At 70.9% G+C, this 56,726-nt stretch carries 53 protein-coding genes (2 of these 53 only partly in view); 33 read left to right on the forward strand and 20 right to left on the reverse strand.

What is annotated here, in order from left to right; translation table 11 throughout:
- The 3 genes from EZM51_RS07715 to EZM51_RS07725 form a co-directional block, all read right to left on the reverse strand.
- Window positions 1–579: the 5' portion of a nucleotide exchange factor GrpE gene (locus EZM51_RS07715; RefSeq protein WP_136707653.1), read on the reverse strand. The gene continues 96 nt to the left of window position 1, outside the view; only the first 579 of its 675 coding nucleotides appear in the window; the start codon lies at window positions 577–579; the stop codon falls past the left edge of the window.
- A 2-nt stretch (window positions 580–581) separates the two neighbouring features.
- Window positions 582–2,462, reverse strand: a complete 1,881-nt coding sequence (gene dnaK, locus EZM51_RS07720; protein WP_136707654.1) for a molecular chaperone DnaK — start codon at window positions 2,460–2,462, stop codon at window positions 582–584.
- A 179-nt stretch (window positions 2,463–2,641) separates the two neighbouring features.
- On the reverse strand, window positions 2,642–3,262 hold the full coding sequence (locus tag EZM51_RS07725) for a TOPRIM nucleotidyl transferase/hydrolase domain-containing protein (protein WP_136707655.1): 621 nt from the start codon (window positions 3,260–3,262) through the stop codon (window positions 2,642–2,644).
- Between the two features lie 95 nt (window positions 3,263–3,357).
- Between EZM51_RS07725 and EZM51_RS07730 the strand changes: the two genes are divergently transcribed.
- The 4 genes from EZM51_RS07730 to EZM51_RS20825 all read left to right on the forward strand — a co-directional run bounded on the left by EZM51_RS07730 (window position 3,358) and on the right by EZM51_RS20825 (window position 6,762).
- The gene (locus EZM51_RS07730) at window positions 3,358–3,750 is read left to right on the forward strand and encodes a metalloregulator ArsR/SmtB family transcription factor (protein WP_136707656.1); all 393 of its coding nucleotides are present in this window, start codon (window positions 3,358–3,360) and stop codon (window positions 3,748–3,750) included.
- Window positions 3,747–5,414, forward strand: coding sequence for a SulP family inorganic anion transporter (locus EZM51_RS07735; protein WP_136707657.1), 1,668 nt, complete (start codon window positions 3,747–3,749; stop codon window positions 5,412–5,414). Before EZM51_RS07730 ends, EZM51_RS07735 begins: the two co-directional genes overlap by 4 nt.
- A gap of 47 nt (window positions 5,415–5,461) precedes the next feature.
- On the forward strand, window positions 5,462–6,019 hold the full coding sequence (locus EZM51_RS07740; protein ID WP_136707658.1) for a hypothetical protein: 558 nt from the start codon (window positions 5,462–5,464) through the stop codon (window positions 6,017–6,019).
- Between the two features lie 218 nt (window positions 6,020–6,237).
- Window positions 6,238–6,762 carry a hypothetical protein gene (locus tag EZM51_RS20825; protein WP_211195847.1) on the forward strand — a complete coding sequence of 175 codons (525 nt, stop codon included), beginning with the start codon at window positions 6,238–6,240 and terminating at the stop codon, window positions 6,760–6,762.
- Between the two features lie 54 nt (window positions 6,763–6,816).
- On the opposite strand, the gene EZM51_RS07750 is transcribed toward EZM51_RS20825, so the two are convergent.
- Window positions 6,817–8,403: an MFS transporter gene (locus EZM51_RS07750; protein ID WP_136707659.1), complete on the reverse strand. Its 1,587-nt coding sequence runs from the start codon at window positions 8,401–8,403 to the stop codon at window positions 6,817–6,819.
- A 240-nt stretch (window positions 8,404–8,643) separates the two neighbouring features.
- On the opposite strand from EZM51_RS07750, the gene EZM51_RS07755 reads away from it, so the two are divergent.
- Both EZM51_RS07755 and EZM51_RS07760 read left to right on the forward strand, forming a co-directional pair.
- Window positions 8,644–9,540, forward strand: coding sequence for an RIO1 family regulatory kinase/ATPase (locus EZM51_RS07755; RefSeq protein WP_248305520.1), 897 nt, complete (start codon window positions 8,644–8,646; stop codon window positions 9,538–9,540).
- A gap of 156 nt (window positions 9,541–9,696) precedes the next feature.
- Window positions 9,697–11,100, forward strand: a complete 1,404-nt coding sequence (locus EZM51_RS07760; RefSeq protein WP_211195848.1) for an MFS transporter — start codon at window positions 9,697–9,699, stop codon at window positions 11,098–11,100.
- 102 nt (window positions 11,101–11,202) lie between these two features.
- Here the strand turns inward: EZM51_RS07760 and EZM51_RS21050 are convergent, their stop codons facing one another.
- Window positions 11,203–11,817, reverse strand: a complete 615-nt coding sequence (locus EZM51_RS21050; RefSeq protein WP_248305521.1) for a MarR family winged helix-turn-helix transcriptional regulator — start codon at window positions 11,815–11,817, stop codon at window positions 11,203–11,205.
- Between the two features lie 95 nt (window positions 11,818–11,912).
- Between EZM51_RS21050 and EZM51_RS20505 the strand changes: the two genes are divergently transcribed.
- Window positions 11,913–12,614, forward strand: a complete 702-nt coding sequence (locus EZM51_RS20505) for a MarR family winged helix-turn-helix transcriptional regulator (protein WP_169053824.1) — start codon at window positions 11,913–11,915, stop codon at window positions 12,612–12,614.
- 52 nt (window positions 12,615–12,666) lie between these two features.
- On the opposite strand, the gene EZM51_RS07780 is transcribed toward EZM51_RS20505, so the two are convergent.
- Window positions 12,667–13,296 (reverse strand): nucleoside deaminase, encoded by a 630-nt coding sequence (locus EZM51_RS07780; RefSeq protein WP_136707661.1) that lies wholly within the window; start codon window positions 13,294–13,296, stop codon window positions 12,667–12,669.
- A 112-nt stretch (window positions 13,297–13,408) separates the two neighbouring features.
- Here EZM51_RS07780 and EZM51_RS07785 point away from each other — a divergent pair, with 112 nt between their 5' ends.
- On the forward strand, window positions 13,409–13,963 hold the full coding sequence (locus EZM51_RS07785; RefSeq protein WP_136707662.1) for a hypothetical protein: 555 nt from the start codon (window positions 13,409–13,411) through the stop codon (window positions 13,961–13,963).
- Window positions 13,964–14,099: 136 nt separating this feature from the next.
- Window positions 14,100–16,004: a substrate-binding domain-containing protein gene (locus EZM51_RS07790; RefSeq protein WP_136707663.1), complete on the forward strand. Its 1,905-nt coding sequence runs from the start codon at window positions 14,100–14,102 to the stop codon at window positions 16,002–16,004.
- On the opposite strand, the gene EZM51_RS07795 is transcribed toward EZM51_RS07790, so the two are convergent.
- The 6 genes from EZM51_RS07795 to EZM51_RS07820 all read right to left on the reverse strand — a co-directional run bounded on the left by EZM51_RS07795 (window position 16,001) and on the right by EZM51_RS07820 (window position 24,459).
- Complete coding sequence (locus tag EZM51_RS07795) at window positions 16,001–19,195, reverse strand: ExeM/NucH family extracellular endonuclease (RefSeq protein WP_248305522.1); 3,195 nt, start codon at window positions 19,193–19,195, stop codon at window positions 16,001–16,003. The two genes, EZM51_RS07790 and EZM51_RS07795, sit on opposite strands and share 4 nt — an antisense overlap.
- A 170-nt stretch (window positions 19,196–19,365) precedes the next feature.
- Window positions 19,366–20,271 (reverse strand): GNAT family N-acetyltransferase, encoded by a 906-nt coding sequence (locus EZM51_RS07800; protein ID WP_136707664.1) that lies wholly within the window; start codon window positions 20,269–20,271, stop codon window positions 19,366–19,368.
- A 48-nt stretch (window positions 20,272–20,319) separates the two neighbouring features.
- Window positions 20,320–21,120: an ABC transporter permease gene (locus EZM51_RS07805; protein ID WP_136707665.1), complete on the reverse strand. Its 801-nt coding sequence runs from the start codon at window positions 21,118–21,120 to the stop codon at window positions 20,320–20,322.
- A gap of 9 nt (window positions 21,121–21,129) precedes the next feature.
- A complete protein-coding gene (locus EZM51_RS07810; protein WP_136707666.1) occupies window positions 21,130–22,044 on the reverse strand; it encodes an ABC transporter permease in 915 nt (304 codons plus the stop codon).
- An 80-nt stretch (window positions 22,045–22,124) separates the two neighbouring features.
- Complete coding sequence (locus EZM51_RS07815) at window positions 22,125–23,303, reverse strand: ABC transporter substrate-binding protein (RefSeq protein ID WP_136707667.1); 1,179 nt, start codon at window positions 23,301–23,303, stop codon at window positions 22,125–22,127.
- A gap of 94 nt (window positions 23,304–23,397) precedes the next feature.
- Entirely contained in the window at window positions 23,398–24,459 is a 1,062-nt protein-coding gene (locus EZM51_RS07820) for an ABC transporter ATP-binding protein (RefSeq protein WP_136707668.1), read from the reverse strand.
- 143 nt (window positions 24,460–24,602) lie between these two features.
- Between EZM51_RS07820 and EZM51_RS07825 the strand changes: the two genes are divergently transcribed.
- A complete protein-coding gene (locus EZM51_RS07825) occupies window positions 24,603–25,406 on the forward strand; it encodes a GntR family transcriptional regulator (RefSeq protein ID WP_169053825.1) in 804 nt (267 codons plus the stop codon).
- Window positions 25,403–26,206: a cache domain-containing protein gene (locus tag EZM51_RS07830; RefSeq protein ID WP_136707670.1), complete on the forward strand. Its 804-nt coding sequence runs from the start codon at window positions 25,403–25,405 to the stop codon at window positions 26,204–26,206. The genes EZM51_RS07825 and EZM51_RS07830 overlap by 4 nt, the downstream gene beginning before the upstream one ends.
- Window positions 26,207–26,254: 48 nt before the next feature.
- Here the strand turns inward: EZM51_RS07830 and EZM51_RS07835 are convergent, their stop codons facing one another.
- Entirely contained in the window at window positions 26,255–26,908 is a 654-nt protein-coding gene (locus tag EZM51_RS07835; protein ID WP_136707671.1) for a TetR/AcrR family transcriptional regulator, read from the reverse strand.
- 105 nt (window positions 26,909–27,013) lie between these two features.
- Between EZM51_RS07835 and EZM51_RS07840 the strand changes: the two genes are divergently transcribed.
- From EZM51_RS07840 to fdxA, 16 genes are all read left to right on the forward strand, one after another.
- Complete coding sequence (locus EZM51_RS07840; protein ID WP_136707672.1) at window positions 27,014–27,958, forward strand: alpha/beta hydrolase; 945 nt, start codon at window positions 27,014–27,016, stop codon at window positions 27,956–27,958.
- Window positions 27,959–28,138: 180 nt separating this feature from the next.
- The gene (locus tag EZM51_RS07845) at window positions 28,139–29,461 is read left to right on the forward strand and encodes an HNH endonuclease signature motif containing protein (protein ID WP_136707673.1); all 1,323 of its coding nucleotides are present in this window, start codon (window positions 28,139–28,141) and stop codon (window positions 29,459–29,461) included.
- Window positions 29,462–29,567: 106 nt separating this feature from the next.
- Entirely contained in the window at window positions 29,568–29,831 is a 264-nt protein-coding gene (locus tag EZM51_RS07850; RefSeq protein ID WP_136707674.1) for a type II toxin-antitoxin system Phd/YefM family antitoxin, read from the forward strand.
- On the forward strand, window positions 29,828–30,085 hold the full coding sequence (locus EZM51_RS07855) for a type II toxin-antitoxin system RelE/ParE family toxin (RefSeq protein WP_136707675.1): 258 nt from the start codon (window positions 29,828–29,830) through the stop codon (window positions 30,083–30,085). Before EZM51_RS07850 ends, EZM51_RS07855 begins: the two co-directional genes overlap by 4 nt.
- A gap of 49 nt (window positions 30,086–30,134) precedes the next feature.
- Entirely contained in the window at window positions 30,135–31,094 is a 960-nt protein-coding gene (locus EZM51_RS07860) for a hypothetical protein (protein WP_136707676.1), read from the forward strand.
- On the forward strand, window positions 31,094–31,843 hold the full coding sequence (locus EZM51_RS07865; protein WP_136707677.1) for a CbiX/SirB N-terminal domain-containing protein: 750 nt from the start codon (window positions 31,094–31,096) through the stop codon (window positions 31,841–31,843). The genes EZM51_RS07860 and EZM51_RS07865 overlap by 1 nt, the downstream gene beginning before the upstream one ends.
- Window positions 31,844–32,004: 161 nt before the next feature.
- Complete coding sequence (locus tag EZM51_RS07870; protein ID WP_282568137.1) at window positions 32,005–33,729, forward strand: nitrite/sulfite reductase; 1,725 nt, start codon at window positions 32,005–32,007, stop codon at window positions 33,727–33,729.
- Window positions 33,726–34,451: a phosphoadenylyl-sulfate reductase gene (locus tag EZM51_RS07875; RefSeq protein ID WP_136707679.1), complete on the forward strand. Its 726-nt coding sequence runs from the start codon at window positions 33,726–33,728 to the stop codon at window positions 34,449–34,451. The genes EZM51_RS07870 and EZM51_RS07875 overlap by 4 nt, the downstream gene beginning before the upstream one ends.
- On the forward strand, window positions 34,433–35,380 hold the full coding sequence (gene cysD / locus EZM51_RS07880; RefSeq protein ID WP_136707680.1) for a sulfate adenylyltransferase subunit CysD: 948 nt from the start codon (window positions 34,433–34,435) through the stop codon (window positions 35,378–35,380). The genes EZM51_RS07875 and cysD overlap by 19 nt, the downstream gene beginning before the upstream one ends.
- Window positions 35,380–36,699, forward strand: coding sequence for a GTP-binding protein (locus EZM51_RS07885; RefSeq protein WP_136707681.1), 1,320 nt, complete (start codon window positions 35,380–35,382; stop codon window positions 36,697–36,699). The genes cysD and EZM51_RS07885 overlap by 1 nt, the downstream gene beginning before the upstream one ends.
- Window positions 36,696–37,799 (forward strand): ABC transporter substrate-binding protein, encoded by a 1,104-nt coding sequence (locus tag EZM51_RS07890; protein ID WP_136707682.1) that lies wholly within the window; start codon window positions 36,696–36,698, stop codon window positions 37,797–37,799. The genes EZM51_RS07885 and EZM51_RS07890 overlap by 4 nt, the downstream gene beginning before the upstream one ends.
- A gap of 5 nt (window positions 37,800–37,804) precedes the next feature.
- A complete protein-coding gene (locus EZM51_RS07895) occupies window positions 37,805–38,554 on the forward strand; it encodes an ABC transporter ATP-binding protein (protein WP_136707683.1) in 750 nt (249 codons plus the stop codon).
- Window positions 38,544–39,455 carry an ABC transporter permease gene (locus EZM51_RS07900; RefSeq protein WP_136707684.1) on the forward strand — a complete coding sequence of 304 codons (912 nt, stop codon included), beginning with the start codon at window positions 38,544–38,546 and terminating at the stop codon, window positions 39,453–39,455. Before EZM51_RS07895 ends, EZM51_RS07900 begins: the two co-directional genes overlap by 11 nt.
- Window positions 39,452–40,246, forward strand: coding sequence for a uroporphyrinogen-III C-methyltransferase (gene cobA / locus EZM51_RS07905; protein ID WP_136707685.1), 795 nt, complete (start codon window positions 39,452–39,454; stop codon window positions 40,244–40,246). Before EZM51_RS07900 ends, cobA begins: the two co-directional genes overlap by 4 nt.
- Window positions 40,243–41,688, forward strand: a complete 1,446-nt coding sequence (locus EZM51_RS07910) for an FAD-dependent oxidoreductase (RefSeq protein ID WP_136707686.1) — start codon at window positions 40,243–40,245, stop codon at window positions 41,686–41,688. Before cobA ends, EZM51_RS07910 begins: the two co-directional genes overlap by 4 nt.
- Entirely contained in the window at window positions 41,685–42,002 is a 318-nt protein-coding gene (gene fdxA / locus EZM51_RS07915; protein ID WP_136707687.1) for a ferredoxin, read from the forward strand. Before EZM51_RS07910 ends, fdxA begins: the two co-directional genes overlap by 4 nt.
- A 17-nt stretch (window positions 42,003–42,019) precedes the next feature.
- Here the strand turns inward: fdxA and EZM51_RS07920 are convergent, their stop codons facing one another.
- The gene (locus EZM51_RS07920; protein ID WP_136707688.1) at window positions 42,020–43,186 is read right to left on the reverse strand and encodes a glycosyltransferase; all 1,167 of its coding nucleotides are present in this window, start codon (window positions 43,184–43,186) and stop codon (window positions 42,020–42,022) included.
- Window positions 43,183–43,863, reverse strand: a complete 681-nt coding sequence (locus tag EZM51_RS07925; RefSeq protein ID WP_136707689.1) for a hypothetical protein — start codon at window positions 43,861–43,863, stop codon at window positions 43,183–43,185. Before EZM51_RS07925 ends, EZM51_RS07920 begins: the two co-directional genes overlap by 4 nt.
- Before the next feature lie 78 nt (window positions 43,864–43,941).
- On the opposite strand from EZM51_RS07925, the gene EZM51_RS07930 reads away from it, so the two are divergent.
- Window positions 43,942–47,103, forward strand: coding sequence for a glycosyltransferase (locus EZM51_RS07930; protein WP_136707690.1), 3,162 nt, complete (start codon window positions 43,942–43,944; stop codon window positions 47,101–47,103).
- Window positions 47,104–47,116: 13 nt separating this feature from the next.
- Here the strand turns inward: EZM51_RS07930 and EZM51_RS07935 are convergent, their stop codons facing one another.
- Window positions 47,117–48,196 carry a glycosyltransferase family 1 protein gene (locus EZM51_RS07935; protein WP_248305523.1) on the reverse strand — a complete coding sequence of 360 codons (1,080 nt, stop codon included), beginning with the start codon at window positions 48,194–48,196 and terminating at the stop codon, window positions 47,117–47,119.
- Between the two features lie 122 nt (window positions 48,197–48,318).
- Between EZM51_RS07935 and EZM51_RS07940 the strand changes: the two genes are divergently transcribed.
- Both EZM51_RS07940 and EZM51_RS07945 read left to right on the forward strand, forming a co-directional pair.
- Window positions 48,319–49,521 (forward strand): glycosyltransferase family 4 protein, encoded by a 1,203-nt coding sequence (locus tag EZM51_RS07940; RefSeq protein ID WP_169053826.1) that lies wholly within the window; start codon window positions 48,319–48,321, stop codon window positions 49,519–49,521.
- A complete protein-coding gene (locus EZM51_RS07945; protein WP_136707692.1) occupies window positions 49,518–50,555 on the forward strand; it encodes a glycosyltransferase family 4 protein in 1,038 nt (345 codons plus the stop codon). The genes EZM51_RS07940 and EZM51_RS07945 overlap by 4 nt, the downstream gene beginning before the upstream one ends.
- A gap of 13 nt (window positions 50,556–50,568) precedes the next feature.
- On the opposite strand, the gene EZM51_RS07950 is transcribed toward EZM51_RS07945, so the two are convergent.
- Complete coding sequence (locus EZM51_RS07950) at window positions 50,569–51,693, reverse strand: glycosyltransferase family 4 protein (protein ID WP_136707693.1); 1,125 nt, start codon at window positions 51,691–51,693, stop codon at window positions 50,569–50,571.
- A gap of 105 nt (window positions 51,694–51,798) precedes the next feature.
- On the opposite strand from EZM51_RS07950, the gene EZM51_RS07955 reads away from it, so the two are divergent.
- Window positions 51,799–52,923 carry a glycosyltransferase gene (locus EZM51_RS07955; RefSeq protein WP_136707694.1) on the forward strand — a complete coding sequence of 375 codons (1,125 nt, stop codon included), beginning with the start codon at window positions 51,799–51,801 and terminating at the stop codon, window positions 52,921–52,923.
- Between the two features lie 22 nt (window positions 52,924–52,945).
- Here the strand turns inward: EZM51_RS07955 and EZM51_RS07960 are convergent, their stop codons facing one another.
- Together EZM51_RS07960 and EZM51_RS07965 are read right to left on the reverse strand one after the other, a co-directional pair.
- Window positions 52,946–53,680, reverse strand: a complete 735-nt coding sequence (locus EZM51_RS07960; RefSeq protein ID WP_169053827.1) for a glycosyltransferase family 25 protein — start codon at window positions 53,678–53,680, stop codon at window positions 52,946–52,948.
- Window positions 53,681–53,721: 41 nt separating this feature from the next.
- Window positions 53,722–54,594, reverse strand: coding sequence for a glycosyltransferase (locus tag EZM51_RS07965; protein ID WP_169053828.1), 873 nt, complete (start codon window positions 54,592–54,594; stop codon window positions 53,722–53,724).
- A gap of 57 nt (window positions 54,595–54,651) precedes the next feature.
- Here EZM51_RS07965 and EZM51_RS07970 point away from each other — a divergent pair, with 57 nt between their 5' ends.
- Together EZM51_RS07970 and EZM51_RS07975 are read left to right on the forward strand one after the other, a co-directional pair.
- The gene (locus EZM51_RS07970) at window positions 54,652–55,641 is read left to right on the forward strand and encodes a polysaccharide pyruvyl transferase family protein (protein ID WP_136707697.1); all 990 of its coding nucleotides are present in this window, start codon (window positions 54,652–54,654) and stop codon (window positions 55,639–55,641) included.
- 114 nt (window positions 55,642–55,755) lie between these two features.
- On the forward strand, window positions 55,756–56,607 hold the full coding sequence (locus EZM51_RS07975; RefSeq protein WP_169053829.1) for an exostosin family protein: 852 nt from the start codon (window positions 55,756–55,758) through the stop codon (window positions 56,605–56,607).
- A 4-nt stretch (window positions 56,608–56,611) separates the two neighbouring features.
- Here EZM51_RS07975 and EZM51_RS07980 read toward each other — a convergent pair whose 3' ends face one another.
- A protein-coding gene (locus tag EZM51_RS07980; RefSeq protein ID WP_136707699.1) for a hypothetical protein crosses the window boundary here: on the reverse strand, window positions 56,612–56,726 show its final stretch. 1,073 nt of this gene lie beyond the right edge of the window; only the last 115 of its 1,188 coding nucleotides appear in the window; its start codon lies off the right edge, out of view; its stop codon occupies window positions 56,612–56,614.

Here is a 56,726-nt window from a genome sequence, read left to right on the forward strand (position 1 = left end):
GACCTCGTCGGAGTGCTGCTGGAAGATCGCTTCGTGCCGCTGCGGGTCGAACGGCTCGCCGACCTCCCCGAACGGCTGCAGGCCGAGCTTCGTCGTGGCCGCACGCAGCTTCGCCGCGATCGTGGCGAACGGCGCGTCGCCCTCGAGGTCGCCGTGCTTCTCGGCCCGATCGAGGTCGTCGAGCACCGGCAGCAGCACCGACACGACCGCGCCGACCGCGCGCTCGCGCTCGACCTCGCGGTTCGCCTCGGTGCGCTTGCGGTAGTTCGCGTACTCGGCGGTGACCCGCTTGAGGTCGGCGAGGTGCTCGTCGCTCGGCTCCTGCACCTCGGCCTGGGCCGCGTTCAGGATGTCCTCGACCGTGAGCTCGCCCTCGTCCTCGGCGTCGGGCTCGGGCGCCTCCGGCGCGTCGCCGTCGGCGGGGGCGGATGACGCAGCAGCGTCGGCCGCGGCATCCGTCACCTCTTCCGTGCCCTCGGCCTCGGCCGGCGGCTGACGAACCTCCCCGGTCTCCGGGTCGATGCGCCGCTTGTCGCGGATCACCGGCTGTTCGTGGTTCCGGTTCTCATCGGAGGCCATGATTACTTCTTCTCGTCCTCGTCGTCGATGACCTCGGCGTCGACCACGTCCTCATCCGCGGACTCGCCGCCGGCGGCGCCCGAAGCGGTCGCGTCCTCACCCGGGTTCGCACCCGCGCCGGCGGTCGCCTCCTGGCCCTGCGCGTAGATCGCCTCGCCGAGCTTGGTCTGCGACTGCGAGAGCTTCTCGAACGCGCTCTTCACCGCGTCGTCGTCATCGCCCGCGAGCGCCGACTTCAGCGCGTCGACATCGCCCTGCACCTCGGACTTGACGTCGGCGGGGAGCTTCTCGTCGTTGTCCTTGATGAGCTTCTCGACCGAGTAGGCCAGCTGCTCGGCGGAGTTGCGGGTCTCGGCGGACTCGCGGCGCTTCTTGTCTTCCGCGGCGTGCTCCTCGGCATCGCGCACCATGCGCTCGACGTCCTCCTTGGGGAGGGCCGAGCCGCCCGAGATCGTCATCGACTGCTCCTTGCCGGTGCCCTTGTCCTTGGCGCCGACGTGCACGATGCCGTTGGCGTCGATGTCGAAGGTGACCTCGATCTGCGGGATGCCCCGCGGAGCCGGCGCGATGCCCGTGAGCTCGAACGTGCCGAGCGGCTTGTTGTCACGCGTGAACTCGCGCTCGCCCTGGAAGACCTGGATGGCGACCGACGGCTGGTTGTCGTCGGCGGTCGTGAAGGTCTCGCTGCGCTTGGTCGGGATGGCCGTGTTGCGCTCGATGAGCTTGGTCATGATGCCGCCCTTGGTCTCGATGCCGAGGCTCAGGGGAGTGACGTCGATGAGCAGCACGTCCTTGCGCTCGCCCTTGAGGACGCCGGCCTGGAGCGCAGCGCCCACGGCGACGACCTCGTCGGGGTTCACGCCCTTGTTGGGCTCCTTGCCGCCGGTCTCCTGCTTCACGAGTTCGGAGACGGCGGGCATGCGCGTCGAACCGCCGACGAGCACGACGTGCGCGATGTCGGCGACCTTGATGCCGGCCTCGCGGATGACGTCGTCGAACGGCTTCTTGGTGCGGTCGAGCAGGTCGCTCGTCATGTTCTCGAACTGGGCGCGCGTGAGCGTCTCGTCGAGGTTGGCGGGGCCGTTCTCGGTCAGCGAGAGGTAGGGCAGCTGGATGCTCGTCGACATGCTCGAGCTCAGCTCCTTCTTCGCCTGCTCGGCCGCCTCCTTGAGGCGCTGGAGGGCGATCTTGTCCTTCGAGACGTCGACGCCCGTCGAGTCCTTGAAGCGCTTGATGAGGTGGTCGACGATGCGCTGGTCCCAGTCGTCGCCGCCGAGGCGGTTGTCACCCGCGGTCGCACGCACCTGGATGGTCGAGAAGTCCTCGTCCTTGCCGACCTCGAGGAGGGAGACGTCGAACGTGCCGCCGCCGAGGTCGAAGACGAGGATGAGCTCGTCCTCCTTGCCCTTGTCGAGGCCGTACGCGAGCGCCGCCGCGGTGGGCTCGTTGATGATGCGCAGCACGTTGAGGCCCGCGATCTCGCCGGCCTCCTTCGTGGCCTGGCGCTCGGCGTCGTTGAAGTACGCCGGTACGGTGATGACCGCGTCGGTGACGGTGTCGCCCAGGTACTGCTCGGCGTCGCGCTTCAGCTTCTGCAGGATGCGCGCCGAGATCTCCTGCGCCGTGTACTGCTTGCCGTCGATCTCCTGCTTCCAGTCGGTGCCCATGTGGCGCTTGACCGAGGAGATGGTGCGGTCGACGTTCGTGACGGCCTGGCGCTTTGCGGTCTCGCCGACCAGCACCTCGCCGTCCTTCGTGAACGCGACGACCGACGGCGTGGTGCGGAAGCCCTCCGCGTTGGCGATGACGACGGGCTCGCCGCCCTCGAGGACCGAGACGACCGAGTTGGTCGTGCCGAGGTCGATTCCTACTGCACGTGACATGTGATTCTCCTTCTGCCCAGGAGACGAGCGGGATGTCGCGCGCGCTCCATGGCGGTCGATCCGGCCGTCCTGGCCGCGATCGAAGTCAGTGGCGTCGGAACTTGAGTCCCGACGACTCAAGCTTCCCAGCGCCGTCTGAGCGTGTCAAGTTGACGCCGCGAAACTTGAGTGTACCTGACTCAACTCTCAGCCGAGTCCCAGTATTCCGGTGAGAGGCGCACGGGATCCAGCACCGCGGCGATGAGCGACGCCATGCTCGTCGGGATCCGCGTATCCTCGAGGGCCCCGACCAGTATGGGCGCGAACCGCGCCTTGCGCCCACTGTGGGTGCCCATGAATCGCCGGAGCTGCGCGTCCACCGGCCGCGCCCGTTGCGCCGGCTGCTGTTGGAACGAACGGAACCGCCGGAGTTCGCCGTGCTCCGCCAGCAGCTCCTCGACCCGCTCGGTGCCGAGCGCCCGGATGAGCTCGCCCTCGAGGTCGGGATCGCACGCGAAGAACCCGATGGAGACGAGGTCGGCTCCCGGAGCACCGAGGCCTGCCCGCATCACCACGCGTCGCACGTACTCGACCTCGCCGATGTCGAAGAGCCCGACCACCCGCGGGCGCAACGGTTCGCGGGCCAGCGCCGCGAGGTGGTGATGCAGGTTCGTCACGCCGTTCATCGGCACGATCGCGGCGCCGGCGGACGCGAGGTCGACGGCGAGTCGATCCGCGACGGCCTCGACCGCCAGCCGGTCGCTCTCGCCCTCGACGAACACGATGGTCGCGGATGCCGCGGATGCGATGTCTGCCCGCATGCGCCGACCCTACCGCCGGCGCCTGAGCGATCGATGCTCCGAACGATTGCTGATAACATGGATTCATCAATCCATCAACCGCTTGAGGAGGCGTCGTGCTGCCCGATGCCAGCCGGCCGCTCTACGAGGTGAAGGCCAACCTGTTCAAGGGCCTCGCCCACCCGCTCCGGGTGCGTGTGCTCGAGGTGCTCTCCACCCGCCCCGAGACATCCGTCTCCGAACTGCTCGAGGTGACCGGCCTCGAGGCCTCGCACCTGTCGCAGCACCTCGCCGTGCTGCGCAACAACCGGCTCGTGACGGCCGACCGACGCGGCAACCAGGTGTACTACCGGCTCGCGTACCCGCAGGTCGCCGACCTGCTGCGCGTCGCCCGCACGCTGCTCGGCGACATCCTCGAGACCACCGAACGCCAGCTCGTCGAGCGGTCGGGCCTGCCCGAGCTTCCGCCCGCCACACCCGCCGCCGAGGCCACCGGGGGCCTGGCATGACCTCCACGCGCGTCACCGCCGCCCTGCGAAACCTGCGGTCCCTGCTGCCCTCGACCGCCGACTACCGCGACCTGCGGCGCACCTGGAAGGGCGACCTGGTCGCCGGCGTGACCGTGGGCATCGTCGCCCTGCCGCTCGCCCTCGCGTTCGGCGTGAGCTCGGGCGCCGGCGCCGAGAGCGGCCTCGTCACGGCGATCATCGCGGGCGTCATCGCGGCCGTCTTCGGCGGCTCGAACGTGCAGGTCTCCGGTCCGACCGGCGCCATGGTCGTCGTGCTCGGGCCCATCATCGCGACGAACGGCGTGGGCGCCCTCGCGATCGTCGGGCTGCTCGCGGGCATCATCGTGGTCGTCGCCGGGGTACTGCGGCTCGGGCGCGCCGTCACCTACATCCCGTGGCCGGTCATCGAGGGCTTCACGCTCGGCATCGCGATCATCATCTTCCTGCAACAGGTGCCCGCCGCACTCGGCACCGAGCCCGGGCCGAGCACCAACGCGCTCGTCGCCGCGGTGCAGTCGCTGTCCACCGTGAGCTGGGTCGAGGCCGCCTGGGCGCTCGGCATCGTGCTCGTGGTCGCCGCCGTCATGGTGATCGCGCCGAGGATCCACAAGCTGCTGCCCGGCTCGATCATCGCCATCGTGCTCGTGAGCATCGTCGCCGTCGTCGCACAGCTCCCCGTGGCCACGATCGGCCAACTGCCACCCGGCCTGCCCATGCCGATCGTGCCAGAGCTCACCTTCGACACCATGTCGCCCCTCATCGGCGCGGCCTTCACCGTCGCCGCCCTCGCCGCCATCGAGTCGCTGCTGTCGGCGCGCGTCGCGGCGTCGATCTCCGACACCGGGCCGTACGACGCCGATCGCGAGCTCGTCGGACAGGGGCTCGCCTCCGTGGCATCCGCCTTCTTCGGCGGCATGCCCGCCACGGGTGCGATCGCCCGCACCGCCGTGAACGTGCGCACCGGCGGGCGCACCCGGCTCGCCGCGATCGTGCACGCCGTGCTGCTGGCCGGCATCGTGCTGGCCGGCGCGAGCATCGTCGCGGTCATCCCCCTCGCGGCACTCGCGGGTGTGCTCATGGTGACCTCGACGCGCATGATCTCGATCGCGACGGTCCGCACGGTCGTCGGCTCGACGCGTTCCGACGCCGTCGTGTTCGTCGTCACCGCGCTCATCACCGTGACGTTCGACCTCATCTACGCCGTGCTCATCGGCATCGCGGTCGCCGCCTTCTTCGCGCTCCGCGCGCTGGCGCGGTCGAGCGGCGTGCACCGCGAGGAGCTGCCCGGACCGGCAGAGCCCGGCGACGAGCGCATCGCGTTGTTCCGCCTCGAGGGCGCCCTGTTCTTCGGCGCCGCCGAGCGCATGCTCGAGCGCGTCGGCGACATCCGCGGGGTCGAGGTCGTGATCATCCGGATGTCGCAGCTGCAGATCCTCGACGCCACCGGCGCCCAGGTCATCAACGAGCTCATCCAGGCACTCGAGCGGCGCGGCGTGACCGTGCTCGTGAAGGGCATCCAGACCCGCCACCTGCAACTGTTCACCCACGTCGGCGCCATCGCGTCGCTGCGGCACCAGAACCACCTCTTCGACGACCTGCCGTCGGCCGTCGAGCACGCCCGAAGCCACATCATTCGGGGGCCCGCGAAGCCGGTGCGGCGCTAGGGGAACACCCTGATCCTCAAGCGCCCACCATGCCCTAGGCTGCAGCGATGACCGCTCGCCGACTGAGCGCCATCCCTACCGTGTTGTTCGCCGCGCTGGCCCTTGCGGCCTGCACCGCCGCACCCGACGCGACGCCCACGCCGAGCGCGCCCGCCACCGCCACCCCCTCGCCCGACGCGACGTCCGAGCCGCAGCCGGCCGCCGAACCGGCCGCGAACTGCGACACCGTGCTCACGCAGGACGCGTATGCCGAGCTCGCCACCGACGGACTCGAGCCGCTGGAGCCCCCGGCCGCCGACCACCTGGCGACGTACTACCCCGTGGCCGCGCAGATGGTCGAGGCGGGTGGCCCCTCCTGCCACTGGGGCAAGCCGCAGACCGATATCGGCCTCACGGTCACGCAGGCGACCGGTGTCGACCTGGCGGTGTGGGCGACCGCGCTCGCAGACGCGGGCTTCACCGAGACGAACGAGCCCGTGCCTGGCGCGCACACCGGGCCGGTCGACCCGGGCACCGGCATCAGTCCGGTCGTCGTGGTCGACGGCGACCGCGTGACCTTCGTCAGCGCCCCCGACTTCGCGACCTGGATCGCGCCGACGCCGTAGTCGCCCGCTCCTGGTTCGCGCCGCCCGAATCGTGCCGCTCTCAACCGAGCGACGGAATCGGCGCGGGGCTGATCGGCACGAGCGCGACGCGACCGGGGCCCAAGTGATCAACCAGCTCATCCAGGCGCCGGAGCGGAGCGGCGTTGGGGAAGTTCAGGGCGAGCACGGAGGCATCCGCGCCCGCCCTGCCCTATGGTGCGGCCATGACTCTCCGCCGAATGAGCGCCATCCCTACCGTGTTGTTCGCCGCCGTCGTCCTCGTGGGCTGCACCGCAGCACCTGACACGACGCCGTCCCCGAGCGCGCCCGCCGCCACCACTCCGGCACCAGAGACGTCCGAGCCGACCACCCCGGGCGCCCAACCGGCCGCGACGTGCGACACCATCCTGACCGCTGAGACCTACGACAAGTTCGAGGCCGATGACATCGAGCCGATCGAGCCCCCCATCGTGGTGAACCAGCTCGCGCAGCAGATGGTGGAAGCCGGCGGCGTCGCGTGCACGTGGGGCGCACCGGCAGCCGAGGGACTCACGGTCGTGCGGTTGTCCGACGCCGACTGGGCCGTCTGGGAATCCGCCTTGGCCGACGCGGGCTTCGTCGAGACGAACGATCCGGTCCCGGGCGCCTACACGGGTCCCGTGGATCCGGGCATGGGCGAGAGCCCGATCGTCGTCGTCGATGGTGAGACGCTGACGTACGCCGACAACCCGACGGTCGCGAGCTGGCTCGTCCCGACGTCATAACCCGCGATCGGTACGCGAGCGCGTCAACCGAGAGCCGGGCCGCCACGCCGCGATTCAGCCGAGCGTCAGGCCCTCGGCCGCCGCCGAGGGCTTCGGATCCGGAAGGCGCCGCATTCGCAGCGCATTGAGGATGCCGAGGACTCCCGCGAAGATCGGGATGAAGAGCGCCACCTGCAGGGCGATCGGCCGCGACTCGGTGTTGATCGCGATGATCTCGTCCTGCACCTCCTCGGGCTGGCCCGCGAGCACCTCCTCCAGGCCCGTGTTCGACATGAGCTGGGCGTCCTCCTCCAGCGCCGTGGCCACCTGTTGCTGCTGCGGCTCCGACAGCACGGTGCTCGACTCGGCCCGAGCCGTGAACGTGAACGCGAGCACCGCGAGCATGATCGCGCCCGCGAACGCGAGCCCGAACGAGAGCCCGAACGAACCCGCCGCGGAGTTGACACCGGCGGCCTCGCTCACCCGCTCGTCGGAGATGGGCGAGAGCGTGTAGTTGTTCAGCTGCGAGACGAGCAGCCCGAGCCCGCTTCCGGCGACGACGAGCGGCACCGCGAGCCACCATCCAGAGTCGGCGCGGGGCACGAGCGGCACCAGCACCGCGAAGCCGACCACGAGCAGCGCGAACCCCGTGAGCACGATGTCGGCCGGCCGCTTCTTCAGTCGCTTGCCCGCCAGGAGCGCGACCAGGAACATGCTGAGGGAGAGCGGCGCGATCGAGATGCCGGCCCACAGGGCGTTGTACTCCAGCACCATCTGCAGGTAGATCGGGAGCACGATCATGGCGCCGCCGAGCGCGATCTGCTGCAGGAGCTGTCCGCTCACGCCCGCCCGGAACACCTTGGACTGGAACAGGGCCGGGTCGATGAGCGTCGCCTGTTCGCGCCGCTTCCGCGCGCGCAGCCACCAGACCAAGCCCACCATGGCGATCGCACCGATGCCGATCAGGAGGCCGACGTACTGGCCGCCCTCCTGCCACACCAGGATGCCGAGCACGATGCCGCCCATGCCGACGACCGAGAGCGCGGCACCCGTCCAGTCGACCGAGCGAGCACCCGTGTACGGCACGTCCTTCACGAGCCCGATGCCCGACAGCACGACCGCGATGATCACCGCCTCGAGCGCGAAGGCCACCCGCCACGAGAGGAACGTGGTGATGAAGCCGCCGAGCAGCGGCCCGACGGCGGCGGCGATCGCGGCCGAGGCCCCCACGAGCGCATAGACGCGCTTCTGGTGGTCGCCGCTGAAGTTGCCGTGGATGAGCGCCTGCATGGAGGGCAGCAGGAGGGATGCGCCGATGCCGCCGATGATCGCCCAGAAGACGATGATCGCGGTGAGCCCCTGCGCCAGGGTCATCGCGACGGCGCCGACGGCGTACCCGAGGAGCCCGAGGATGTAGGCGAGCTTGCGCCCGATCAGGTCGGCGGTCTTGCTGCCGATGAGGATGAATGCCGCCGAGACCAGGGCCTCGAGGGCGATGGCCCCCTGGACGCCGCTCACGGTCGTGTCGAGATCGCGTACCACGGCGGAGATCGACACGTTCATGATCGACGTGTCGACGACGAGCACGAACATCGCCATCGCGAGCAACAGCGCGAGCCGCCCGTTGAAGGTGGTGGCGGGCTCCGAGGATGCGTCGGCCATGGCTCACCCAATCACACACGACGGTCCCCGCGATAGGACCAACGTCCCCGAGCCCGCTCTGGACACGACGACCGCGCGCGCGTATGCTCGCCTGCGGGCCGCGCCACGCGGCATCCGTCACCGAGACCGGAAGGAGAGACCGATGAACACCGTCCTTGTCGTGCGCATCGCAGACATCCTTCCCTGTGAGGCCGCCCGCTCGTAGCGCGCCGGTGGCCTCCGTGACCTCGGAGAACCACCGTGAACTTCCTCTCGTCTCTCGACGAACCTTCCACCGCGCCGCTCGGCGTACCACCCGTGCTGAGCCCCGTCGAAGCATCCGCCCTCATGTTCCAGGCCGCCGAGCCCGGCGAGGGCCAGCGCTGGTCCACGTGGCCGGCGACCATCCCCACCGAGCGCGGTCCCGAACCGCGCCCCGACTGGCTCGTGACCAGTGCCGCCGCCATCGACACCGAGCTCGGCGTCGTGAAGACCGGCAAGGAGGCGAGCCTGTTCCTCATCGAGCGGGCGGTTCCGGATGCCCCGGCCGACGTGCCGGGCAACGCCGTGCTGCTCGCCGCTAAGCGCTATCGCTCGAGCGAGCACTCCGACTTCCACCGCTCCGCGATCTACACCGAGGGGCGCGGCACCCGCCGCAGCCGTGACGTGCGCGCCGTCGCGAAGGGCACGTCGTTCGGTCGATCGGTGGCCCGCGTGCAGTGGGCCTACGCCGAGTTCGACGCGCTGAGCCGGCTCACCGAGCTCGGGGCATCCGTGCCGTACCCGGTGCAGGTGCACGAGACCGAGGTGCTCATGGAGTTCATCGGCGACGGCCGGGTCGCGGCGCCGCGGCTGGCCCAGGTGCGCGCCGGCCGGGACGAGCTGCGCGACCTGTTCCAGCAGGTCGCCGAGTTCATGCACGTGCTCGCACAGGCGGGACTCGCGCACGGCGACCTCTCGCCGTACAACCTGCTGGTGCACCAGGGGCGCGTCGTCGCGATCGACCTGCCGCAGGTCGTCGACCTCGTGTCGAATCCGCAGGGCTTCGACCTGCTGCACCGCGACTGCGTCAACGTGTGCGACTGGTTCACGAGGCAGCGGCTCGAGTGCGACGCCGAGGAGCTGTTCGGCGAACTCGTGGGCGAGGTCGGATTCTGAGCGGCGGCGGATGCCACGGCCGGAGCCGATCGCGCGTCGCTCACGCCGCGGCACCCGCGAGCGCTACAGTGCTCGAAGATCAGCGCAGATCACCGGGATGCCGGGCCGACCGCGGCCCGACACCTCCCGTTCACCCGAGCGAACGAGGCTTCCGTCATGACCAATCCCCCCGAACAGCCTGCCCCGCCGCCCGCCACCGCGAACAGCGGCGCCATCGGCGTCATGGGCCTGCAATTGCAGGAGGGTCGGAAGATCCCGCGCCGGCAGGTCGTCTCGTGGGCGCTCTGGGACTGGGCGACGCAGCCGTTCAACTCGGTCATCCTCACCTTCGTGTTCACGGCGCTCTACCTCACGAGCGACACGTTCCTCGATCCGGCCGTCGCCACGCTCGCGGAGGGCGACCCGGCGCGCGAGGCCGCACTCGCCGAGCTGGCGAGCGGCCTCGGCTGGGCGATCACCGTTGCCGGCATCCTGATCGCGGTGCTCGCCCCCGTGCTCGGCCAGCGGGCCGACATCGCGGGCCGTCGCAAGCTGTGGCTGGGCGGCGCGACGCTCGCACTCGTGGCGTGCATGTTCGGGCTGTTCTTCGTGCAGGGTGCGCCCGCGTACTTCCTGCTCGGCGTGTCGCTCATCGCCGCGGGCACGGTGTTCAGCGAGATCGCGGGCGTGAACTACAACGCCATGCTGGTGCAGGTGTCGACGCCGAAGACGGTCGGCAAGGTCTCGGGGCTCGGCTGGGGTCTCGGGTACATCGGCGGCATCGTCGCGCTCGTCATCGTCGTCATCGCGACCACGTTCGACTGGTGGGGCATGCCCACCGAGAACGGCCTCGCGTTCCGGGTGATCGCCGTCGGGTGTGCGGTCTGGACGCTCGTGTTCGCGTGGCCCGTGTTCGCGTACGTGCCCGAGGCGCCGCCCGCACCACGCCGCGAACACGTGTCGTTCTTCCGTGGGTACGTCGTGCTCGTGAAGGACGTCATCGCGCTGTGGAGGGAGTCGCGCCCCACGTTCTGGTTCCTGCTCGCGAGCGCCGTGTTCCGCGACGGGCTCGCAGGCGTGTTCGCGTTCGGCGCCGTCATCGCGGCGGTCGCGTTCCGTTTCACGCAGGACGAGGTGCTGATCTTCGGCGTCGCGGCGAACCTGGTCGCCGGCCTCTCGACCATCCTCGCCGGACGCTTCGACGACCGGTTCGGAGCTCGCGCGGTGATCATCTTCGCCCTGTCGGGCCTCCTCGCCGCCGGCCTCGCCGTGTTCTTCCTGCACGACGCGGGCAAGGTCGTGTTCTGGATCTTCGGGCTGACCCTCACGCTGTTCGTGGGACCGGCGCAGGCGGCCTCGCGTTCGTTCCTCGCCCGGGTGACCCCGGCCGGCCGGGAGAGCGAGATCTTCGGGCTCTACGCGACCACCGGCCGGGCTGCCAGCTTCCTGTCGCCGCTCCTGTGGTCGACGTTCATCGTCGTGTTCGGGGCGACCTACTGGGGCATCCTGGGCATCATGATCGTCGTCGCCGCCGGACTCGTGATGATGTTCTTCGTGAAGGCGCCGGCCGAGCGGGCCTGAGCCGGGTTCGACCCGCCGAACCGGCTCAGCCCGTGCGCCACTTGTGCGCCCGGCGCGCCAGTCCGAGTGGCGCGCAAGGCGCCGAAGTGGCGCGCAAGGGACTCAGTCCCGCCCCCAAGCCGCGGCGAACCGGGTGAGCAGGTCGGCGAACTGCCGGCGCTCGGTCGGCGAGAAGTCGGCGAGGGCGCGTTCGATCGCCCCGCGCCGTCGGTCGAGCAGCGACGAGAGTGCCGTGCGCCCGGCCTCGGTGATGACGAGGATGCTGCGTCTGGCGTCGTGCGGATCGACGTCGCGCCGCACGTGGCCGGCGTCGACCGCGGCCTGCACGAGCCGACTCGCCCGCGGCTGGTCGACGCCGATCGCCGCGGCGAGATCGGTCACCGAGCTCGGTCCGCGATTGGCGAGCACCATGAGCAGTCGCATCGCGGCGTGACCGCCCCGGCCCCCGGGGCCGCCGTGGCGCCGCGGTCCGCCGTGATCGCGGTGGGGGTGCGCCCCGAACGGGCCGATGCCGTGCCGATGCGCCGCGTCCGCGGCGCCGGGTCCGCCCGGGCCCCACCCGAACGGGCCGCCCGGGCCCCAGCCGAATTGGGCACCCGGTCCTCGGCCGCGGAGCGCCCCGAGCGCGGCCTCGACCGCCGCGACGTCGGAGGACGGCTCGTCGGCCCCGGCCGAGTCTGCGGGTTCGCCGAGTCCGCCTTGACGAGGTGGTGACATGCATGTCATCCTACATGTACATGTCATTTGACATGCAATCGAAGGACGCGCATCGCGCGCCGGGCGCCGAACGGCGCACCGAGAGAGGAACACCCATGAACACCGATCAGACGAACACCGATCAGATCACCCCCGACGAGCCCGAGCGCCGACCCCTCGGCTTCTGGCTCAAGCTCGTCGACCGCCGCATCTCCGAGGAGATGGAGACGCTCTTCGCCGCCGACGGCATCACCCGCCGCGACTGGCGGATGCTGAACCTCCTCGCCGGGACGGCGCACGACGAGCACCTCGCCGACCGCCTGCACGCCAAGCCCCACGTCCTGCACCGCATGGTGGATCGCGGGTGGGTCGCCGGCTTCCCGCCGGAGATCACCGAAGCCGGGCGCGAGGCACGCGACCGGCTCGAGTCACAGGTGAACGCACTCCGCGAGCGCGTCGCCGGCGCGGTCTCGCCCGAGGACTTCGCGACGACGTTGCGAAGCCTCGAGGCCATCGCCCGCGAACTCGGCTGGGACGAGTCGCAGCCGCTCCCCCGCGGGCGCCGCGGGGGCCGCCGATTCGGTCATCGCCATCACGGCATGCCGATGCACGGCTTCGGCCCTCGCGACGGCTTCGCCCCGCGCGCTGACGTCGCCCCGCGCGACGGCTTCGGCCCGCGCGACGGCTTCGGCCCCTGGCGTCACCGCGGCCACCGGGTCGCGCCGCAGGACGTGCATGTCCACGTGCACCTGCACGACGGCGCCGGCGCCGGCGCCGACGACGGTGCCCGAGGCGAGCAGCACCGGCGAGGCGCATAACCACCGGGTCGCGACCGCCGGACCGACAGGACCGGCGGTCGCGACATGCGCATCAGTCGTCGCCGGTGGATGCCTCGCCCGCGGCCGCCCCGGCTCCCCGCGCGTTGTACACCACGGCGTCGGATGCCCCGAACGCGCGGAACACCTCGATCGCGTCGTCATGGCCGACGCCGACCGACACGCGGATGCCACGTCGCTCGAACTCCCCGACCCAGTCCTCGGGCATGGGACCCTCGTCGAACCCCGTGAGCTCCTCGACCTCGGCGCCCTCGCCCGCGATCGTGAGCGCGCGCACGCCCGACCACATCGTGGCGCCGTAGCACATGACGCACGGCCGCCAGTTGACGACGAGTTCCAGCTCCGCGCCCTCGGCGCCGAGGTCCCACCGCCCGAGCCTCCGTTGCGCGAGGCTCAGCGCCATCATCTCGGCGTGCATCGCGCTCAGGTCGGTGCCGAGCACGACGTTGACGCCGACGGAGACGAGCTCGCCCGACCTCCGGTCCACCACGAGCGCCGCGAACGGGCCGCCGTTGCCGGCCCGCCAGTTTCGATCGGCGAGTTCGTTCGCGAGCGCCGTGCGCTCCTCGACGGAGCCGAGCGGCCGAGCGGCGACCTCGTCGAGGGCGTCGACGAGCCACTCGGGCAACGACGCGGAGAAGGCGGTGGCGAACGGCTCATCCATGCGCCCCATTCTCTCGCGAGGGCCTCGGATCCGAGCACTCCCCTCGAACGGGGGGAGGCGGGCGGGTAGGGTGAGGGCCGGGTGCGACGAGGAGGAGGGCGAAGGCTGATCCGTGACCACGACGCTCAAGGTGAAGCAGCGACGACAGCAACGTCGGCGCGCGATCGGGTACGTCCTCATCACGGCCGGCCTGGCCGTTTCGATCTGGGTGAGCACGCTGCTCGCCCCGCCGCCGTGGCTGCACACGCTCGCGGTGTTCGCCCATCTCGCGTCGCTCATCATCGGGCTGGGCGCGGTGCTCGCGGTGGAGTGGTACGCCCTGCTCTGGTCCACCGAGTGGCGGTCGGTACGCGACCTCCGCCAGGTCGACGTCACCCTGAGACCGTTGATCTGGGTCGGCCTCATCGGCCTGCTCGCATCGGGCGCCCTGCTGCAGCCCGATCTGGAGGCGCCGACGACCATCCTGAAGCTCGTCGCCGTGCTGGTCGTCTCGCTCAACGGCGTCGCGCTCACGCAGTGGACGGCCTACCTCGCCCGGTTCCCACGGAAGATGCGCTTCCGTGCGCTCCCGCGGCGGGCTCGGATCCGGTTCATCGCCACCGCAGTGCTCTCGCAGGCCGCCTGGTGGACGGCGGTCGTCATCGGGATGCTCAACTCCACCACGTGACCCCGCCCGGTTCTCCACAGCCCCACTGGGCCCCCCGAGAAACCCGATATATGCTCGCCTTCATCCCCCGTACCACACCCGAGGACGATTCGATGTCCGAAGCACTCGTGACCGACGCCCCCACGCGAGGCCCACGATGAGCGCCGACACGTCCGGGCCGCGGCGCGAGCGGCGCCGGCTTCGCCGGGTGCGCCGCCGTCGCACGGTCTGGGCGATCGCCGCCGGCACGGCGCTCGTGCTCGTCGCCGCCGGGGGCGCCGTCGCCGCCGCGATCATGAACGGTCAGGATCCGTCCGACGAGGCGCAGGACGCGCTCGAGACGCCGGCCGAGGCGGAGCCCATCGTGTTCCCCGAGGACGAACCGGCGGCGAGCGCCGGCGCCGAACCGTGCACGAAGGTGACCGTCCTTTCGTCGCTCGAGAACTTCGAGATGGTGTCCCGACTGGTCGAGGGCTACAACGCCCAGCCACGCGACATCGACGGCAGTTGCGTGACGGTCGTGGCGACGAGGGACAAGTCCGGCCTCGCCGCCGAGGACGCCGCAGCCGGCTTCCCCGAGCTGGCCGCCGACGAGCGCCCCACCGTCTGGATCCCCGACGCCAGCTCGTGGCTCGCGACGGCCCGCACGTTGGGTGGCGGCGTGAACGTGCCCGCCGAGGGCACCAGCATCGGGTCATCCGACATCGTGATCGCCATGCCCGCGGCACTCGCTGCCGCGATCGGGTGGGATCGGGAGCGCCCGAGCTGGGACGACGTCTTCGCCGCCGCCGAGGACGCGGAGGCATGGAGCGATCTCGGCCATCCCGAGTGGGGCGAGTTCAAGCTCGGCAAGACGAGCCCGCTCATCGCCTCGTCCGGCGAGGCAGCGCTGCTCGCCTCCTACGGGTCCGCGGCGGGCTCCGTCGGCGAGTTGACGGTCGAGCAGATCCGCGATGCGAGCGTGACCGAAGAGGTCCGGCAGCACGAGCTCTCGACCAGCCACTACATGGCGACCCCCGAGCACTTCCTCTGGCATGCCCGTCAGTCGGAGGACAAGGGGTCGGTCGCCGACTTCCTCTCGGCGGTCATCGTCGACGAGAAGTCCGTGTGGGACTACAACCGCGGAGTCACGAGCCGCGACGGCATCACCCGCGTGGCGAGCGATCCGCCGGCCGAGCAGCTCGTGCCGATCTACCCGAGCGACGGCTACTTCGTCGCCGACAATCCCGCCGTCGTGCTCGGCGGGTCCTGGGTGGGCGAGGCCGAGGCCGCCGCCGGCCAGGACTTCCTGCGCTTCACCGGCACCAAGCAGGGCCAGCAGATCGTGCGCGAGTCGGGCTACCGCGACCTCAACCGCACGTTCGACCCGCTGGTCGCCGAGGTCGGCCGCCTCGCAGACGACCAGTCCGACCGACTGCCGTTCCCTGACGGCAAGGTGATCCGGGCGATGCACGAGGCGTTCCCCGAGGTGCGCAAGCGCGCTGCGGTGCTGTTCCTCGTCGACGTGTCGGGCTCGATGGAGGAACCGATCGCGACGGGCGCGTCGAAGCTGGCCGCGGCGAAGGACGCCATCACACAGGCGCTGGGGCACTTCACACCCGGCGACGAGGTCGGCCTGGCCGCGTTCTCGGCCGTCGACGACGGCCCCATCAGCCCCGGACTGGTGAGTCCCGTGGCCGACATCGGCGAGACGCGCGCCGACTTCCTCAAGGCTCTCGGATCGCTCCGACCCGTGGAGTTCACCCCGCTCTACGCGGCCGTCGACGAGTTCGCGCGTCAGCGCGCCGCCGACTGGAATCCCGATCGCATCAATGCGATCGTCCTCCTGAGCGACGGCAAGAACGAGACCGCCGCGCCGACGATCGACGCTCCGCAGACGCTCACGAACCTCGACGCACTCCATCACGACACGCCGGTGCTCGTGTTCACGCTCGCCTACGGCGCCGATGCCGACGTCTCGACCCTGCAGTCGATCTCGAGCGCGACTGGCGCCCACTTCTACGACGCCACGGATCCGACGAAGGTCCGCGACGTCCTCGGCGACCTCGTGACGAGCTTCTAGCCCACCTGGGGCAACACCCTCACGGTCACCTCGACCGTCGTGGTGTTGCCCGCGGCATCCGTCGCCTCGAACGTGGCGACGTACACGGCGCCCTGCCGCGCGAGCAGCTCCACCTCGGTGTCGGACACGATGCGGTAGTCGGCCTTGTGCCCCGTGGCCTCGATCCCGACGAGCTCGACCGTGACGTCGCGGCCGGAGTTGTCGGTCGCGTCGATGTCGAACTCCACCGTGTGCCACTGGGCATCGGGCGGGAATACGGCCTCGGGGTCCGCCGTCACCTCCAGCTCAGGAGCGGTGTTGTCGAGCTCGAGGCCGATGAGCACGGGGTCGTGATCGCTCGAACGGTAGGCGTCGGACGCGTACAGGGCGTCCTGCGCGGGCTTCTTGAACGTCATGTCGTAGTCGATGAGGCTCGGCTCGTCGGCGTTGACTGCCCACGTCGTGGCCTCGACGACGTCATCGACGAGGCCCGTTCCCGCGAGCCCGTAGTCGAGGTAGCCGAGCTGTCCGTCGAACACGTACGAGTAGGCGTACTCGCCCTGGTCGCGCAGGAGCAGGTCCGTGTAGCCGGCCTCCGTGAGCACCTGGATCGGGTCCTCCTGGTCGTACGAGTTCAGGTCGCCGATGATGAGTTCGCGACCCGGAGCGGCCGCCGTCGGCCCGGTGGCCAGCCAGTCGACCATGGCCGCGGCCGCCTCGGTGCGCACGATGTTGCAGTTGCCCTGGCCGTTCGGGTCCTGCGGCTCGCCGGCGCAGGCCGACCCCTTCGACTTCAGGTGGTTCACGACCACCGCGACGTCGCCGCCGGTCTGGTTGTCGGTGAAGGCCTGCGCGAGCGCCGGACGGTTGTGGTCGTCGATCCAACGCGGGTCGACGGACTCGTCGAGCACGGCGTGGTCACCGGCGGGGGTCACCTCGGCGGGCTTGTAGATGAGCGCTGTCGTGATCACGTCGGTGCCCAGCACGCCGGTCGAGATGAAGTTGTACGTTCCCGCACCCATCTCGGCGTTCAGCGCGTCGACCAGGGCGCTCACCGCGGTGTCGCCGTTGTTCTCGATCTCGATGAGGCCGACGATGTCGGCGTCGAGCTGCGAGATCGCGCTCACGATCTTGTCCTGCTGGCGCTCGAACTCCACCGCGTCGCTCGCTCCCCGCGAGCCGAAGGTCGTGAAGTAGTTCAGCACGTTGAAGCTCGCGACCGTGGTCGAACCTCCGACCACCGGAGCCTCGGGCCGCGGGTTCGCAACATCGAAGTCGGCGCCCTGCGTCGGCTGCACCGCCCAGGTGTCGAACCGGTAGTCGAGCACCCCGGTGACGTTCGTCACGAGGTCGCCGCCGCGGAACAGGTTGTCGAGCGTGAACTCGGCACCGTTGGGGTGGATCGCCGGGTCGGGGTTCTCCTCGCTGCGGCCGTCGTCGATCGTGATCCGGTTCAGCGCGTTCTCCTCGGCGAGCGCGATCGCCTCGGGCGACCCGGCGTCGTAGACCGCGGTGGGCTGGTGCTGGCGATCGGTGCCGACGGTGATCAGGCCGTAGCGGCCGTACTCGAAGAACTCGAGGATCGAGAGCGTCTGCGGCAGGGTGACGCGCATGCCCTCGAGCGGCTCGTAGTCGGCGGGCCCCGCGGGCAGGCTGAACTCGGCGGCCGTCGGCAGCGCCTCGCCCGAGGCGCAGATCGCGTTCGCCGTGGCGGTGACCTCGGTCATGCCGAAGAACTCGCTCACCGTGCCGGCGATGTGCACCACGTCGCCCTCGGCGACGTCGAGACCGGTCGGCGCGTACACGAAGATGCCGTCGGATGTCGCAGCGTCGCCGTCGCCGGCATCCTGCAGGTAGTAGCCCTCGAAGCCGCCGACCTGGAAGTCGCCGGTGACGACGCCCTCGATCTGGACGGATGCTCCGACCACGGGCGAGGCGTCGCCAGGTCCCTGCACGGAGCCGATCGTGACGGTCGGCGCCGCACAGTCGGCGGGCGGCAGCGGCACGACGACGACGGTCAGCGAGTTGCGCGCGCCGGGCGTGTTCGCCGCCTCGCCGGCGACGAGCGAGCCGGTCCGGCCCGGAATGCCGGCGAGGTCGAAGTCGTTGCGCACCCAGTCGGCCGTCGAGTCGGTGTCGGTGCCGTCGGGGATGCGCGAGGCGCCGCCGGGCGCGAACGGCAGGCCGTCGTACTCGGCGGTCAGCACGGTATCGCCGTAGGCGAAGTCGCTCGCACCGCCGTCGTGCACCGCGATGGAGTCGACGACGGTGAGGCCGGCGACGTCGTCGAGGACGCCGTCATCGTCGGCGTCGAGGTCGTCGCCGAGCGCTCCGGCGAAGCCCGTGACGAGCAGCAGCGAGACGGTGCCGTTCTCGAGCGTGTTGGCGGCAAGCCACGTGATCGAGCGACCATCGGCGTCGGCGGCGTCGAGCGAGACGACCTCGTCGACGACGCCGAGCGACGAACCGCCGTCGCCCTCGATCTCGAGCACGCGGAAGTCGCTGAGATCGGTGCCCGGCTCGACCAGCACCTCGACGTACTCGACGTCGGTGCCGGCGGTCGAGGACGAGAACTCGTTGATCACGGGCTCCTGCGGCCCGACCTCGCCGCAGAAGTGAGCACCCAATCCGTCGAAGGTGTCGGTCGCGTAGCCCTCCCACTCGAGCGCAGGGTCGAACACGTCGGTCTGGTCGGTGTCGCCGACGCACACCGACGCCATGCGGCGCAGCGTGTTGTCGGCGGTGGACACCAGTCCGGTGCCCCACTGGGAGCCCGGGTCGAACCCGACCTGGCCGATCGCGTCGACCACGGCGTCGCCGCGCGTCAGCACGATCGCGTCGTCGCCGTTGTACCAGCTGGCGCTGCTCGTCTGGTCGGCGACGGCGAGGACGCCGGCGCTCGCGGACCCGTGTGCGACGACGTGCACGTCGCCGGGTGCCACCGTGCCGGTGAGCGCGACGGTGGTGCCGGCCGCGGTGTTGCCGTTGAAGTACATCTCCACCGAGTACGCACCGGCCGCCAGGTCGACGGATGCCTCGGTCGGGTTGTAGATCTCGATCGCCTTGTTGAACGACGACCCCTCGACGACCTCGCTGATGAGGAGCTCGGTCGGCGTCGCCTCCTCGGCCGCCGCGGGACTCGCGGCGAGCCCGACGGCCAGGAGCGACGCGGTCGCGAGGGTGACGGTGACACGGCGGACGGAGAGATGCATCAGGACTCCCTGGCTCAACGCGCGGGTGTCGGCCTGACCCCCGAGACGAGGGTCAGACTACGGGAGCGGATCCGGCCGGTGGAAGGCCCCCGAATGGGAAGAACAGGTGAACGGCTCACATGTGCAGGCGGGGCATCCGACTGTGCACATCTGAGCACGCGCCCGAGCGGTCAGAGATGGATGGCGCGGTTGACGTAGTTCGACGTGACGACCATGCCGACCTTCTCGTAGAGGCCGAGTGCACCGGTGCGGGAATCCGTGCTGAGCTCCGAGACGGTCGCCCCGTGCGCCCGGCCCTGGACGAAGGCGTCCACCAGCAACGCCTGCGCGATGCCGCGGTTGCGCCGGTCGGCACGGGTCGCCAGGCGGTCGACGTAGGCCGTGTCGTCGGCGAGCACGACCACCGCGGCGCCGACGACGTCGCCGACGTCATCCGTGACGACGCGCAGGTTCCACGGCTCGAAGCCGGGGCGCTCGAGCACCGAGGCGGTGAAGTCCTCGAAGCTCTCGCGAGCGCGCCTCGACCACTCCAGGAAGGCGTCCTCGAGCACGTCGTGCATCGCGCGCAGGTCGGCCGGACCCGCCTCCCCGATCGCGTAGCCGGGCGGCAGCGCGCGCCGTGGAATCTCCGTTCCCTCGGGGAGTTCCAGCACCCAGCTGTTCCAGCGCACGTGGTAGCCGAGGCCGGCGAGCAGACGGTCGCCGGCCGACCCGACGAACACCGGCATGCCGACCACGTCGGATCCCCCGCGGCGCGCGGCCTGTCGGATCCAGTCGGCGATCCACGTGCCGATGCCGCGGCCGCGCCACTCGGGATGCACAGCCGCGGCGGCCCGGTCGTGCCCGACCAGCTCGCCGTACGCCACGATCCGGTCGCCGTCGAGCACCGCGATCGAGCGTGCGGCCAGGTCGTGGCTGGGCCGGCTCCAGCCGGAGACGAGATCGGCCTCCTCGATGTTCACGCGGCCGGTGTCCTCGCGTTCCTGCGCGGCGATCAGCTCGAAGGCGGGCCGCGAGTCCTCGCGCGTCAGCGGGCGGGTGGTCAGGTCGGCGGGAAGCCGCGGCGAAGTCGTCACGGCGTGATCATAGGGGCATCCCGTGCCGAGGCTCGGCGCCGGCGCCGGTCATCGGTGCTGCTGCTCCGAGCCTGAGAGCCGCTGCGCGATGTAGATCGGGATGATCGACACCAGCACGAGCACGACCGCGATGACCGACACGATCGGCGCCTGGTTCGGCCGGAACATGTTGTTCAGGATGAAGATCGGCAGCGTCGTGACGCCCGAGCCGGCCGTGAACGTGGTCACGATGATCTCGTCGAACGACAGCGCGAACGCGAGCAGTCCGCCGGCGAGCAGGGCCGACCGCAACTGCGGGAAGGTCACGAGCCGGAACGTCGTCCAGATGCCGGCGCCGAGGTCGGCGGATGCCTCCTCGAGGTTCGTGCCCTGGCGCCGCAGGCGGGCGATCACGTTGTTGAAGACCGTGACGATGCAGAACGTGGCGTGCGCGATGACCACCGTCCAGATCGACAGCGGCACGCCCATGATCGTGCGGAAGAAGTTGTTGAGCGCGATACCGGTGATGATGCCCGGCAGCGCGATCGGCAGGATGACGAGCAGGCTGATGGCGTCGCGGCCGAAGAAGTCGAAGCGCTGCAGGGCGAGCGAGATGAGCGTGCCGAGCACGAGCGAGATGGCGGTCGCGATGATCGCAACCTGCACGCTCGTGGTCACCGCCTCGATCGCGCCCGCACTCTGGAACGCGCGCACCCACCACTCGAAGGTGAAGCCGGGCGGCGGCCAGGTGAGCGACGTGGACGTCGAGAACGAGTTCACGAGCACGACGAGCAGCGGCACGTACACCGCCACGAGGATGACCGCGGTGACGACGCCGAGTGCCGTGCGGGAAAGACGTGAGAGGCGCATCCGTGACCCTTAGAGGTTGTCGAGCGCACCGGTGCGGCGCACGAGGAAGAGGTACCCGAAGATGATCACGATCGGGATGAGCGCGATCGCCGATGCGAGCGGCAGGTTGTTGGCCGCGCCCACGTTCGTGTACACGAGGTTGCCGAGCATCTGGCTGGCGCCGCCGACGATGTTCACGGTGATGTAGTCGCCGAGCGAGAGCGAGAAGCTGAAGATGGTGCCCGCGATGATGGCCGGGAGCACCAGCGGGAAGACCACATGGCGGATGGTCGGCCAGGTCCGCCCACCCAGGTCGGCGGATGCCTCGAGCAGCGAGTCGGGCACCCGCTCGAGCCCGGCGTAGATCGGGAGGATCACGTACGGCAGCCACAGGTACGACAGCGTGATGATGGTCGCCGGCAGGCCGTAGCCGGGCGTGTGACCGCCGAACGGCGACACCAGCCACTCGAGGATGCCGTCCTGGGAGAGCACCGAGCGCCACGCGTACGCCTTCACGAGGTAGCTCGCCCAGAGCGGCGTGAGCACCATGATGACGAGGATGCGCTGCATCCGCGGCGTCGCGACCTTCGCCATGTAGAACGCGATCGGCAGCGCGAGCAGCACGTCGATGATGGTCACCGCGAGCGCCACCCCGATGGTGCGCAGCGTCACCGTCTGGTAGAGCGAGCCGGTGAGCACCTTGATGATGTTGTCGAGGGTCCACTCGGTGCGCACCTGGCCGGTGAAGCTGTCGACCGACCAGAACGCGGTGATGAGCAGCAGCACCAGCGCGACGATGTAGACGACGACGAGCCAGAACAGCGGTGCGGTGAGCAGCAGCGCCAGGCGCGCCCTCGGGTGGGTCGCGAGGAAGGCGGAGCCCTTCCGCCCGAAGTCGGCGCGGCGAGCGGGCAGTGGATGCCTCGTCGGGGCGTTCGTCGTCATGCGTGTCCTGTCGTGTCGGATGCTGCGGGCCGGGGAGCCGGCGGGGTGGCCGTCTCCCCGACCCGCGCGGGCGGGGAGGTTCAGCCCTTGATCTCCTGCCAGGCCTCGGTCCAGGCCGCGTAGTCGACGCACTCCACATCGGTGCGACCGTCGACGCACTCGGCGATCGGGGTCGTCCAGTACCAGATCTGCGACGCGTAGTCGGCGTCACCGGCGTGGTAGGCCTCGCAGTCCTCGCGGAACTCGCACGCGGCGTCGTTCGACGGCGCCTCGCCGAAGTACGAGGTCGCGGCGGCGTTCGCCTCGGGGCTCGCGATGTGGTTCAGCCACGCGTACGCGCAGTTCGGGTTGGCGGCGTCGGACGAGATCATCCAGGTGTCCGACCAACCGGTCGCGCCTTCCTCGGGCAGCACGACCGCGGTCGACGCGCCCTCCGACTCGAGCACGTTCTGGATGACCTGCCAGGTGGTGCCGACGACCGAGTCGCCGGTCTGGAAGGCCTGGATCTCCTTGAGGTAGTCCGACCAGTACTCGCCGACGTGCTGGCGCTGCTCCTTCAGCAGGTCGACCGCGGCCTGGAACTGCTCCTCGTCGAGTGCGTACGGGTTCTCGATGCCGAGCTCGGGCTGGTGGGCCATGAGGTAGACCGCGGCATCCGCGATGTAGATCGGGGAGTCGTACGCGGTGACCTTGCCGCTGAACTCGCTCGCCCGGTCGAATACGACGTCCCACGAGGTGGGCGCCTCGGTGACGACCTCGGTGTTGTACATGAGCAGGTTCGCGCCGTAGCCGTGCGGCACGCCGTACGACTCGCCGTCGACGGAGTTCCACTCCTTGTCCTTGAGGAAGTCGTAGATGCCGTCGTAGTTCGGGATGAGGTCGGTGTTGACCGGCGCCACGTCGCCGGCGGCGATGAGCCGCAGCGTCGCGTCGCCCGAGGCGGCCACGACGTCGTAGTCGCCGGACTTCATGAGGTTGACGGCCTCGTCGGAGGTGCCGTAGGTCTTCGACTCGACCTCGCAGCCGGTCTCCTCCTCGAAGGAGCTGACCCAGTCGACGGCGGGGTCGTTCGACCCGTCCTCGACGTAGCCGGGCCACGCGAGGATCGAGACCTGGCCCTCCATCTCGCCGAGCTCCTCGGCGGCCTCGCCGCCGCCGGTGCCTCCGGACTGGGTGCCGCAGGCGGTGAGCACCGCGATCGAGGCGATCGCGAGTCCCACCGTCGCGCCGCGGCGCGCGGTGAGCGGATTCCGCTTCATGGTTCTCTCCTGTTTCTCTGTGTGTGGTGCATGGTGGTGGTGCAGGTCGTTGTTCGCGGGTCGAGGAGCGGCGGAGCCGCGTCTCGAGACCAGGTCACGTGGATGCCGCGGCCGCGGCATCCGTCACCGATACGGGCGTGGCGAGCGCGATCACGTCGGCGTCGTGCCAGGTGACCACCACGCGATCGCCGCGTTCGTCGTCGTGCACGCGGTGACGGTCGTTCTGCTCGAGCACGCTGACTCGCGTTCCCGCGTCGAGGTCGACGACGATGCGGATGCCGCTGCCGAGGTAGATCGTCTCGACCACGGTGCCCGGCGCATTGTGCACGTCGTCGCCGGTCTCGCCGCTGCCGACCGTCATCTTCTCGGGACGCACGGAGTGCAGGCCCGCTCGACCGAGGAGCTGCTGCGACACCGAGTCGTCGAACAGGTTCGACGTGCCGACGAAGTCGGCGACGAACCGTGAGGCCGGGCGCTCGTAGAGTTCGGCCGGCGTGCCGAGCTGCTCGATGCGCCCGTTGTTGAACACGGCGATGCGGTCGGAGAGGGTGAGCGCCTCCTCCTGGTCGTGCGTGACGAAGATGAACGTGATGCCGAGGTCGCGCTGGATCTCCTTGAGCTCGACCTGCATCTGCTCGCGGAGCTTCAGGTCGAGGGCGCCGAGCGGCTCGTCGAGGAGCAGCACCTTGGGCTGCACGACCGTTGCTCGGGCGAGGGCGACGCGCTGGCGCTGACCGCCCGAGAGCTGCGAGGGCTTGCGGTCGCCCATCTGCTCGAGTCGCACCGAGGCGAGCGCCCGGCGCGCACGCTCGTTGCGCTCCTTGCGGCCGATGCCGCGCACGCGCAGGCCGTAGGCGACGTTCTCGAGCACGCTCATGTGCGGGAACAGCGCGTAGTCCTGGAACACGGTGTTGACGTCGCGGTCGAAGGGCGCGCGCTTCGTGACATCCTCCCCGAAGAGTTCGATGGTGCCCGAGGTCGGCTGTTCGAAGCCCGCGATGAGCCGCAGCACCGTGGTCTTGCCAGATCCCGACGGACCGAGCATCGAGAAGAACTCGCCGGCGGCGATCTCGAGGTCGACATGGTCGACGGCGGTGACGGCGCCGAACTCCTTGGTGAGCCCGGTGAGCCGGATGGCCGGCTGCTGGTCGGTCATGGCGTCCCCTTCGATGCATTCGCGATGTTCGCGCACGCCGGTCAACTGGCGATACTCAAAATCATATGGATCCAGATGTCTAAATCCAGTCACGCGTGTTACGGTCTTGTCACGGATTTCGAGCACGGATGCCGGGAGGTCGGATGCCGCAGGCCACCGGCCGCGCCGATGCCACGCGCGCGGTCGTCTTCTCGCCGCTCGACGGAGCGGGCCGCGCCGAGCTCGTCGAGCAGCGCCTGACCGACGCGATCGTCTCGGGCGTGCTGCGCGACGGCGAGCGCCTTCCGAGCGAGTCCGAGCTCGCCCGGAGCCTCGGCGTCGCGGTCGTCACCGCCCGCGAGGCGCTGGTGGCGCTGCGCGACAAGGGCCTCGTGCACACCAAGCGCGGCCGCGACGGCGGCAGCTTCGTGACCCACGACCGCGACGCGACCACGCGCATGGTCGACGAGCGCGTGCGCTCGCTCAGCCGCATCGAATTGCGCGACCTCTCGTTGCACTACGCCGCGATCGCGGGCATGGCGGCCGAGATCGCCGCCGACCGGGCGAGCGAGGACGACCTCGCGAGCCTCATCGAGATCGACGCCCGCGCCGACCTCGCGACACCCGGCGGGGCGCGCCGCGCGATGGGTCGGTTCCAGCTCGAGATCGCCGCCGTGAGCCAGTCGCCTCGACTGGTGCACGAGGAGCTGCGGCTGCAGGCCGAGGCCGGGCCCTTGCTCTGGCTGTGCCTGCGGGAGCAGGATTCACGTGACCGCAGTCGCGCGGCGAGGCTCGAGGTCATCGAGGCCGTTCGCGACGTGCAGCCCGAACGCGCACGTCGCGCGACGACCGACCACATCGCCTCGGCCGTGGAGTGGCTCATCGACGAGAAGGTGCGCCTCGAACAGGCCGCGGCCGCCCCGGCGGCCACCGCGACCGCCCGACATCCGGAAGGAGCGAGGCCATGAGCGTCGACGTCGACGTCACCGCCGAGCACATCACCCGGCGCATCGCCTCAACGATCGACCCCGTCTTCGCCATGATCGAGGGCTGGCGCGACGTGCTCGAGCGCGAGCTCGCGGGACCCTACGCCGGCGCGCTCACGGGCGACGGCGAGCCGACCGCCGAGAGGCTCGATCCCGTCGTCGCGGCGCTCGTGAGCGGCGAACTCGATCGCGAGGGCAGTCTCATCACCGGCGCCGGCTTCGTCGCGGCGCCGGGCTTCCTCGCCGACGCGCCATGGCACCTCGCCTGGTGGCTCAGCGGCTCGAACACGTTCGGCCCCGGCTCCGGACTTCGCCGGCTCTCGACCGTCGACGACCCCGACTCCGAGCAATTCCGCGACTACACGACGCTCGAGTGGTGGCGGGTGCCCGCACGCACGGGCACCCGGCACCTCACGGGGCCTTACGTCGACTACCTGTGCACCGACGACTACACCGTGACGATCACGACGCCCGTGCGCGTCGCCGGCGAGATGGTCGGCCTCGTGGGCACCGACCTCTACGTCGCACGCCTCGAGCAGGTGCTGCTCCCGGTGATCCGCGAGTCGGGGCATCCCTGCACCCTCGTGAACGCGTCGGGCCGCATCGTGGCGTCGACCGACGCCCGGCGACCGACCGGGGCGCTGCTGCGCCTCGAGGGCCTGTCCGAGGCCCTCGCGCCGCTGCGCGATGCCGTCACGGTGACGGATGCCGCGTCGCTGCCGGGTGGCGAGGCCGTCGTGCCGTGCGGCGACACGTCGCTGGCGCTCGTGCTGGAGGCCTGAGCGGCACGTTCCGCCCGCTCGAGGCGCCCGCAAGCGTCGGCGCCGACCTCAGTCGACGTGCTCGGCGAGCGGCCGGAGCACCTCGGGGTCGGCGCCCGCAGCGAGGAGCCGCGACACGAGGCCCCGGCGCGCCAGCCGGTACGGCTCGTTCGACCCCGTCATGACGGAGCGGGTGTTCGCCGTGTCGAGCAGGGCGATGAACTCGAACGCGAGCTGTTCGCCGTCGGTGTCTGGGGCGAGCTCGCCCTGCGCGACCGCGTAGCCGAGCGAGACGCGCACGTAGTCGCCCCAGCTGTCGTACGCCTGCGCGATCGCGTCGCGCACCGGCCCCGGCTTGGAGTCGAAATCGGCCACGGCGGCGGCGAAGAAGCATCCGCCGGGGAAGATCCGATCGCGGGAATAGGCGATCCACCCGTCGAGCAGGGCCACGATGCGATGGATGCCCCGGGGCGCCGCCTGTCGGGCGGGCTCGAGCACCGTCTCGCGGAACCGCTGCGCGGCCGCCTCGACGGTGGCGAGTTGCAGGCGTTCCTTCGTGCCGAAGAGCGTCGCCACGTTGCTCTTGCTCACCTGCGCGGCGGTCGCGAGCCGTCCGATCGACAGCCCGTCGAGGCCTTCGAGCGACGCGATGTCGACGGCGTTCGCGAGCACGAGGCGGCGCGAGGCATCCCCTCGAACCCTGCGGCCATCGATTTCCGGCATGCCCTTCAGTTTACGCACGAACGGTCGTATAGTACACATACGACCGTTCGTGTTCATTGAACGGACGTCACGAACACTCTGATCACCGCTGCCCTGGAGGCCGCCATGCAACTCAGCACCACCCTCGCCCTCGCCGCCGTGCGCGCGGCCGATGCCGTCTCGCCGACGCTCACCGCGCGCCTGGCCATGCCGCTGTTCCGGCAAGTGGGCCCGGCGCTGCCCGTGCGATCCGGCGACCGTGCCGTGCATGACCATGGCGAGCGCGGCACGATCACGGTGCGCGGACGCGACATCGTCACCTATGCGTGGGGGAACGGCCCCGAGACCGTGCTGCTCGTGCACGGCTGGCGCGGGCGGGCGTCGCAGTTCGGCGCGATCGTGCGTGAGCTGCGAGCAGAGGGCCTACGGGTCGTCGCATTCGACGCGCCCGCCAACGGCGAGTCCGGCGGGCGTCGCACCGACATCCGCGACTACCTCGGGGCCATCGAGGTGCTGCAGCGCAAGCACGGGATGTTCCGCGTCATCGTCGGGCACTCGTTCGGCGCGCTCGCCGCGGTCACCGCCGTGCGCGAGGGCACGGCCGCGGGCGGCGTCGTCGCGATCGCCGGCATGGCCGACGCCCGCTACCTCGTCGACTCGTTCGCGGCTCGCGTCGGCATGCGGCAGGCGAGCGCCGACGTGCTCTCCCGGCGATTCATGGGCATCATCCAGCCCGGGGTCGACGAGCCGTTCGCACGCTTCGACGCGGTCGCCGACCCTCTGCCGGCAGAGGTCCCGCTCCTCGTCGTGCACGACCGCGGCGACCGCGAGGTGGCCGTCGACGAGTCGCTGCGGTTGCACGAAGCGCACGGCGACCGGTCGCGGCTGGTCGTCACCGAGGGCGCAGGTCACTCCCGCGTGCTCGGTGCGGACGTGACGCTCGATGCGGTGACGGCGTTCGCCACGGGCGGGCTCGCCGCGTTGGACGCAGCCGGGATCGGTGCCGACGTCGTCGGAGTCGGCGACGGCGCGACCGGGGGAGTCGGCAGCGGGGCTGCAGCATCCGCGTGAGGCCGATCGCCGACGGCCTCCATCGGTTCCGTGGGCAACCACGTGCACGGACTTTCCACCGACCACGCGACTTGTCCTCCACAGGGGCGCGACCCTAGACGTTTTCCACAGGTATTTGACCTGGTCAGAGACGGTTTACGAGCGGTCGTGAATGTCAGTGGGTGGTGATGGGATAGTCCCATGACGATCCCCGACGCAACCGGCGCGGCCGACGCTGCCGTGGGCGACCCTGCCGCCGCGTTGCGCGCCGATGTCGAGGCGATCGTCGCGCTGGAGCGCATGATCCGGGCCGCGCAGGCGGAGCAGCTCCGGCTGATCCGGAGGGCGCACGGGTATGCGCACGCGGTCGAGGGCGTGCACGACGGCTCCCCCGCGGGCGAGCGGGAGTTCGCGACCCGCGCGTTCATCGCCGAGGTCGCGACCGCGCTCGTCATTCCCGAGGCCACCGCGAGCGGCTTGGTCGCCGATGCCGGGGTCGCGGGCCGGCACCCGGCGACACTGACGGCGCTCGCGACCGGATCGATCGGCTTGCCGCAGGCACGGTCGATCTTCGACGCGGTGATCGGGCTGCCCGCTGCGGCGGCGGCGGCGCTCGAGGAGGCGGCGCTGGAGCGGGCGCCCTCGCAGACGAACGCGGCGCTGCGACGCCGGCTCCGCACCCTCAGGGAACGACTGCACCCCGAGCTCCTCGGCACCGGGCACCGAGTCGCCGTCGCCGAACGGCGGGTCGTGATCGAACCCGCACCCGACGGCATGGCCTGGCTCAGTCTCTACCTGCAAGCCGAACGCGCCCACGCGATCAAGCACCGCCTCGACGCCAGCGCCGCAGCGAGCGACAACCCAGAAGCGCCGTCCGCCGACCCGCGCACGCACGGCCAAAGCGTGCTCGACGCTGCCGCCGACCTGCTCCTGGCCGGGTCCCGCACCGGCCCCGATGGCCGACCGGTCGACGGTGACGCGGCGATCCTGCCGCGGGTGCTGGTCACCGTGCCGGTGCTCACCCTCCTCGGACACACCGACGAACCCGCCGAACTCGACGGGTACGGTCCGATCGATACAGACACCGCCTGCTGGCTCGCGGGGAAAGCCCGTTCCTGGCAGCGGATCCTCACCCACCCCGAGACCGGGGCGTACCTGTCCTACGGCCGCACCCGGTACCGGGTGCCCGCCGACCTCGCCGGCTACCTGCGAGTCCGCGACGGCACTTGCCGGTTCCCCGGCTGCAACCGCCGTGCCGAAGGATGCGACTTCGACCACACCACCGACTGGGCCCACGGCGGCGGCACCTGCGCCGCGAACATCGCCGTGCTCTGCCGAAAGCACCACCGCCTGAAACACCGAACACGCTGGCGCATCACGCTAGAGCCCGGCGGCGTGATCCGCTGGACCTCACCCGCCGGCCGCGACCACACGACCCAACCCGAGAACCCCTTCCTCGAACGACCCGACGCGAGCGCGCAGTCGGAAGACGCCCCGGCAGACGAGCATGATGACGCGGCCTGAACTCGAGCATCCACGTGCGCCCATCTGCGCGGCGGCGACGGCGAGCAAATGCGTATCTATATGGATATACGCCCGATATGTACACACTTGAGCTAGACTGGAGCCTATGGTGGCGGTGAATGAGACGGTAACGACTCGGCAGTTGCGTGATGGACTGGCCGAGGTGATCGGCCGTGCCGCGTATGCACATGAGCGGGTCGGAATCACCCGGCATGGAAAGCTCGCCGCCGTGGTCATCAGTGTCGAGGATCTCGAGTCGCTCGAGGCGTTCGAGATGGCCCGTGACCTGCAGGAGTTCAGGGCTGCGAAGCGCGACGATGACGGTGGCCGGGTGTCACTGGGCGAGCTGCGCGCTGAGCTCGCAGAGTGACCTACCGGGTCGAGCTGACGACCGCCGCAGCACGTCAGGTTCGGAAGCTCGAGCCTGCCGTTCGTCGGCGAGTGCTGCATGCGCTCAGTGAGCTCGAGGTGGATCCTAGGCCCGGCGGGGTCAAGAAGCTGACCGGGTTGGAGAACGCTTGGCGGCTCCGTGTCGGCGACTACCGCATCCTTTACGAGATTGAGGATGACGTTGTATTGGTCACGGTGTTCCGAGTCGCGCATCGGCGCAACGCCTACGAATAGCACCCCGCATCGAGCAATGGCCGTCGGCCGTGCCTCGTACGCTGGCGTGATGGATGCCGGGACGGAAACCAAGCCCACAGCGCACGACGCAACGCCGGAACCCCGACGGATCCCCGCATGGGCGCCCGTGCTCATCGGCGTCGCGTCGGCGACCCTCGGCCTGCTGCCCTGGCTGATCACGGGCATGCGGCTTCCGCTCCAGAACCTCTGGGCGACGGATGCCGCACCCGACGAGTACCCCGTCGTGCTGCTGCCGTTCAGCCAGTACGCGATCACGCTCATCGCCGCCCTCATCGTGACCGGCGCCGCGATCGCGGGCATCGTCGCGCGAGCGACAAGCGCACGGCTTCCGCGGTTCGGCACCGCCGCCATCGTCATCGGCGTGGTCGCGGTGCAGGTCATCGCCACCGTGCAGACCTCGATCGTGGTGCGCGACGGCCTGCAGGAGCGGGGCGAGTCGGCCCTGTACCTCGCCGCGCTCGTCGCGGGCACGTCGCTGATGATCCCGGTCGGCGTGCTGGTGATGCTGCTCATCGCCCGAGCGCCGCGGGCCGGCGCGGTCATCGGTCTCAGCATCGCGGCGGTGGCGTTCGGACCGTGGATCAACGGGCTCGTCGTGCCGTTCGGCACCGCCGGCACCACGGAGCTCGCCTGGCTCCTCGACGTCACCCGCTGGATCCCGCCGGTGCTCGTCGGCGCCGCCATCGCGTGGGGCGGGGTCAACACCGTGGGCCGCGTCCTCGCCGCCGCCTTCGCCCTCCTCGCCCTGTGGGTCGCGCCCGCGCTCATGACCGCGATCTCGAGCGCCGCCGGCAGCCGGGTCCTGGCCCGCCACCCCGCCGAGATGCTCGACTACGGGGCGGGCGTCTTCGGCATGGCGCTCTGGATTCCCGACATCGCCCTGCCGCCCCTCATCGTGGCGGTCGCGGTCGCCGCGGTCGGACTCATCGGCCGCGCGATCGTCACGCGACGTCGCAGATCGGCGGAGCAGGCCGAGCCTTTGCCATGATGAACGAGACCCCCCGGCCACCTGCTCTCGTCGGCATCTCGCACGGCACCTCCTCCGCGGCGGGTCGGGCCGCGGTGCGCGGGCTGCACGATGCCGTCGCCGCGGCGGTCGGCACGCGACATCCGGATGCCCCACCGAGCGTGCGACTCGGACACGTCGACGTCGAGCAGCCCGACGTGCCCGCCACCCTCGCCTCGCTCGAGCCCGGCGAGCCGGCCGTCGTCGTGCCGCTCCTCCTCTCGGCGGGCTACCACGTGCACGTCGACCTCGCCGAGGCCGTGGATGCCTCGGCATCCGACCGGCCCGTGACCCTCGCCGGCGCCCTCGGTCCCGACGACCGGCTCGCCCGGGTGCTCGTCCGTCGCCTCGCAGAGGCAGGCCTCCGCGACACTGACCGCATCGTGCTCGCCGTCGCCGGGTCGAGCGACCGGCGCGCCGTCGACGACTGCCACGACATGGCCGGGCGGCTGGCCGCGGCATCCGGTCGCGAGGTCTCGATCGGGTTCCTCTCCGCGGCCGAGCCGCGGCTCCCCGACGCCATCGCCGCCGCACGCACCGGCGCCGGGCCGGGCCCGCGCGTCGTCGTCGCGAACTACCTCCTCGCACCCGGCTACTTCGACGACCTGGCCCAGGCGGCCGGCGCCGACGTGACGGCGCGGCCGCTCCTCGTCGCCGAGGAACCCCCGCCACGGGAGCTCGTCGACCTCGTGCTCGATCGGTACGCCGCGGCATCCGCTCGCCTTCGCTGACGCCCGCCGCATGTCGGCGGGCGACGCCGTGTGACGCAATGCGACACGACGTGACCGGGCGTGACACGGCCCCCTGTCGAGGGCCGCCGACGTCGCCTAGCTTCGACCGAACACGCCGGAGCGCATCCCGCACCGGCATGAGGAAGGAGGGCGTCGTGACCATCACCACCCCGAGGGCGACGGATGCCGCAGCAGCACGCCCGGCGCGTCCGGCGCGTCCGCCGGCGCGTCCGCACGGCCAGTGGAAGATCGACGGCACGACCCCGCTCAACGCCAACGAGCAGTGGAAGCAGGAGGACGGCGGCCTCGCCGTGCGCGAGCGCATCGAGCGCATCTACGCCGCGGGCGGCTTCGCGAGCATCGACCCGACCGACCTGCACGGGCGATTCCGCTGGTGGGGCCTGTACACGCAGCGCAGGCCCGGCATCGACGGCGGCAAGACCGCCACGCTCGAGCCGCACGAGCTCGAGGACGAGTTCTTCATGCTGCGCGTGCGCATCGACGGCGGGCAGCTCACCACCGGGCAGCTGCGGGTGATCGGCGAGATCTCCACCGAGTTCGCCCGCGACACCGCCGACCTCACCGACCGCCAGAACATCCAGCTGCACTGGGTACGGGTCGAGGACGTGCCCGAGATCTGGCGCCGCCTCGAGGCGGTCGGCCTCGGCACGACGGAGGCGTGCGGCGACGTGCCGCGCGTCATCCTCGGCTCGCCGGTCGCTGGCATCGCCGCCGACGAGCTCATCGACCCGACGCCCGCGATCGAGGAGATCCAGCGCCGCTTCATCGGCGACGAGTCGCTCGCGAACCTGCCGCGCAAGTTCAAGTCCGCGATCACCGGGCACCCCAGCCAGGACGTCGTGCACGAGATCAACGACGTCGCGTTCGTCGCCGTCGAGCATCCGTCGCTCGGGGTCGGGTACGACCTGTGGGTCGGCGGCGGCCTCTCCACGAGCGCGCACCTGGCGGTTCGGCTCGGCGCCTGGGTCGCGCCCGAGCGGGTGGCCGACGTGTGGCTCGGCGTCACGTCGATCTTCCGCGACTACGGCTACCGGCGCCTGCGCAACAAGGCCCGCCTCAAGTACCTCGTCGCCGACTGGGGCGCCGAGCGGTTCCGCGAGGTCCTCGAGACCGAGTACCTGGGCGCCCCGCTCGCCGACGGGCCGGCGGCGCCCAAGCCGCGAGCGCAGGGCGACCACGTCGGCGTGCACCGGCAGAAGGACGGCCGGTTCTACGTCGGCGTCACCCCGTTCGTCGGTCGCGTGTCGGGCTCGACGCTCACGGCCATCGCCGACCTGCTCGAGCGCCACGGTTCGGGTCGCCTGCGCACGACGCCGCACCAGAAGCTCGTGCTGCTCGACATCGAGGAGGCCGCGGTCGAGCGGGTCGTCGCCGAGCTCGACGCGCTCGGCCTGCAGGCGCGGCCCTCGCTGTTCCGGCGCGGCACGATCGCGTGCACGGGCATCGAGTTCTGCAAGCTCGCCATCGTCGAGACGAAGCAGGCGGCGACCGACGCCGTCATCGCGCTCGAGTCCCGGCTCGCCGGGATCGACCTGCCGCACCCGATCAGCCTGCACGTGAACGGATGCCCCAACTCCTGCGCCCGCATCCAGACGGCCGACATCGGGCTCAAAGGCCAGTTGCTCCCCGACGGCGACGGCGGGCAGACGCCCGGCTTCCAGGTGCACCTCGGCGGCGGCCTCGCCTCGGCGACCCGGGAGGAGGCCGGCACCGGGCGCACCGTGCGCGGACTCAAGGTGACCGCCGACGGCCTCGCCGACTACGTCGAGCGTGTCGTGCGTCGCTTCCTCGCCGACCGCGATGCGGCCGCCGACGAGACCTTCGCCGAGTGGGCGCACCGCGCCGACGAGGAGGCCCTGCGATGAGCGCGCTCGCCCCGCGCACCCCCGACGAACTCCGCGCCCTCGCGCAGGCGGGCGACGCGTTGCTCTCGCCCGACGGCGGCCCCGAGGCATCCGCTGACGAGGTCGTCGCCTGGGCGTCCGCGAACTTTGCGACGGATGCCGCGGCCGTCGCCTGCTCGATGGCCGACGCCGTGCTCCCGCATCTGGTCGCCTCACGACTGCCAGGCGTCGACGTGCTGTTCCTCGACACCGGCTACCACTTCGCCGAGACCCACGTGACGCGCGACGAGGTCGCCCGCGCGCTCGACGTGCGCGTGGTCGACGTGCTCCCCGAGCAGACGGTCGCCGAGCAGGACGCCGAGTTCGGCGCCGAGCTGTTCGCGCGCGATCCCGGGCTGTGCTGCGCACGCCGCAAGGTCGCGCCGCTGCAGCGCGCGCTCGGCGGCTACGAGGTGTGGTTCACGGGCGTGCGCCGCGAGGAGGCGCCGACCCGCACGAACACGCCGCTCGTGACGTACGACGAGCGCAACGGGCTCGTGAAGGTGAACCCGCTCGCCGCGTGGAGCTTCGACCAGCTCCTCGACTACGCGGGCGCGCACCAGGTGCCCGTGAACCTCCTGATGTCGCACGGCTACCCCTCGATCGGCTGCGAGCCGTGCACGAAGCCCGTCGCCGCGGGCGAGGATCCGAGGTCGGGCCGCTGGGCCGGCCTCGCAAAGACGGAATGCGGGTTGCACCTGTGAGCGAGACGATCACCACTGCTGCCGTCGAGGCGCCTCCGAGGCTGTCGGCGCTCGACACCCTCGAGTCGGAGGCGATCCACATCATCCGCGAGGTGGTCGCCGAGTTCGAGCGGCCCGTGCTGCTCTTCTCGGGCGGCAAGGACTCGGTCGTCGTGCTGCACCTGGCCGCGAAGGCGTTCTGGCCGGCACGCGTGCCGTTCCCGGTGCTGCACGTCGACACGGGCCACAACTTCCCCGAGGTCATCGACTTCCGCGACCGCACCGTCGAGCGCCTCGGCGTCCGGCTCGAGGTCGCGAGAGTCCAGGACTACCTCGACGACGGCCGCCTGCAGGAACGCGCCGACGGTACCCGCAACCCGCTGCAGACCCAGCCGCTGCTCGACGCGATCGCCGCGGGCAAGCACGACGCCGTGTTCGGCGGCGCCCGCCGCGACGAGGACAAGGCCCGCGCCAAGGAGCGCATCCTGAGCCTGCGCGACGAGTTCGGCCAGTGGGATCCGCGCAACCAGCGCCCCGAGCTCTGGGACCTCTACAACGGTCGCCACACGGTCGGCCAGCACGTGCGCGCGTTCCCGATCTCGAACTGGACCGAGCTCGACGTGTGGCGCTACATCGAGCGCGAGGGCATCGAGCTGCCGCCGCTGTACTACGCGCACGAGCGCGAGGTGTACCGCCGCGACGGCATGTGGCGCGCCGTCGGCCCCGTCTCGCCGCCGCGCGCCGACGAGCACGTGGAGCGCCGCGTCGTGCGGTACCGAACGGTGGGCGACATGAGCTGCACCGGCGCGGTCGAATCGGACGCGGCATCCGTCGCCGAGGTCGTGCGCGAGGTCGCCACCTCGACGCTCACCGAGCGCGGTGCCACGCGGGCCGACGACCGCATCTCGGAGGCCGCCATGGAGGACCGCAAGAAGGACGGGTACTTCTGATGAGCGACCTTCAGCCCCAGGCGCAGACGCTGTTCCGGTTCGCGACCGCCGGATCCGTCGACGACGGCAAGTCCACGCTCGTCGGCCGCCTGCTGCACGACTCGAAGGCGATTCTCGCCGACCAGCTCGAGCAGGTCGCGCGCACGAGCGCAGAGCGCGGCTTCGGCGGCGAGCCCGGCGCGATCGACTTCGCCCTCCTCACCGACGGCCTGCGCGCCGAGCGCGAGCAGGGCATCACGATCGACGTCGCCTACCGCTACTTTTCGACGGGTCGCCGGTCGTTCATCCTCGCCGACTGCCCCGGCCACGTGCAGTACACGCGCAACATGGTCACGGGAGCCGCCACCGCCGACGCCGTCGTCGTGCTCGTCGATGCGCGCAAGGGCGTGCTCGAGCAGACCCGCCGGCACCTCGCGGTCGTGCAGCTCCTGCGCGTGCCGCACGTCATCGTGGCCGTGAACAAGATCGACCTGCTCGGCTACGACGAGGCCGCCTTCGCGGCGGTGGCGACGGATGTCTCCGCGCTCGTGCGCGACCTCGGCCTCCCCGAAGCGCACGTGATCCCGGTGTCGGCGCTCGCGGGCGACAACGTCGTCGAGCGGTCGGCGAACACGCCCTGGTACGACGGCCCGGCGCTCCTCGAGCTGCTCGAGACGCTGCCCGCGCTCGACGAGCTCGAGTCGGATCTCGAGGCGTTCCGGATGCCGGTGCAGCTCGTCATCCGCCCGCAGGGCGCACTGGCGCACGATGTCGCCGACCCCGAGGCCTACCGCGACCACCGCGCCTTCGCCGGGCGCATCTCGTCGGGCACCGTGCGCGTCGGCGACGAGGTGCAGGTGTTCCCGGCGGGGGCCACGACGACCGTGGTGGGCATCGACGCAGGTACGGTAGCCCTCGAGTCGGCGTCGGCGCCGCAGTCGGTCGCGCTTCGCCTCGCCGACGAGCTCGATGCGGCGCGCGGCGCGGTGATCGCGGCATCCGGATCGCTGCCGGCCGCCCGGCGCGAGCTCGAGGCATCCGTCTTCCAGCTCGACCCGAGGCCGCTCGTGCCCGGCGCCCGCGTGCTCGTGAAGTCGGGCACGTCGACCGTGCAGGCGCTCGTGACCGCGGTGCACGGCCGCCGCGACCTGACGACCCTCGCGCTGGAGCCCGCCGGCCGGCTCGAGGTCAACGACATCGGCCAGGTCGCGTTGAGGCTCGCCGCCGAGCTCTCCGTGGAGCCCTACGCCGACCATCGCCGTGCGGGTGCGTTCCTCGTGATCCACCCGCAGGACGGAGCGACCCTCGCGGCCGCGATCGTCACCGGAGCGCCCGCATGACGACTCGCGGATTCGGCGCACAACTCGGCGAGCTCGTCGCGGGCGTCGCGGTGGCGGCCGCGATCGTCATCGTGCCCGTCGTCGTCGGCAGCGTCGGTCGCGCGGCGGCCGAGCCGCCGGGAGTGGATGCCCCGGGCGGAGCGGCCCCAGTGCTGCGGCTCGGCTATCTCGCGAACGTCACGCACGCACCCGCGCTCGTCGGCCTCGAGACCGGCCTCCTCGCCGACGCCCTCGGCGGCACCGACCTCGCGCCGCAGGCGTTCGCCGCCGGACCCGCGGCGATCGAGGCGCTGAGTGCCGGCGCGATCGACGCCGCCTACCTCGGACCGAACCCGGCCGTGAACAGCTTCGTGCAGTCGGGGGGCGCCTCGCTCCGCATCGTGGCCGGGGCCGCCGGCGGGGGCGCGGCGCTCGTCGTGCGCGACGGCATCGAGGACGCGGGCGATCTGCACGGCGCGACGCTCGCGAGCCCGCAGCTCGGCAACACCCAGGACGTCGCCCTGCGCTCCTGGCTCGCCGACCACGATCTCACGACGTCCGCGACCGGTGGCGGCGACGTCGACATCGTGCCGACCGAAAACGCCCGCACCCTGCAGCTGTTCCAGTCGGGCGAGCTCGACGGCGCGTGGCTCCCAGAGCCGTGGGTCTCGCGGCTCGTGTTGGAGGCCGGTGCCGAGGTGCTCGTCGACGAGGGCGAGCTGTGGCCGCACGGCGAGTATCCGACCACGGTGCTCGTGGTGCGCGCGGACTACGTCGCCGAGCACCCCGACACGGTGCGGGCCCTCGTGGCCGGCCATGCGGCATCCGTCGACTGGATCACCGGCCACCCCCACGAGCTCGCCGACGTCGTGAACGACCGCCTCGCGGCCGACACCGGCGCGCCCCTGCCCGACGCGGTCATCGACCGCGCGCTCGACCATGTCTCCGCGACCACCGACCCGTTCGCCGCCACGTTCCCCGCGCTGCAGCGGGCCGCCGTGGACACCGGCACCGGGCGCGACGGCGACCTGCGCGGGCTCTTCGACCTGCGCGCCCTCAACACCGTGCGCGCCGACGCCGGCCTCGCCCCGGTCGAGGCCGCGGGGCTCGGGGAGGAGTGACCGGCATGCCCACCGCCCCCGCGATCCGCCTCTCGGGTGTCTCGAAGCGCTACGCCGCCGCGAGTCCCGTCGTGCTCGACGGCATCGACCTCACGGTCGCCCCGGGCGAGTTCGTGTGTCTCCTCGGCGCCTCGGGCTGCGGCAAGTCGACGCTCCTCGGGATCATCGCCTGCCTCGACACGGCGAGCGCGGGCACCGTCGAGGTCGAGGGCCGCGCCGCTGTGATGTTCCAGGAGGCGTCGCTGCTGCCGTGGCTCAGCGCCCGGCGCAACGTCGAGCTCGCGCTGCGGCTCGGCCGCGCCGACCTGCCGCGACCCGCCCGCCGGGCACGCGCGCTCGAACTGCTCGACCTCGTGAATCTCGCGGATGCCGCGGAGAAGCGCCCGCACGAGCTCTCGGGCGGCATGCGGCAGCGCGTCGCCCTGGCCCGTGCCCTCGCGCAGGACCGCGAGGTGCTGCTCATGGACGAGCCGTTCGCCGCGCTGGACGCGATCACGCGCGACCTGCTGCACGAGGAGCTCGAGCGGGTCTGGCGCGAGACGGGACGCACGATCGTGTTCGTGACCCACAACGTGCGGGAGGCCGCGCGGCTCGGGCAGCGTGTGCTGCTCATGTCGAGCCGCCCGGGCCGGATCGTGAACGAGTGGCGGGTCGCCGACGATGCGCCTCGCCGCATCGAGTCGCCGCAGGTCTCCGCCCTCTCGGTCGAGATCACCGAGCAGCTGCGAAGGGAGATCCTCCGCAATGCCGCCTGAGACGCTCGTCGCAGCCTCCGCCGCGGCCGCCGACACGCACGCCGACGACCTCCGAACTCTCGAGGCCGGCCTCGACCGGCTGCAGACCGACGTCGAACGCCCGCTGCCGTGGTGGCGCCGAGCGATCGACGGCGTGCTGCCGCCCGTGCTGCTCGTCATCGTGCTGCTCGCCGCCTGGCAGGCGTACACGGTCATCGCGCAGCCGCGGCCCGACCTCGCGCCCGGACCGCTCGATGTCGCCGCCGCGCTCGGCGAGGCGTGGAACGACGGACGCCTGCAGCTCGCGGTGGCCACGAGCCTCGAGCGCGGCATCCTCGGGTTCCTCATCGCCGTCGCCGTCGGCACGCCGCTCGGCCTGCTCCTCGCGGAGTGGGCGCCGCTCCGCCGCGCACTCGGACCGCTCATCTCGGGTCTGCAGGTGCTGCCGTCGGTCGCGTGGGTGCCCGCGGCGATCCTCTGGTTCGGACTGTCGGATGCCACGGTGTACTTCGTCGTGCTCATGGGCGCGATCCCGTCGATCGTGAACGGACTCGTGGCCGGCGTCGCCCAGGTGCCGCCGCAGCTGCGCCGGGTCGGACGCGTGCTCGGCGCCTCGAGGCTCGAGCTCGCGACATCCGTCGTGCTGCCGGCCGCGCTGCCGGGTTACCTCGCCGGGCTCAAGCAGGGCTGGGCGTTCTCGTGGCGCTCGCTCATGGCCGCGGAGATCATCGCGTTCGGCGGCTCGATCGGCTTCGGGCTCGGCTCGCTGCTGCAGCAGGGTCGCGACCTCGCCGACCTCGCGGGCGTGCTCGGCACGATCCTCGTCATCCTCGCGCTCGGCATCGTCATCGAGCTGCTCGTCTTCGCACCCGTCGAACGCGGCCTGCTGCGCCGCCGCGGACTCACCGGAGGGACCCCATGACGAACACCCCGATCGGAAACGTCACGCTCGTCGGCGCCGGCCCCGGCGATGCGGGGCTCCTCACGATCCGCGGACTCCGGGCGCTCGAGGCCGCCGATGTCATCGTCGCCGACCGGCTCGGCGCCCGGGGCGTGCTCGACGGTCTCGCGGCCGACGGCGTGCACCTCCACGCCGAGGTCGTCGACGTCGGCAAGCTCCCCGGCCACCACGCCGTGCCGCAGGACGCGATCAACGAGCTGCTCGTCACCCTCGCCTCCGACGGCAAGCAGGTCGTGCGACTGAAGGGCGGCGATCCGTTCATCTTCGGGCGCGGCGGCGAGGAGGTCACGTTCTGCCGCGACCACGGCATCAGCGTCGAGGTCGTGCCCGGCATCACGAGCGCCATCTCGGTGCCCGCGATCGCCGGCATCCCCCTCACGCACCGGGGCCTGGCCACGACCTTCACCGTGGTCACCGGCCACGACCAGATCCAATCGCTGGGCGGTAGACGCGACCACACCGTCGTGCTGCTCATGGGCATCGGCACGCTCGCCAACTCCGCGATCACCCTGGCTCGCGGCGAGCGCGGCGGCGGATGCCCCGTCGCGATCATCGAGGACGGCTACGGGCCGCGACAGCGGGTGACGATCGGCACGCTCGACACGATCGCACTGCAGGCGGCGCGCCGGGGCATCCGCTCGCCCGCCGTTGTCGTGGTCGGCGATGTCGTCTCCCTCAGCCCGTATGCCCCCGAAACGCTGGTTTCGACCGGCGCACCCAGCGAACCCCACCGAAAGGCCACCACCCGATGACCCTCTCCCTCCGCGTCGCGATCGTCGGCGCCGGCCCCGCCGGCATCTACGCCGGCAACATCCTTCACCGCCAGGTCTCGGAAGCCGGCGGCACCGTCGCAATCGACCTGTTCGAGTCGCTGCCCGCGCCGTACGGCCTGATCCGCTACGGCGTCGCCCCCGACCACCCGCGCATCAAGGGCATCGTGACCTCGCTGCACGAGATGCTCGACGCGGGCACGATCCGGCTCATCGGCAACGTCGAGGTGGGCCGCGACATCACGGTCGACGAGCTGCGCGCGCGCTACGACGCGGTGATCTTCGCGACGGGCGCCCTGAGGGACGCCCCGCTCGACATCCCCGGCATCGACCTGCCCGGATCCTACGGCGCGGCGGACTTCGTCGCCTGGTACGACGGACACCCCGACGTGCCGCGCGACTGGCCGCTCGATGCGCGCGAGGTCGCCGTCATCGGCAACGGCAACGTCGCCCTCGACGTCGCACGCATGCTGGCGAAGCATCCGAAGGACCTCATCCCCACGGATGTCCCGGCCAACGTGCTCGCCGGCCTCGAGGCGTCGCCCGTGACCGACGTGCACGTGTACGGCCGCCGCGGGCCGCTGCACGTCAAGTTCACGCCCATCGAGCTCCGCGAGCTCGGCGAGGTGCCCGACGTCGACGTGATCGTGTACGACGACGACTTCGAGCGGGCCGCCGGCGACCCGCACGCGGAGGCATTGCTCGCGTCGAACAACCAGGTGAAGGTGATGAGCCGCACGCTGAACGGCTGGCGCCGCTCCGAATGGGCCCCTGAGCCTGTCGAAGGGGCCGCGTCGCGCCGCCTGCACCTGCACTTCCTGCACACGCCCGTCGAGGTGCTCGGCGACGACCGCGTCGAGGGCGTGCGCTTCGAGCGCACCCGGCCGGTCGGCGACGGCTCGGTCGAGGGCACCGGCGAGTTCGTCGACGTGCCCGTGCAGGCCGTGTACCGCGCCGTCGGCTACGCGAGCTCGCCCGTGGCGGGCCTGCCGTTCGACGAGCGTCGCGCGGTGATCCCCAACGAGGGCGGACGCGTGACGGATGCCTCGGGCGCACCGGTCCCCGGCGTCTACGCGACCGGCTGGATCAAGCGCGGCCCCGTCGGCCTCATCGGACACACGAAGGGCGACGCGCTCGAGACCATCACGAACCTGGTGGCGGATGCCGCGGCCGGCGTGCTGCCCGCACCGCAGGTCGACGCGGGGCCCGACGGCGACGAGGTGTTCGAGCTGCTCGAGGCTCGCGGCATCCGCTTCACGACCTGGGCCGGATGGCTCGAGCTCGATGCACACGAGCGCGGCCTCGGCGAGGCGTGGGAGCCGACGGATGCCGCGTACGCCGGCGCCGCCCGCGAGCGCGTGAAGGTCGTGCCGCGCGACGAGCAGGTCGAGATCTCGCGGGCCGGCGCGCTGGTGGGCTCGTGACATACGTCATCGCGCTGCCGTGCGTCGACGTCAAGGACCGCGCGTGCGTCGACGAATGCCCGGTGGACTGCATCTACGAGGGCGAGCGGTCGCTGTACATCCACCCCGACGAGTGCGTGGACTGCGGCGCGTGCGAGCCCGTGTGCCCGGTCGAGGCGATCTACTACGAGGACGACCTGCCCGAGGTCTGGGCCGACTACTACCGGGCGAACGTCGAGTTCTTCGACGAGCTCGGGTCGCCTGGGGGCGCAGCGAAGGTGGGGGCGCTCGCGTTCGACCACCCGGTGGTGGCGGCGGTGCCGGTGCGGGCGTAGGAGTCGCGCCCCCGCGGTCAGCGGTGCTTCGCTCGGACGACGCGCTCGTAGAAGGCGAGGTGCGCCCGCGTCACGGCAGCGTCGTCGAGCAGGCCGGGAGTCTGGGGGGCGGATGCCGCGAGCCGCACCCGGAGCGCGGCATCCGCGTCGAGGCGGGCGAGCGCAGACGCGAGCGCGCCGACGTCACGCGGTGGCACGAGGAGCCCGTTGCGGCCGTCGTCGATCCACTCGGACGGGCCGCCCTCGTCGGCCGCGATCACGGCGCGCCCCGCTGCGAGATACTGCAGCACGTTCTGGCCGAGCGGCTCGGGTCGGGTGGATGCCTGCACCGCGACATCCCACCCCGCGAGCAGGGCGTCGACGTCGTCGACGTGCCCGAGGAAGTCGACCCGATCGCCGACGCCCAGCGTCTCGGCGGTGCGGCGGAGCTCCTCGAGGTGCCCCTCGTGCCCGAAGGGCGCGTCGCCGGCGAACTGGAGGCGCGCGTCGCGGCCGCGGTCGCGGAACGCGCGGGCGAACGCCTCGAGCAGGAGGTGCTGCCCCTTCCACGGGTCGATGCGAGCGAGCATGCCGACCGTTCGGACAGGGCCGTCGGCCCGGGTGTCCGCCGGCGCCTTGCCCACGCGAAGGCCGGACGCGCTCGGGATGACCTCGGCCACGACGTCGGGCCGCAGGTATGCGCGAGCCGAGTCGAGCGTGGCACTCGAGTTCGCGATCACGCCGTCGGCGCGGGGCAGCACGACCCGCACCATAAGCGAATGACCCGACCGACCGAGCGCCTCGGGTTCGACGAGGTCGCGCAGGTGCACGACGAACGGCTTCCGCGACCAACGCGCGGCGAGCGCGCCGTAGGCGGCGGCGCGTGCCGTGTTGGCGTCGACGAGATCCGCGGTCGCGAAGGCACGCGAGCTCCTCGTCGCGATGGCCTGAGCGACGACTCGTGCGCCCACCGAGACGGCCGCACGCCGCCCGCCCGAACTCGCACCAGCTGGCTGGCGCACTCCTGACATCTGCCGTGGGACTCTGGCGGGCACCGCGTCGTAGACGCCGGCGCCGCCGTCGGGCGAGCGGGCGAGCAGCAGGAACGGCGACCAACCGGGCTCGGCCCGGAGCATCCGCAGCAATGCGTATTCGGCGCCGCCGCCGACCGTGGTGTGGTCGAGGTGCAGTACGCGGAGCGTCACGCCTGGCGCCTGTCGCTGCGTGTGGATGCCGCGCTGCCCCGCTCGGGGAACGTGTACTCGGCGGCCTCCACGGCCTCTCGGTAGGCGGCGATCTCGGGGCGGGGCATGCCGAACAGGGCGCCGGCGAGTTCGGCGAGCGCGGGCACCTCCTCGCGGGCCATCTGCCGGTAGGCCTCGTCGTCCTTGCCCTGCGGGTCGACGATGTCGTCTTCACCGCCGGCAGCGGCGATGCGGTTGTCAGCGATCGCGAGCACCCGAGCCCGCAGCTCGGCGAGTGAATGGGGGGCCGGCCACTCCGGCAGCGCCTCGGCGACCCGGCCCGCTTCGCGGATCGTGAAGGTTCGCACGAGTGCGCCCGGCACCAGGCCCAGCACGCTGTCGCGCTGGTCATGCGACGAGACGAGCACCAGATCGGCCGCACGGAGGTGCGCCTCGGTGATCTGGGCGGCACGATGATGCGACCCGTCGGCGCCGAGCGCCTCGGCGATGACCTTGGTCCGCCGGCCCATCGCGGAGCCGACCGGCGCACCAAGTCCTGCGCTCGTGACGCGCACGTGTTCGGCCGCCCCCTTGGGCAGGTACCAGTGAGCCCACCTGTCGAGCAACACGGCGCCCAGCGCCGAACGATTGACGTTGCCCTGGCAGACGACGAGCACCGTGAACACGTCGCGATCCACCGCGTCACCTTCCTGCTCGCCGCTGGTCCGGGCCCGCCGCCCGGATAGGGTTTCATAGGAGTCTACGAGGGAGGTGAGGTGCGCTCACTCAGGGTCTCGCACAGCGCGGTCGTCGACGAGTGGCGCGGTCGCGAACGCGCGCTCACGAGCCTCGGCGTCGACGTCACGCTCCTCTGCGCCGAGCAGTGGCACGCGGGCGGCAGTTCCGTGACGCTCGAGCCACGTGACGGTGAACGGGTGGTCGGCGTGCGCACCTTCGGACACCACCCCGCGCTCTTCCTCTACGACCCGCGTCCGATCTGGCGGGCGCTCGGCGAGCGGTACGACGTCATCGACGTGCATGAGGAGCCCTTCGCCCTTGCGACCGCCGAGATCCTGCTGCTGCGCGCCCTACGGAAGCACCCGCGCCGCACGCCCGTGGTGCTCTATACCGCCCAAAATCTGCGGAAACGCTACCCGGTGCCGTTCCGATGGTTCGAGCGCTGGGCGCTGCGCGCGGCATCCGGCATCTCGGCCTGCAACGCGGAGGCGGCGCGCATCGTCGAGGACAAGGGGTTCGCGGGGCGGGCGCGGGTGATCCCGCTCGGGATCGACGAACAGCGATTCAGGCCAGCGGATGCCTCGGCCGCGTCGGCGCCGCCTCGAGACCTCGGCCCCGCATCCATCGTGGTCGGGTTCCTCGGCCGTCTCGTGCCCGAGAAGGGCGTGCTCGTGCTGCTCGACGCCGTCGCCCGCGACCCGCGCCTTCGTCTCCGCATCGCCGGGTCGGGCCCCCTTGCCCCAGAACTGGGGGGTCGGGCCACCGCGGTGGGCATCGCCGACCGTGTCGAGGTCGTCGGGCCGATCGATCCCGACGCCGTGGTCGACTTTTACCGCACCCTCGACGTGCTCGCCGTGCCGTCACTCCCGACGACGTCGTGGACCGAGCAGTTCGGCCGCGTGGCCGTCGAGGCGATGGCGTGCGGGGTGCCGGTCGTCTCGAGCGACGCCGGCGCCCTACCCGACGTGGTGGGTCGCGCCGGCCTCGTCGTGCCGGCCGGTGATGCGGCGGCCCTCGCGAGCGCACTCGTCGAGGCGGGCCGGGAACGTGCCGACGAGTTGCGCGCGCGCGGTCTCGAACGTGCGGCGATCTGCACTTGGGATGCCGTGGGACGCCAGTACCTCGATCTCTACCGAGCGGTGCTGCACGAGGCATCCACCGCCGCCCCTGACACCCCCGACCCCGCCCGCCCGGTCGAGGTGATCGTGGTCGCCTACGGCGCGCCCGAACTGCTGCGCCGGGCGGTCGAGCCTGTGGCCGCGCTGCCGGTCACCGTCGTCGACAACTCGTCGCTTCCCGAGATCGCGGCGATCTGCGCCGAGCTCGGCGTGCGCTACCTCGACCCGGGCCGGAACGGCGGCTTCGCTGCGGGCGTGAACGTCGGCCTGCGAGATCGCCTCGTGCCCGGCGCCGACGTGCTGCTTCTCAATCCCGACGCGACCATCTCGCCCGAGGACATCGCCGTGCTGCGGCGGGTCCTTCGGGCGCACGACGACCTCGCGAGCGTCGGACCGGCGCAGGTCGACGAGCACGGACACGTCGCTCGCGTCGCCTGGTGGCTGCCGTCGCCGGGCGGCACCTGGTTCGAGGCGCTCGGGCTCGCCCGGCTGCGCCGCGACCCGTCGTACGTCATCGGCTCGGTGCTGCTGCTCCGCGCTGAGGCGCTCGACCAGGTCGGCGCGTTCGACGAGCGCTTCTTCCTCTACGCCGAGGAAGCCGACTGGGCGTACCGCGCGCACCGCCTCGGCTGGCGCCACGCCGGCGTACCCGAGGCCCGCGCGACGCACGTCGGCGCGGGCACCGGTGGCGACCCCCGGCGGCGGGAGGCGCACTTCCACGCGTCGCAGGAGCGTTACCTCCGCAAGCACTACGGCGCCATCGGCTGGCAGTGGGCGAGGCTCGGCCAGCTGGTCGGGGCGACCGCTCGGGCCATCGTGCTGCCGGGCGACCGCGGGCGATCGGCGCGGCGACGGGCGGCCCTGTACCGGCTGGGGCCGGTGCGGGTCGAGGCGCGGTTCCGGCGGGAGGCGGCGGCCAGCGGTCGCGACGCGGCGATCCGGCGTGTGGCGCTCGTCGCGTCGTCGTACGCACCGCACTTCGGTGGTGTCGAAGAGCACGTGCGTCAGGTTGCGCACGAGCTCTCGCAGCGGGGCGACACGGAGATCGAGGTGTGGACCGTCGACCGAGGGGAGCACCTCGGGGTCCGCGACGTCGACGGCGTCGTGGTGAGATACCTGCCGACGCCGCTGCCGGCCCGCAACCTCCGTTCGATGCTCGCCCTCGTGCGCGATGTCCCGCAGGCGCTCATTGCGTGGTCGCGGGCTCGGCGATCGTTCCGGCCCCAGCTGCTGCACGTGCACTGCTTCGGGCCGAACGGGGTCTACGCGCTGGTGCTCGGGCGGCTCTGGCGACTGCCGATCGCGGTCACATCCCACGGTGAGACCTCTGCCGACGACCACGGCGCGTTCGCACGGTCCGCCCTCCTGCGGCGAACGCTGCGCACCGCACTGGGTCGTGCGCGTTTCGTCACCGCGCCATCCGAGTGGGTGCTCAATGAGCTGCGCACCTCCTTCGGCCTACGGGATGGAGGCGTGGTGCCGAACGGCGTCGTCACGGACGTCGGGTGTCCCGATTCGGTGGTCGGCCGGCTCCCGGCTCTCGACGATCCGGCGCCCTTCTTCGCCGCTGTCGGCCGCCTCGGTCCCCTCAAGGGGTTCGACCTGTTGCTCGACGCCTTCGCCAGTGCCGGGCTGCCCGAGGACACCCGGCTGTTGATCGGCGGCGACGGCCCCGAGCGCAGCGCCATAGAGCGACGCATCGTAGATCTCGGCCTCACCGGAAGGGCGGAGCTGCTCGGGCGGCTCGATGCCGGAGAGGTGGCCCGCGTGATGGAGCGGTCGATCGCCGTCGCCGTCCCGAGCCGCCTCGAACCGTTCGGCATCGTCGCCCTCGAGGCGTGGCGTGCCGCCGCGGCGCTCATCATGACCGACCGTGGCGGGGGTCCGGAGTTCGTGCGCGACGGCATCGACGGTCTCCTCGTCGATCCCGTCGATCGTGACGCCCTCGCGACCGCGTTGCGCCGGGTCCACGACGATCTCGACCTGCGAGTGCGACTCGCGCACGGCGGCCGCGCCCGGGTGTCCGAGTTCAGCTGGTCCCGCGTCGCCGCCGCGTATCGCGCCCGCTACGGCCTCGGATGACTTGGGCAGCCGGTCATCCGACCGAGCGCCACACCCGTGCGTGATCACGGGCCGAGGCGTCCCAGGTGAACCCGGCGGCTCGTGCTCGCCCGGCCGCCACGAGCGCGGCGACCGCCGGGTCATCGCCCGTGACGGCGAGGAGTCCCTCGGCCACGCCTGCTCCGGTCGGCTCCACGAGCACGGCGGCGTCGCCGGCGACCTCGGGCAGGCTGCTCGTGCGGGCAGCGACGACGGGCACGTTCGCGGCCATCGCCTCGAGCACGGGGAGGCCGAATCCCTCGTAGAGCGAGGGCACGACGACAGCTGCCGCCCCGGCGACGAGTCCGGGTACGAGCCCGTCGGCGACGCGACCGAGCAACTGGGTGCCGGGCATGCCGTCGAAGAGTGCGGTGCGTGTCGGGTGAGGGGGGCCGCTGAGCACGAGCATGAGATCGGGGCGATTCCGATGCACGAGCGGCCATGCCTCCGCGAGCGCCGGCAGGTTCTTCCGGCTCGACGCCCCGCCCGCGTGCAACACGTAGCGCTCGGGCAACCGAAGTGCCGTTCTCTCGGCCTCACCCAAGGGCGCGGCATCGAAGAACGCGTCGTCGATGCCGTTGTGCACAACGTACGGGTCGCGGATCCCGAGGAACTCGACCGCCTCGTTCGCGCTGAACTCCGACACGCAGATCACGGCATCCGCCCGACGGGCCTCCGCGGCCGCGGCGGTGACGGGAGGCGACTCGTCGGGGAATCTCCACGCCACGACGTCGTGGATCGTGATGACATCCCCGTCGGGGGCGGGCGGGAGCTCGAGGTTCATCCGATGGGTGACCGTGTCACCGGAGAAGAGCAGCCGGCCGAGCTGCCGGCGGATCGCGGGCGATGCTCGCGTCACGGCACCGAACGGGAGACGGCGGTTTCCAGGCAGGGGGGAGGACATCGAGCGGAATACCGCGCGGCGGACCCGCCAACCGTCGCCGAGCGCTTGCGCGGCGCGCTCGGTGATGCGTTCCTGGTAGACGGACGCGCCCATGGGCGCCGCGGTCGCGACGGTTGCGATGGTGAGCAACGACGGAGCGGGGCGCGACCGGTCGTCTGCGCTGTCCTGCACGAGATCCGAGTTTACGTGCTCCGGCCGACGTGCTCAGGTCGCCCAGAGGCGGTCGGGATAGGGTTGCTGCTGAGTTCCGGCGACCGAGGCCGCCGATGAGGTCTGGAAGAGCTGGGAGAGTCGTGGCTGCAGCATCCGAGGCATCAAATGTCTCCGAACTGCCCGACGCCCCGCTCACCGACACGGTTCAGGCTGACGCACTCCATATCGTGCAGATCGCGCCGGCGATCTCCAGCGGGAGCGGTGTCGAGGGTGTGGCGTTCAACCTCGAACGCGAGTTCCGCGCGAGGGGTGCGACGGTCGAGCGCTTCACCGCCGCGACGGCAGGTCGGATTCGCCATGGACGTCGGACGTCGGCGATCGGCACGCACCTCGAACGTGCCCGGAATGTGGTCTGGTTCAGCACGGTCGGCACGGCGAGGGCCAGGCGGTTCCTGGCCGAGCGACCTGATGCGGTCAGCATCTGCCACAACGACGCCCTCGCCGGCGATGTCTACGTCAACCATGGGCTGCTGCAGGTGGCGATGCGAGCACGCGGCCACTACTTCTGGCGGATGATTCGGAATCCCGTGCACCTCTTCACGGCGGCCCGTGACCGCGTGCGCTACCGCGGGAAGGCCCACCGCGCTGTGGTCGCCCTCACCGAGCACGAGGCCGAACTGCTGGTGTCGACGTACGGGCGGGTGCGTCCACCCATCCGGGTGATCCCCAACGGGGTCGACACCCAGGTGTTCAGACCGGCCACATCCGAGGAGCGGACCGCGGCGAGCGCAATGATCGGCCTGCCCGAGGATCTGATGCTCGCGCTGTTCGTGGGCCACGAGTTCGAGCGGAAAGGCCTCCCGCTCGTCATGGAGGCGCTGCGGCACGCCCCCGAGGTGGGCCTCGTCGTGGTCGGCGGCACTCCCGCGATGATCCGCCAGGCCGACGGACTCGCACGGCACCGCGGAGTCGCTGATCGAGTCGCCTTCGTCGGTCGTCACCTGGATGTGGTGCCGTTCTATCACGCCGCCGACGTGTTCGTACTGCCGAGTTATTACGAGTCGAGCGGTCTGGTCTTCCTCGAAGCGCTCGCATGCGGGCTACCGGTCGTGGCGACCCGGGTGGGAATCGCTCCAGAGCTCATCGCCGACGGCGAGAACGGGTACCTCGTCGACCGCGATTCCACCGTGATCGGCGCTCGCCTGCACGAGCTTTCGCAGCGGGACCTCTCCGAGTGGCGCGAGCGGGCGCGTCGCACCGCCGACCAGCACGGGTGGCCTGCGATCGCCGACCGCTACCTCGACCTCCTCGCGGAGATGCGCGACCTGAAGCGGCGCCGATGACCGGGTCGTTGCGCATCCTGCATGCGATCCGCTCCGACGGGTTCTCGGGCGTCGAGCGCTTCGTACTGCGTCTCGCGCGCCAGCAGCGTGCGGACGGGCACCAGGTAGCGGTGATCGGCGGTGCCACTGAGCGCATGCGCGAGGCGCTCGACCCGATCGGCGTCGCACACGCCGCTGCGGCCCGCACGCAGGAGGTCGCCCGCGCCGTCCGGGGACTCGCTTCGGGGTTCGATGTCGTCAATACGCATATGACGGCCGCCGAACTCGGCGCGGCGGCCGGCCTGGCCGGACGTCTTCGACGCCCCGCCGTCGTCGCGACACGGCATTTCGCCAAGCCGCACGGCCGTATCGGACCGATACCGGTGAGCCTGCTCGTGCGACCGTTCATCGACGCCCAGCTTTCGATCAGTCGCGCAGTGGCTTCGGCGATCGATGGGCCGAGCACGGTGGTGCACTCGGGGGTGGAGTCACGACCCTTGCATGACGGCCTGCTCCGAGAGCGCACCGTGCTCATGGCTCAGCGACTGCAGCCAGAGAAGCACGGACACATCGGCATCCGTGCATTCGCAGCGGCAGGGCTCGCCGACACCGGGTGGACCCTCGAGATCGCGGGGCAGGGCCCCGAGCAGGCCGCGCTCGAAGCGTTGACCGGTGAGCTCGGCATCGGACACGCGGTGCGATTCCTCGGCTACCGCGCCGACCTTCCCGAGATCATGGATCGCGCCGGACTGCTCCTCGCGCCGTGCCCGGTCGAAGGGCTCGGTCTCACGGTGCTCGAGGCGATGGCAGGGGGCCTGCCCGTCGTCGCTGCCGGAGCCGCGGGCCATCTCGACGTGTTCGAAGGACTCGAGGATCGCTGCCTGTTCGACCCCGACGACGTCGACGACGCCGCTGCACGACTACGCCGCCTCGCCGACGACGATGCGGCCCGCTCGACGCTCGGGGTCGTGGTGCACGCGGTGCAGCAGCGTCGCTTCTCCCTGGCGGCCCAGGCCGCCGGTACGGAGCGGGTGTACCGGAGCGTGCTGCGCTGACGACCTTGCCGGCTCATCGTTCGCGTTCGGCGACGATGCCCTCCGCCAGTTCGAGATACCGGCGAGCGACGTCCGACCAGGTCCACCCGGCGACGCTCGCACGCGCACGCTCACGCCACGGCCCGAGATCCTCGGCGGCAAGCTGCTCCAGCCGGTCGGCGATCTCGCGCGCGTCCTGCCCGACGAGGAAGCCGTTCTCGCCGTTTCGCACGAGATCGGCCGCCACGCCGACGCGGGTCGCGATCACGGGCAGTCCGCTCGCGAGCGCTTCGAGGAAGACGAGCCCGCTCGACTCGTAGTGGCTCGGCAGTACGAACATGTCGGCTGCGGCGAGGAACGACCGCACATCGCCCTGCTGACCCACGAAGAGCACACGATCGGCGACGCCGAGTCGCGCTGCGATCGCCTTCGCCTGGTCGAGCAGCCGCGCGTTGCCGCCGACGACCATGAGCAGCACGGTGGGCGCCGACGCCATCGCCTCGAGCACGATCGGCAGGCCCTTGCGGTCGAACTCGTGTCCCACGAACACGGCGACACGATCCTCGTCATCGAGCTGGAACCGTTCGCGCGACTCGTGACGCTCGAGGTCGGTGGGCGGGCGGAACCGCTCGAGGTCCACTCCGTTCGGGATCACCGTGATCGGCGGGCGCACTCGGCCGTAGGTGCGGGTCAGCACCCCGATCTCGGCGTCGCTGAGCACGACGATGCGACGGTGGATGTTTGAGCGATAGCGGATCAGGTCGCGAACGTGCGTAAAGATATGCGTCGGGTCCCGCAGGAGTCGCAGCACCGAGTTGCCACGCGCCCGCATCGCGGCGAGCAGCACCCCGTGGTTCACATAGACATCGCCGACCATCGCGTTGTTGTGACAGATCGAGACCGCGTCGGGCCGCTCGGTGAGAAAGGCCTTCGCACGACGGGTCCCGACCAGGCTGAACCAGATCCTGCGCTGCGCCTGTGCGATGCGTGCAGTGCGCCATCCTCGAACCCGCACCTCGCGCAGACCGCGCGCTGCAGCGGCGAGGGTGAAGTTCTCCACCTCCACCCCGAGTGCCCGGAACTCCCGATCGAGATTCCACGCGACGCCGGCGACGCCGCTCCCCGGGCCGAGAAACGGCACGATCTGCACGATGCGCATCGGTCCTCCCGGCACCACGATATCCGTCGGGCAGGAGCCCGCCGCTCTCGCTTCCACGGTGTCGGTTACGCTGAGTCGTCCCCCCGCCTTCCCGGACGGAGCCGAATGACCGACCTCATCGTCGTTTCGCTCGAGCGCTGGGACCAGGTCTGGCGGCGCAACCAGCACCTCATCGCCGGACTCCTGGCTCGCGACTCGAACCTGCGGGTGCTGTTCGTGGAGCCTCCCGCCGACCCGATGCACGACCTCCGCTCCAAGCGCCGGCCGCGCCTCGGCGACGGCTTGAGCAAGATCGACGGCATCGCATCGGGTCGCCTGCACCGGCTGCAGCTGACCAAGCGGATGCCGCGCCGGCTCGATCCCCGCACCGACCACCAGCTCGCACGAGGCATTGTTCGCGCCGCCGCACGTCTCGGCATGCGGCATCCGCTGCTCTGGATCAATGATCCCGGCATGGCGATTCTCGCCGAGCGCACGGGATGGCCGACGCTCTACGACATCACCGACGACTGGCTCACCGCCGACCGCCCGGCCGGCGAACTGGAGCGGATCGCCGTCAGCGAGGCGTCCCTCATGCGCGTCGCGCGCGAGGTGGTGGTGTGCTCACCCGAGCTCGTGCGCCGCAAGCAGGCGGTCCGGCGGGTGACGCTCATCCCCAATGCCGTCGACGCGACAGCTTATCGGCGGCCGCGACCGCGACCCGCCGACCTTCCCGACGGCCCGATAGCGCTCTACCTCGGCACGGTGCATCGCGACCGCATCGATGTCGCACTCTGCGCGACGACGGCTCACGCAATCGGGCCGGATGCCTCGCTCGTACTCGTCGGCCCGAACGTGCTCTCCCGCAGCGATAGTGAGCTGCTACGCCGCGCCCGCGCCCTGCTGCTCGGCCCCCGGGCGCGTGAGGAGGTGATCGGCTACCTGCAGCACGCCGACGTGCTGGTCGTTCCGCACGTGGTGACCGCGTTCACCGACAGCCTCGACCCGATCAAGCTGTACGAGTACCAAGCAGTCGGGCGGCCGGTGGTGTCGACCCCGGTCGCGGGATTTCGCGATGCCGACGACCCGCGCATCACGATTGCCGGCGGCGACTTCGTGGAGGCGGTCGCGGCGGCGCTGCCGGCGCGCACCAGGTTCCCAACGGGCGCCGACGGGCCGGTCGCGGACTGGAGCGAGCGGGTCGAGGCGATGAGCGGGGTGCTGGGGCGGCTGGGCCAAACGCTCGGTTGAGCGGTGCAGCCAATCGGAAGTCTCAGTCGACGTGACGAAGCAGTCGGCCGCGGTCATCGATCTGACGTAGCCCGGTCGACGTTGCCTGAATCGTGGACGGGAGGCCGGGATCCTGCACGGCGACGGGAAAATTCGGTCTCAAGGCGAACCCCGGCCCGCCCACGAGGGACAGCGCACGGAGATAGGCGTCGAGCGGGGCACGGATCGTTCGATCGACATCGAGGAGTTCCGCGAAGAAGGCCGCACCGGCGGGGGTGATCAGGTAGCAGTGCGATCCCCACCCGAACATCGCGCGTCGCAGCAACGGTCGAACCGGCGTGACGTTGTTGCGGAACAGCCGGGCAAATCGCCGGACTGCGGCGCTCGAGCGCGCGCGATCGGCCGCCAGCCCGACCGCAGTGGCCTCCTCGGGCGGTGGAATCCAGCCGAGCTGGATGACCTCTGCACGCGGCCGCTCAGCCCGGATCCGCTCCACAGTCGGTCGAAAGCTGTCGAGAAACAGCACATCGTCTTCCAATACCAGATGCAACGAGTCGCTCGGCTGGCCGGCGATGGTGCGCATCAGATCCCTATGCGAGAGGAAACAGCCCACTTCTCCCGGCGTCAGTCCGATACTCGCGGCGGCGTCGCCGGTGCGGGCGGCGAACACCTGGGTCTCAAGCCCGACGCTCGCCGCACGTGCGCGTGCCAGTTCCAAGCGCACGGTCTGACCGGGCACGTTGATGATGTAGCTGGTTAAGGAGCTGTCATCGAGCACAACGCTGAGTTTAGCGATGCTGTCGAAGCGCCCAGTCACGCTTACAGCGACACGACGTGGAACCTCATCGATCCGACCAAGCGCCCGACCCGCCGGGCAGCGCGCCCGACCCATTCGCGTCGCGCAGACGGCCGGAAGACGGCCACGGGAGCCGAAACCAGGACGCCCGCCCAGCGCACCAAGGCCCCCGAAATCGATGGGCGCGGGGCTCCAACGGAGCGATAAACCGCATACAGCTGAGCGCTGCCGACGCCCCACTGGTACTGCTGCCGCCACAACTGGCGCAAGGACGATCGCATGCGGTACAGCACTACCGCCTTCGGGACCCGGTAGATCCGGTGGCCGAGCAACTGGGCGTCCCAGCAGAATGCCGTGTCCTCGCCTGCCACGAGAGTTTCGCGGAAGCCGCCGATCTGCTCCCACAGCGCGCGACTCACACCGAGATTGTTGGACGCTGCAGCGTCCAAGAACCCGGCGGAGCCCAGCACGCCCGACCACCGCGTGGCCCTCCCCAAACCGGCACAGGCGTCGCCGTCGAACTCGCCCGCCTCGCGCAGAGAGCCTGCGAACAATGGATGCCTGGCGGCACCCGCCATGTGAACGAGCCAGTCGGCCGCCACCACGTCGTCGGCGTCAACGAAGAGTAGTGTCGCGCCATTAGCCTCGTGCGCGCCTGCGTTGCGCGCGTGACTGGCGCCTCGCACTGCCGATGCGTCGATGACTCGCAACTTGGGAAGCGCACCCTCCCACCGCGCCACCCGGCGCACCGTATCGTCGGTCGAGCCATTGTCGGCTACGACGACTTCCCACGCGCCGTCCCAATCCTGCGCAGCGAGCGCCTCGAGCTGCGCCTCGATGCTCGGTCCCGCATTGTATGCCGGAATGATCACTGAGATCTCGACGGCTGCCGGCACAAATCGATTGTAGAGCGCCAGACGTTCCCACGAGCAGGGGCGGCATTACGATGAACCATGCCCGACTCCCCGCTCGCCAACATCCGGCGCGCCACAGAGTCGGTGCTGCGAGAGCTCCTCCGGCCCGGTGAGCAGGTCGCGCTGCTCGATTATCCGCTGTATTTCAATCCCGGCGATGCCCTGATCTACCTCGGCACGCTCGAGACGCTCTCGCGACTGGACGTCCCGGTCTCATACACGACAGACCTCCACCGGTACTCGCCGGTGCGTCTCGCAGAGCGGCATCCCCGCGGCCCGATCTTGCTTCAAGGCGGCGGCAATTTCGGCGACCAGTACCCACGCCACCAATCGTTCCGCGAGCGTGTGCTCGCCGACTTCCCTGACCGTCGGATCATCCAGTTGCCCCAATCCACCGACATGTCGGTCGAGACCGCCCAGGGCATCCGGCGCCGATACGTGCGGCACGCCGCACTAACCGTCCTACTACGCGATACGAGAAGCATGCGCTTCGCCGAGCAGAACCTCAGCGGAGTCGACGTCCGCCTTTGCCCAGACCTTGCGTTCGGCTATTCGCCGCGGCGCACCGCGACGCCCACGATCGACGTCATCGAGCTGAAGCGGGTTGATCGCGAATCGATCGAGACGACGCTCTTCACGCCAATGGCCGGGGTGTCGGTGCGCAGGAGCGACTGGCGCATCTCTCGGGCCGAACGGCTGGTCTGGAACACACTTCAGGGTCGCCGCACGAAACTCGTACCGCTGGCCATTCCGATGCTCGCCGATTCACCCGCGTACGAGACCGCGGCGCGCATGCTGGTCCGTTCTGCGCATCGGATGCTGGAGCAGGGGCGTATCGTTGTCACCGATCGACTTCACGCGGCGGTACTCGCTGCGCTGATCGGCCGGGCTGTGGTTGCGCGAGACAACGCCAACCGAAAGCTCTCGGCCATCATCGAGGACTATCTGGGTGACCTTGGGGCGGTGATGGCTCCTGACGCGGAAGCTGCGGCAGCCGCGATCCGCCGATCACTCACTCCCAACGACTAGCCTTGCAGGATCATGCGTATCTTCCTGCCGACCGTCGGCGTCCGCCCGGAGATCTCGGCCGTCCGTGAGTTCGAATGGCTTGCTCGCGTGAGTGCATCGTCCCGACACGAGCTGGTGTCGGACGCAGCCTCCGCGGACGCGATCCTCTTCACCGAGTGCCACCAGCTCGACGATCCGATCACCATGACTCGCATTCGCGGCTCGGCCGAGTTCAGCGCGTACCGCGACCGCTGCTACGTCTTCGACCAGCGACCGCGCGCATACTGCAGCCTACCCGGGCTGTACACGAGTGCTCCGCGAAGCTCGTTCCGGCCTGAGTATCAGGTTCCGTGGAGCTACCACAAGCTCAACGACGACCTCGCCGCAACCGGCATCCCGGCGGATCTCCTGGTGTCATTCGTCGGCACCGCGCGATCGCACCCCTGCCGCGAGCAACTGCTGCAACTGCGCCACCCACGGGCGCTGATCGAACGGGTCGACGGACACGTGCCCTGGCGTCCTGACGCGCCGGGATTCCATGAACGGCGCGTCTCGTTCGCGGAATCGCTGCTGCGTTCCTCATTCGTGCTGTGTCCTCGCGGGCGAGCGACCTCTTCGATCAGGTTCTACGAGACCATGGTCGCGGGCAGGGTGCCGGTCGTCTTCTCCGACGAATGGGTCGCCCCTCAGGGTGTCGATCTGTCCGAGTTCGCGATCGTGTGGCCCGAGCGCAATGTCGACGGTCTACTCGACTACTTAGAGCGTCACGAGGAACGAGCGGCCGAGATGGGGCGCCGGGCCCGGCAGCTCTTCGAGGAGCGTTTCGCACCCGAGGTCATGTTCGATCGCATCGGCGACGCCCTCGAACTCCTCGTGGCGACAAGACCGTGGCAGTCTTTCCCCAAGTTCGGATTCATGCCGGATCGTCGCGTGTTCAGGCACGCGGCCGGTATCGCCCGCAAGAAAGCGCAGCGGCTCGGCCGATAGTCACTCAGCTCACGCGGGCGCGGACTGCCTGCTTGGCGGCCCGTGCGAGCTGCCGCGCACTGCGCTGTGAGCGGAGAAACAGGGCATGAACGCGAGAACCTGCCGACCACCGTCGGCCG

It is taken from the genome of Agromyces sp. H66, assembly GCF_004959775.1.
In the GTDB taxonomy this organism is placed as follows: domain Bacteria; phylum Actinomycetota; class Actinomycetes; order Actinomycetales; family Microbacteriaceae; genus Agromyces.

What these genes read in the sequence shown, in the direction of transcription:
- dnaK (WP_136707654.1), bottom strand. Translation starts at nt 2,462, where the DNA reads ATGTCACGTGCAGTAGGAATCGACCTCGGCACGACCAACTCGGTCGTC.
- EZM51_RS07725 (WP_136707655.1), bottom strand. Translation starts at nt 3,262, where the DNA reads ATGCGGGCAGACATCGCATCCGCGGCATCCGCGACCATCGTGTTCGTC.
- EZM51_RS07735 (WP_136707657.1), top strand. Translation starts at nt 3,747, where the DNA reads ATGACCTCCACGCGCGTCACCGCCGCCCTGCGAAACCTGCGGTCCCTG.
- EZM51_RS07740 (WP_136707658.1), top strand. Translation starts at nt 5,462, where the DNA reads ATGACCGCTCGCCGACTGAGCGCCATCCCTACCGTGTTGTTCGCCGCG.
- EZM51_RS20825 (WP_211195847.1), top strand. Translation starts at nt 6,238, where the DNA reads ATGAGCGCCATCCCTACCGTGTTGTTCGCCGCCGTCGTCCTCGTGGGC.
- EZM51_RS07750 (WP_136707659.1), bottom strand. Translation starts at nt 8,403, where the DNA reads ATGGCCGACGCATCCTCGGAGCCCGCCACCACCTTCAACGGGCGGCTC.
- EZM51_RS07760 (WP_211195848.1), top strand. Translation starts at nt 9,697, where the DNA reads ATGACCAATCCCCCCGAACAGCCTGCCCCGCCGCCCGCCACCGCGAAC.
- EZM51_RS21050 (WP_248305521.1), bottom strand. Translation starts at nt 11,817, where the DNA reads ATGTCACCACCTCGTCAAGGCGGACTCGGCGAACCCGCAGACTCGGCC.
- EZM51_RS20505 (WP_169053824.1), top strand. Translation starts at nt 11,913, where the DNA reads ATGAACACCGATCAGACGAACACCGATCAGATCACCCCCGACGAGCCC.
- EZM51_RS07780 (WP_136707661.1), bottom strand. Translation starts at nt 13,296, where the DNA reads ATGGATGAGCCGTTCGCCACCGCCTTCTCCGCGTCGTTGCCCGAGTGG.
- EZM51_RS07790 (WP_136707663.1), top strand. Translation starts at nt 14,100, where the DNA reads ATGAGCGCCGACACGTCCGGGCCGCGGCGCGAGCGGCGCCGGCTTCGC.
- EZM51_RS07795 (WP_248305522.1), bottom strand. Translation starts at nt 19,195, where the DNA reads ATGCATCTCTCCGTCCGCCGTGTCACCGTCACCCTCGCGACCGCGTCG.
- EZM51_RS07805 (WP_136707665.1), bottom strand. Translation starts at nt 21,120, where the DNA reads ATGCGCCTCTCACGTCTTTCCCGCACGGCACTCGGCGTCGTCACCGCG.
- EZM51_RS07810 (WP_136707666.1), bottom strand. Translation starts at nt 22,044, where the DNA reads ATGACGACGAACGCCCCGACGAGGCATCCACTGCCCGCTCGCCGCGCC.
- EZM51_RS07815 (WP_136707667.1), bottom strand. Translation starts at nt 23,303, where the DNA reads ATGAAGCGGAATCCGCTCACCGCGCGCCGCGGCGCGACGGTGGGACTC.
- EZM51_RS07820 (WP_136707668.1), bottom strand. Translation starts at nt 24,459, where the DNA reads ATGACCGACCAGCAGCCGGCCATCCGGCTCACCGGGCTCACCAAGGAG.
- EZM51_RS07825 (WP_169053825.1), top strand. Translation starts at nt 24,603, where the DNA reads ATGCCGCAGGCCACCGGCCGCGCCGATGCCACGCGCGCGGTCGTCTTC.
- EZM51_RS07830 (WP_136707670.1), top strand. Translation starts at nt 25,403, where the DNA reads ATGAGCGTCGACGTCGACGTCACCGCCGAGCACATCACCCGGCGCATC.
- EZM51_RS07835 (WP_136707671.1), bottom strand. Translation starts at nt 26,908, where the DNA reads ATGCCGGAAATCGATGGCCGCAGGGTTCGAGGGGATGCCTCGCGCCGC.
- EZM51_RS07840 (WP_136707672.1), top strand. Translation starts at nt 27,014, where the DNA reads ATGCAACTCAGCACCACCCTCGCCCTCGCCGCCGTGCGCGCGGCCGAT.
- EZM51_RS07845 (WP_136707673.1), top strand. Translation starts at nt 28,139, where the DNA reads ATGACGATCCCCGACGCAACCGGCGCGGCCGACGCTGCCGTGGGCGAC.
- EZM51_RS07850 (WP_136707674.1), top strand. Translation starts at nt 29,568, where the DNA reads ATGGTGGCGGTGAATGAGACGGTAACGACTCGGCAGTTGCGTGATGGA.
- EZM51_RS07860 (WP_136707676.1), top strand. Translation starts at nt 30,135, where the DNA reads ATGGATGCCGGGACGGAAACCAAGCCCACAGCGCACGACGCAACGCCG.
- EZM51_RS07865 (WP_136707677.1), top strand. Translation starts at nt 31,094, where the DNA reads ATGAACGAGACCCCCCGGCCACCTGCTCTCGTCGGCATCTCGCACGGC.
- EZM51_RS07875 (WP_136707679.1), top strand. Translation starts at nt 33,726, where the DNA reads ATGAGCGCGCTCGCCCCGCGCACCCCCGACGAACTCCGCGCCCTCGCG.
- cysD (WP_136707680.1), top strand. Translation starts at nt 34,433, where the DNA reads ATGCGGGTTGCACCTGTGAGCGAGACGATCACCACTGCTGCCGTCGAG.
- EZM51_RS07885 (WP_136707681.1), top strand. Translation starts at nt 35,380, where the DNA reads ATGAGCGACCTTCAGCCCCAGGCGCAGACGCTGTTCCGGTTCGCGACC.
- EZM51_RS07890 (WP_136707682.1), top strand. Translation starts at nt 36,696, where the DNA reads ATGACGACTCGCGGATTCGGCGCACAACTCGGCGAGCTCGTCGCGGGC.
- EZM51_RS07895 (WP_136707683.1), top strand. Translation starts at nt 37,805, where the DNA reads ATGCCCACCGCCCCCGCGATCCGCCTCTCGGGTGTCTCGAAGCGCTAC.
- EZM51_RS07900 (WP_136707684.1), top strand. Translation starts at nt 38,544, where the DNA reads ATGCCGCCTGAGACGCTCGTCGCAGCCTCCGCCGCGGCCGCCGACACG.
- cobA (WP_136707685.1), top strand. Translation starts at nt 39,452, where the DNA reads ATGACGAACACCCCGATCGGAAACGTCACGCTCGTCGGCGCCGGCCCC.
- EZM51_RS07910 (WP_136707686.1), top strand. Translation starts at nt 40,243, where the DNA reads ATGACCCTCTCCCTCCGCGTCGCGATCGTCGGCGCCGGCCCCGCCGGC.
- EZM51_RS07945 (WP_136707692.1), top strand. Translation starts at nt 49,518, where the DNA reads ATGACCGGGTCGTTGCGCATCCTGCATGCGATCCGCTCCGACGGGTTC.
- EZM51_RS07950 (WP_136707693.1), bottom strand. Translation starts at nt 51,693, where the DNA reads ATGCGCATCGTGCAGATCGTGCCGTTTCTCGGCCCGGGGAGCGGCGTC.
- EZM51_RS07955 (WP_136707694.1), top strand. Translation starts at nt 51,799, where the DNA reads ATGACCGACCTCATCGTCGTTTCGCTCGAGCGCTGGGACCAGGTCTGG.
- EZM51_RS07970 (WP_136707697.1), top strand. Translation starts at nt 54,652, where the DNA reads ATGCCCGACTCCCCGCTCGCCAACATCCGGCGCGCCACAGAGTCGGTG.